The organism is Candidatus Acetatifactor stercoripullorum (genome assembly GCF_944382095.1).
GTDB lineage: Bacteria > Bacillota > Clostridia > Lachnospirales > Lachnospiraceae > Acetatifactor > Acetatifactor stercoripullorum.
Genome location: NZ_CALWMU010000013.1, coordinates 1 through 57,671, shown reverse-complemented (window position 1 = coordinate 57,671; position 57,671 = coordinate 1). Strand labels below are relative to the sequence as shown.

Sequence of the window (57,671 nt, the reverse complement as noted above, 5' to 3'; positions counted from 1 at the left end):
CTCATTTCCAATCCTTGCCCGAAGCAATATTTTCCTCCCGACAGTATAGCACAAAAAAATCAGGTCTGCACTCTCAAAATAAGAAATGCAGACCCGCAGAGCATATTTTTTATTCTTTGCTGTTGATATAAGGAATCAGGCCGCCACAGGCGATAATCTTCTGCATAAATTCCGGAAACGCCTGTCCTTTAAAGGTGGTTCCCTTGGTGAGATTCCGGATGATTCCCGAATCAAAATCAACCTCCACCTCGTCTCCCGCCTCGATTCCGGCCGCCGCCTCCGGGCATTCGATAATAGGAAGGCCGATATTGATGGCGTTTCTGTAAAATATCCTGGCAAAGGTCTCGGCAATCACGCAGCTTACGCCGGCAGCCTTGATGGCTATGGGCGCATGCTCTCTGGAGGAGCCGCATCCGAAATTTTTTCTGGCCACGATCAGATCACCCTTTTTTACCTTTTTGATAAAATCCTTGTCAATATCCTCCATACAGTGGGCGGCAAGCTCACCCGGGTCTGAGGAATTCAAATATCTGGCCGGAATGATCACATCCGTATCCACATTGTCACCGTATTTGAAAACAGTTCCCTTGACATTCATTCTCTTTTTTCTCCTTCCAAAGATATTATGCTTCCAGCTGCTTGGGGCTGGCAATTTTTCCAAGCACCGCGCTGGCTGCCGCCACTGCCGGACTTGCCAGATAAACCTCAGAATTCACATGCCCCATGCGGCCTACAAAATTACGGTTGGTGGTGGAAACACATCTCTCACCCTCCGCAAGAATTCCCATGTAACCGCCCAGGCAGGGGCCGCAGGTAGGTGTGCTCACCACTGCCCCAGCCTGAAGAAAGGTTTTTAAAAGTCCCTCCTCCATGGCCTGCATATAAATGGACTGGGTTGCAGGGATTACGATACAGCGCATTCCCTTTGCCACATGCCTTCCTTGCAGAACCTCGGCTGCAGTACGAAGGTCCTCAAGACGGCCGTTGGTGCAGGAGCCGATAACCACCTGATCGATGGCAATATCCTCTTTAATCTCATCTATCGTGTGAGTGTTCTCCGGCAGATGAGGAAAGGCTATGGTAGGGCGCAGAGCGCTCAGATCAATGGTATATTCCGCCTCGTAAACCGCATCCTCATCCGCCGTATAAATTTTATAGGGGCGGCTGGAATGCTCCCGCATATACGCTTCGGCCTTTTCATCTACAGGGAAAATGCCGTTTTTGCCGCCTGCCTCTATGGCCATGTTAGCGATGGTAAAGCGGTCATCCATGGAAAGATAGGAAATGCCCTCTCCCACAAACTCCATGGACTGATACAATGCGCCGTCCACGCCGATCATGCCGATGATATGTAAAATCACATCCTTGCCGCTGACCCATTTTGCGGGCTTCCCCACAAGATGAAAACGGATGGCAGAGGGCACCTTAAACCACGCCTTGCCGGTAGCCATTCCGGCAGCCATATCCGTGCTTCCCACGCCTGTGGAAAATGCGCCCAGGGCACCGTAGGTACAGGTATGGGAATCTGCACCGATAATCACGTCTCCCGCCACAGTAAGCCCTTTTTCCGGAAGCAGCGCATGCTCGATTCCCATTTCGCCCACCTCAAAGTAATTGGTGATCTCGTGCTTTTTTGCAAATTCACGCACACACTTACAGTGCTCTGCGGATTTGATATCTTTGTTGGGCACAAAATGATCCGGCACCAGGGCGATCTTATCCTTGTCAAACACTCCCTGCACCTTCATTTTGTCCATTTCATGAATCGCCACCGGACTGGTAATGTCGTTTCCAAGCACCAGATCCAGCTTTGCCTCAATTAACTGCCCGGCCTCCACCTTGTCAAGGCCCGCTGCGGCAGCCAGTATTTTCTGCGTCATTGTCATTCCCATGTCACTTACCACAACCTTTCTACATATGACAGCCTTTTTCTTTCCAGCTGTTTTTTCCTTTACTGTTCCTATCATAGCATAAAAAATACTATTCTACAAATATGGATTGTTCATGGTTGCTATAACCAAAAGTTATATGTTACTATCATGGTATGCTTCAAAAACCAAATGTGTTTTCAGAGAAAGGACGCTTGAAATGAAAAATCAGCTGAATCAATATTACATTTTTTATGTGACCGCCAAATGCGGCAATATATCCAGAGCGGCAAAGCATCTGTATATCAGCCAGCCTGCAGTGAGCAAGGCCATATCCCGGCTGGAGGAAAGCTTTCATACCCCATTGTTTTTTCGAAGCTCCAGGGGCGTGGCCCTTACGGAGGAGGGGGAGCTTTTATACCGCCAGCTGGAAACCGCCTTTCACGCCATCCGCACAGGGGAGGAACAGCTTGTGGAAAAGGAGGCTGCAGGAGGCGGACAGCTTTCTATCGGAGTCAGCACTACCTTATGCAAATATGTTCTGCTCCCCTATTTAAAAGAATTTATTCGGGAAAACCCACATATCCGGGTTTCTATTTTCTGTCAGTCCTCCAATGAAACCATTGAGGCGCTGGAAAAGGGACGGCTTGATATCGGACTCACCGGAGAACCGGGGCGCACAGGGCTTTTGTTCCGCCCCATAAAAACCATTTCCGATGTTTTCGTGACCACGGAAGATTATCTTAAGCTTCTTGTAAAGCGCACCCAGGCAGAAGATGAACTGTCGGCGGAGCGGGAGCTTTTTTCCAAAGCCACGCTGCTTCTTTTGCACAAGGGAAATATGTCCCGCCAATATGTGGATAAATACTGCTGCTTCGGGACATTTCCTTTGAACAGCAGCTTGAAGTCACTACCATGGACCTGTTGATTGATTTTGCAAAAATCGGGATGGGAATCGCCTGTGTGATCAGGGATTTTGTGGAAAAAGAATTGGAGGAGGGTTCCCTTGTGCTTTTCCCGGTGAAGGAACCCATCCCCTCCAGAAGAATCGGATTTCTCTGCACGGGGAAGCAGACCACTCCCTCCATGCAGAAATTTCTGCGGTTGTTTGATTAATCTTGCGGCTGTTTCGTATCTATCTTCCAGGTGGTGGTCACCTTGAACAGGTCTCCGTCCACCTCAAGCTCCAGGCGTCCGTTCTGCAGCTCAGTGAAACTCCTTGCAATGGCCAGGCCCAGGCCGCTGCCCTCTGTGTTTCTGGAGGCGTCGCCCCTGATAAAGCGTTCCGTCAGCTGTTTCGCCTCCACATGAATTTCCTGAGCGGAAATATTTTTCAGCGTAATGACAACCGTATCATCAATGCGGAAGCCGTTGATATAAACTCTGGTGCCGGGCATGGCATATTTTACAATATTCCCCACCAGATTTTCATAAATCCGGTAGGTTTTCTGGCTGTCTAAAGACAGCACTACCTTTTCGTCCGTCAGATTCAGTCTCAGGTCCAGACCGGCCTCCTCCAGCTTGTCGGACCACTCAAAGAGCACCTGCTTTACCAGATTCATAATGTCTACCTTCACAAAATTCAAGGTGATGTTTCCCGTGCTGGCCTTGCTGACTTCAAATAAATCCTCGATCAGCACCTTAAGACGATTGGACTTCCGCTCCAAAGTATCTAAATATTCCCGTCTCTGCTCCTCCGTAAGATTCTCATCCTTCAAAAGATTGATATAGGTGATGATAGCGGTCAGAGGCGTCTTTAAATCATGGGACACATTGGTGATCAGCTCCGATTTCATTTTCTGACTTTTCACCTCCTCCTCTACTGCTTTCCGGAAGCCCCTCTGAATACGGATCAGCTGAGGCTTTAAGGGTTCAAACACGCCCAGGTCCTCCGTCATATTTCCATTCAGATTCCCTTCCGCTATCCTATTGATATATCCAAGCAGAATGCTGTATTTTTTTTGGATACCGCTGATATACTTTTTCAAAATAAAATACAGTACCACAGAATAGATTACCACGATGAACAGGCCGCTGACCCAGAAACTGCTGATAATAAGCAGGATCACGCCATTGATCAAAACTACCTTCCAGATGAGCTTTTTAGCACTTTTGGTCACGTCAAAGTGGTTTAAGGCGTCATACACCTCCAAAAACCTGGTTTTCAGAAAAGGGAATATGCGGTAGATGACGCTGCGTTCTTTGATATACCTCTTGATTCCCAGCTCCCGTACCAATCTAAAGCAGGTTCCCCCGTACCATGCACCGAAAAACAGCAGGCCAAGAGCCAGAAGATTAAGCGTCAAGACAAGAAGCCTTGCCGCCACAGCGGGCATATACGCTTCGAATCCCTTTTGGTAGCTTCCGTCCGCCACATTCATCACAAGCTCCACCACCGTAACATCTGACAGAGAAATCAGCATTACCATAAGCACCAGAACCGCTTCTGCAGGAATCCGGTACAGCTTAAGGCTTCCAAAGCTTTCCTTTTTGGATACCGGCAAAAAAAGCGCCGCCAAAAACAGCAATCCCAGAAAAATGAGGTAAAGATTTGCGCTGCCGGAATATCTGTAAGCCTCATAAAGACTGTAGCCGTCATAGACATATCCGCCTCCGGGAAGATTGATATAGTCCTCCTCCCACATTTGCTGCCAGTCGTTCTGAGCAATACAGAAGGTAATCCGGAAATTTGTGGGCATTGAGATTGTGTACAACGAGGAGGGCTGTCCTTCTACGCCAAAATCCTTCGTCAGATTTTCCAGACTTAAATTCCGCATAACCTCGTTGGCATATTTCCGGATGATGGTGGCATTATTTCCCTTTACCGTGCTTCCGATGGAGACATTTCCGCTTTCATCAAATTCAAAGCTCAAATAAAAATATTGATCTGCCAGGGAGATTTCAGGGGAGGAAAGGTTGGTGAGAATTTCTCCTGTGGAAAGGTCCTCGGCAAGGTAATCATAGTAAAGATTCATCTGCGCAAAGCTGCTCTCCAGCTGGGAAAAATGATCATTCAGATAATTGCTGCAGGAAACAAGCGCGTCGTATTCCCCCGTATTTTCCGCATACAGCTCCTGATACTCCTGGGAGGTCTCATCATGAATCCATTCTTTCCCCTCTGCAGGCTGCATAAACAGTTCACTGTAGCTTAAATTGGTATTATTTACTTTGTTGTACATATCCCGATACAGCAGATAGCTGTACTGATAGAGAAAGGTGACGCCGTTTTCCGTCTCCACCGGGCTGGTACGGAGATTCTCCACACCCTTCCGAAAGCTTCCGTAAAATGCCGTATACAAAAGAGCACAGACACAGGCGGCACAGACTCCAAAGAAAATCCAGAGAAAAGAAAGGGAATGCTTCTTTTTCATGGCTGTTTTCTCCTCTGTGGCAATATTCTCTTCTGCGGTTTCAATTTGTCTCTGATCACCCATCTAACCCATCCTTTCTCCACAATCTCCCTGCTTTATCACAGCTACTGCTTATCAATTTTATAGCCTACGCCCCACACCACCTTAAGATATTTGGGATTTTTGGGATCAATTTCAATTTTCTCCCGTATATTTCGCACGTGCACCATAATGGTGTCTGTGTTTACCGCCTTTTCATTCCAGATTCTTTCATAAATTTCGTCTGCGGAAAAAACTCTTCCGGGATTTTTAATCAACAGCTGCACAATCTTAAATTCCATGGGCGTCAGCTTTACCGGCTCCCCGTCCACGCTGACCTCCACCGTATCCTCATTCAATTCCAGACCGCCGATGGTGTAAATATGATCGTTCCCGGCCTCATTGTTCACTGCAGAGAGATATTTGGAATACCTGCGCAGATGAGAATTTACTCTTGCCAGAAGCTCCAGAGGCGTAAAGGGCTTTGTGATATAATCATCGGCCCCCATATTCAGCCCCATGATTTTGTCCACCTCCTCAGACTTGGCAGAAAGCATCAGCACCGGAAATTCATAATCCATGGCCCGCAGCTTCATCAGCATGCTCACCCCATCCATAACCGGCATCATAATATCCACAATGGCCAGATGGATTTCCTCCTTCTTTATAACGTCAAGTCCTTCCTTGCCGTTTGCGGCCTGGAATACCACATAGCCTTGATTTTTCAAATAAATTTCCACGCCCTCGCGAATTTCTCTGTCGTCCTCCACAATCAAAATATGAAACCTGCTATTGTCCATTGTCGTCCCTCTATTCCTGTAATTTTGCGGTTTTCAAAAAGCCGCCTGCATCTATTATATAAATGAACCGGCCTCATAGCAACCGCTTCTTATTTTGATTTTTCTTGTCAGTTTCCGCCAAGCAGGGAAAACACCTGCTCTCCCAGCAGATAGCCTGCGCCCACAAAAAACAGATTCCATAAAAAAATTCCCATGGCGGAGCTTACCACATATTGCTTTAATTCCATATGAAGCACTCCCGCCGGAATAGATACAAGGGTGCGCAGCACCGGCACAAGCTTGGCTGCAAAAACGCCCCAAAAGCCCGGCAGATACTGTGATTGCCATAACCATGAAGAAATTTATATTCCCCCTGGAGGCCATAATGCCGGAAAGGGGCATGATTAACAAGCTCCCTCTTTTGTTCTTCCCTTATATTAAATTTGAAATATGAAAACCCCTTGCAGGAAAAAACAAAGAATTTCTAAAGAAATGGCGCATAAAAAAAGAAAGACAGTCTCCTGCCTTCCTTTTTTATACGCCATCAGCGCGCAATTCTCAGCTCTGTATTTTTTTCATGCTGTAGAAAATTCCCTTTTTGTCCATCAGCTCCTGATAGCTTCCATATTCCGCGCATTTTCCCCCGCTGATTACGGCAATTTTATCCGCTCCCCGTATGGTGGAAAGACGATGCGCCACGATGAACGTGGTGCGTCCCCTGGTCAAGTTATCCACCGCCTCCTGAATCAGCTTTTCGGAAATGCTGTCCAGGGCGGAGGTAGCCTCATCCAGCACAATGATTTTGGGATCGCGGATCAACGCCCTGGCAATGGAAATTCTCTGTCTCTGCCCGCCGGAGAGCTTTCCGCCGTGCTCTCCCACCTGGGAGTCCAGTCCCTTTGGCAGAGAAGCAATCAAATCGGTAAGATTTGCCGCCTGAATTACACTGTTTAGCTTCTCCTCCGACACATTCTCACAGCCGTAGGTAATATTGTCTCTGATGGTGCCGGAAAACAGAATGGAGGTCTGGGGCACCACCGCAAGATATTTTCTGTAGGTGCGCAGATCAATTTCCCGAAGGTCCTGCCCATCCATCAAAAGCCTGCCGGAATCTGCCAGATAAAAGCCGATCACCATATTTAAGATCGTGGACTTTCCTGCGCCGGATTCTCCCACCAGCGCGATGGTTTCTCCCTCTTTTACCTCAAGATTCAAGTCGTCCAATATATCCCGTTCTGACTCATGATACCTAAAATGCACATTTTGAAAGGAAAAGTGCCCCTTTACATCCGAAATGCCGCGCTTTCCCTCATTCTGCTCCACATCATCCGACAAGAGCACCTCTCCGATAGAGTTGACGGATTCGATTCCCTTTGCAATGGTGGGCACCAGGGTAATGATGGCGGAAACCTGATTTACAATGGTAGAAAAATAGCTCTGATACAAGGTGATGTCTCCCGCCAGAATATTTCCCTGAAAGGCCAGATAGCCGGTAAAGGCCAGACATATGATCTGAAAAATCTGAAAAATGGCCCAGCCCACGGAGCCAAAGAGCGCCTGAATCAGGTCAAGCTTATACCCTTTTTCCGCCACAGCAAAGAGCTGTCCGCTCATTTTCTGAATCTCCTCTTCCTCCAAAGCATGGGCTCTGGTCACAGGGATCAGCTCCACCATCTCCATCACCCTGGCTGAGGTTTCCTCCATCTCCTTGCGAAACTCTGCGTTGCGCTTTCTCATGACAGAGCGGAAGGATACCATGGTTATGGCTGCGATGGGTGTGGTGACCAGAAAAAAGAGAAATACCACCAGACTTTTGCTCACTGTTACCGCCAGGGCAATACTGATATTGAGCACAATGTTTAAGATAGACAAAAACATTTGGGTGGAAAGCCCCTCCACCGCCTCCACGTCCCTTATGATCTTAGACTGCAGCCGCCCGGACTGGGTTTCCGTGTGATAGGAAATAGACAGCTGCTGCAGCTTGCAGATCAAGGCCTTGCGAAGTCCTGTCTCAGCGTATCTGGTTGCCTGGCTTTTGTAATCCGTATAAAGGTAATTCATGGGCACATTCAGTGCAATGAGAAAAACCATCAGAATAGAATACAGTATAATGTTTCGGACACTGTCCGGATTTTTTGCAGTGATGTCGTTGATAATATTGGCTGTCACTATGGGCAGCACCCACACGCAGCTGTGCTTGATAAAGAAAAAAACCACCGCCAGCACAAATTTGTGATAATTTCCCTTATACAAAGCAACCAGCGTCATGAGGGGATGTCCTTTGTGGCGCTTATACATTTCCGTAAACCAATGCTCCGGCTCCATCCCCTTTGGGGGCTTCATTTTATCTTGAAAGGATGACATAAAATAACCTCAAAAAGGGGATGCCTGGCATCCCCTTCCTTTGTCTTTATTAGTTGTTGATCAGCTTGTCCTCTTCGTTGTTCCAGCTGTAGAGCTTGCGCACCTCTTCGCCAACCTTCTCGGAGGGATGCTCGGAAGCAAGCTTTCTCATAGCCTTGAAGTGAACCTGCTTTCCTGCGGGAGACATATCCAGCAGAAATTCCTTTGCAAAGGTACCATCCTGAATGTCCTGCAGAATCTTCTTCATGGTCTTCTTGGTCTCTTCGGTGATGATCTTGGGTCCGGTAATATAATCGCCGTACTCAGCAGTGTTAGAGATGGAATATCTCATGCCGGCAAAGCCGCTTTGATAGATCAGATCCACAATCAGCTTCATCTCATGAATACACTCAAAGTATGCGTTTCTGGGATCATAGCCTGCTTCCACCAGAGTCTCAAAGCCCGCCTGCATCAATGCGCAAACGCCGCCGCAGAGCACAGCCTGCTCTCCGAAAAGATCGGTCTCGGTCTCGGTGCGGAAGGTGGTCTCCAGCACGCCTGCTCTGGCGCCGCCGATTCCCAGCGCATAGGCAAGGGCAATGTCCTGTGCCTTGCCGGTGGCGTCCTGCTCCACTGCAACCAGACAAGGAACACCCTTGCCTGCCTGATACTCGCTTCTCACCGTATGTCCGGGTCCCTTGGGTGCGATCATGGTCACGTCCACATTCTTGGGAGGCACGATACAGCCGAAGTGAATATTGAAGCCATGTGCAAACATCAGCATATTGCCCTCCTCTAAGTTGGGCTCAATGTCGTTCTTGTAAAGGTCTGCCTGCTTCTCGTCATTGATCAGAATCATAATGATATCGGCGCGCTTTGCAGCCTCCGCTGCGGTATATACCTCAAATCCCTGGGCTTCGGCCTTGGCCCATGATTTTGAGCCCTCATACAGACCGATAATCACATGGCATCCGGAATCCTTCAGGTTCAGCGCATGCGCATGTCCCTGACTGCCGTAGCCGATGATGGCAATGGTCTTGCCCTCTAACAAGGAAAGATTGCAGTCTTCCTGATAAAAAATTTTAGCCATTTTCATTTCCTCCATTTTGTTTCATTAAATTTATAACTGATAGGTTTCCCTAGAGCTAACGCATATCAATCCCCGGTTATGTAAGTGACATTCTCCGTGCCCCGTCCCAGTCCGGCAAGTCCTGTTCTGGCCAGCTCCAGAATTTCATGTCCCTCCAGCAGATGAATAAAGGCATCTATCTTGCTCTGATCGCCGGTAAGCTCTATGATCAGGCTCTCCGGCGCCACATCTATGATTTTGGCCCTGAAAATATCCGTAATGGCGATGATGCTGGGGCGTTTGTCCGCCTCCGCCCTCACCTTAATCAGCACAAGCTCCCGATATACGCTTTCCTGGGGCTTAAGCTCCTTGATATCCCGGACATCCACCAGCTTTCCCACCTGCTTTTCTATCTGCTCCAGGATTTCATCGTCTCCCGAAGTCACAATGGTAATCCTGGTAAAGCGGGGGTCTGCAGTTACGCCCGCAGTTATGCTCTCAATGTTATAGCCCCTTCTGGAAAAAAGTCCGGAAATCCGGCTGAGAACACCGGAGGTATTGTCCACAAGCAGCTGAAATACTTTTTTCTGCATATCCTTCTAACCTTTCCAAGCATCTTTCTAATTACTTAATATAGCAAGTTACTGTGCGAATGTCAACAAAAAACACTTTAGTCCGATAAAGCTTCAAATACCATCCCTCTTTCTATTTGGCCTCATCGTTTTCCGCGCACTTCGCCAGGGCAAGGGTCCCGGTTCTGGCAACCTCAACAATGCTGATAGACTGCAGCATATTGATCAAAAGCCTGATTTTTTCAGGATTGTCACAGATTTGTATGATCATAAAGTGCTTCGACATATCCACAATCTCTGCTTTCATAATTTCACACAGTTCCATGATTTCCCGGCGGTTATTTTTATTGTACTTAATTTTGATCAGCATTAATTCCCTGGTAATGCACTGTTTTTCCGAATAGGTCTTTACCTTGATGACATCCAGCTTTTTGTTCAGCTGTTTTTCAATCTGCTCAATGGTCCGTTCGTCTCCGCTGCTGACAATGGTCATATTTGACACGGCCGGGTCGTCCGTCTCTCCCACCGCAAGACTGTCAATATTAAAGCATCTTCTGGAAAAAAGCCCCGCAACCTTACACAGAACACCGGAACGGTTCTCTACCAAAACCGAATAAATTCTCTTTTTCATATCCGTCCCTCCTTTTTTTACTTCACCAGGTCCATGGGATCGATCAGGCATTCCAGCAGCATGGATTCATTCTTTTCCAAAAAGAGATCCAGCGTTTTGTCCACATGCTCCATATTTGCAAGCCGCAGAAAGGGGATGCCGTAAGCAGAGGAAAGCTTTTCCAAATCCGGGCTGCCCGACAAATCCACCACCGAATAATGATCCTTGTAGGTATAATGCTGATACTCCCGGACCATGCCCAGGTAATTGTTTTTCAGAACGATAATTTTCACCGGAATATCATGCTGGCGCATGGTTGCCAGCTCCATCATGGACATCTGGAAGGAGCCGTCCCCACAGACCGCAATCACCTGTCTGTCCGGCGCAGCAAGCTTTGCCCCCATGGCCGCAGGAATGGAATATCCCATGGTGCCCATGCCTCCGGAGGTGAAAAAATTTCCTTTTTTTACAATGTGATAGCCGCAGGACCAGATCTGATTCTGCCCCACGTCCGCCACATAGACCGCATTCTCTTCCAGTTTTTCGGACAGTCTCGTAATAAAAGCCGCCGGGTCCACATAGGCGGGATTGGGCGTTCTCTTTTTCACCATGGTCTCCCGGTATTCCCGCAGGGCAGCAAGCCACTGGCTGTAGTCACAGGTAAAGTCTTCCTTTGAGAAATCTTCAAAAATATGCTTTGCATCACCCACCAGAGGAATCGCAGGCCCTGCGTTTTTGCCAATCTCCGCCGGGTCCACATCTATGTGAACCAGCACCTTTCCCTGAGTGATCAAATCCGGCTGGCTCACCGCACGATCCGCCACTCTGGCTCCCACCATGATCAAAAGATCAGATTCATTCATAGCCCTGTTGGCATACGCTTTTCCGTTGTTTCCCACCATGCCAAAGTACAGGGGATGCTTTGTGGGCATGACGCCAATTCCCATCATGGTGGAAACCACCGGTATCTGATGCTTTTCGGAAAAGCTTTTAAGCTCTCCCTGGGCGTCGCTTAAAAGGACGCCTCCCCCCGCACAGATAATGGGACGCTTTGCCCGCTCCAGCTCCTTTATCACTTTTTTGATCTGCACAGCGTGTCCCTTTACCGTAGGCTTATAGGTGCGTAAGACTACCTCCTCCGGATACTTGAATTTCGAGATGGGAGCATTTTGGATATCAATGGGAATATCAATGAGCACGGGGCCTTTTCTGCCGGTGTTTGCAATGTGAAAGGCCTCCTTAAACACTCTGGGAATGTCATTGACATTTTTGATCAGATAGCTGTACTTTACGAAGGACTCCACCGCTCCGGTGATATCCGCCTCCTGAAATACATCGCTGCCTAAAAGCTCGCTGTTTACCTGTCCCGTAATGCAGATCAAAGGAATACTGTCGGCAAAGGCAGTGGCGATACCCGTGATCACATTGGTGGCTCCTGGGCCGGAGGTCACGGCGCATACGCCGGGCCTTCCTGTGATTCTGGCCATGCCGCTTGCCGCGTGAGCCGCATTCTGCTCTGTGCGGATGAGAATGGTTCGGATATTCGAATCTAAAATACTGTTATAAAAAGGACAAATGGCAACACCGGGATAGCCAAATACTGTCTCTACCCCTTCCGCCTCAAGGCATTTTATTATGGCATCTGCTCCTATCATAAAACTTCCTCCTGCTCATGAATTTTTTGAAAATCCGATGCGTTTAATTTCTTCGCCAGCTTCACGGCCTCCGCTGCATCCCGGGAATAACCGTCCGCGCCGATCTCATCTGCGTATTCCTGGGTGATTACTGCGCCGCCGATCATAATCTTTGCATGAACCCCTTCCTCTGCCGCATACTCTATCACCTCCCGCATCCGCTGCATGGTGGTAGTCATCAGGGCTGACAGGGCGATAATCCTTGCGTTATGCTTCTTTGCCGCAGCAATGATTCTTTCCTTGGGAACGTCCTTGCCCAAATCGATCACTTGAAATCCGTGGTTTTTTAACATCAGGGCCACAAGATTTTTGCCGATATCGTGAATGTCGCCCTCCACCGTGGCAATGACCACCACAGGCATATCTTTGGCATCCGACTCCTTTAGCAAAAGCGGCTCCAATATCTCAATGGCGTTCTTCATTGCCTCCGCACTGGCAATCAGCTGAGGCAGAAAATATTTTCCCTTATCAAAATAATCTCCCACCGTGTTTATGGCGGGCAAAAGCACTTCGTTCAACAGCTTTGCCGGGTCGTCTCCCCCTGAGAGCGCATCCTTTGTTATCTGCACAATGCCCTTTCTGTTTCCCTTCAGCACAGCGGTATGCAGCGCATTTCGGAGCTTTTCCTGCCCGGACTCCTCTTTTGGTGAGGATTTGGGGGACTCTTCAAATCCGGGAGCTGTCCTTTGTCCTGCTGGCAGGCTTCCTTCCGAAGCCGTCCCTTTGGCAGCCAGCAGCCTTTTTTGCAGTTCGGCCTCTTTTTTTTCACGATTTTCCTTTACCCGGCCGGCATATTCGATATAGCGGACATCTGCATCTTCCCTGGCAAGCAAAAGATCTGTGGCCAGAGCACAGCTCACCAAAAGCTCCTGGGAGGGATTGGCGATAGCCATGGTCAGTCCCTCTCTGATGGCCAGCGTCAAAAACGCCGTATTTACAAAGCTCCGCTCTGGCATTCCAAAAGATATGTTGGACAGTCCGCAGATGGTTGCAAAGCCCTGTTCCCTGCAGTAGCGAATGGTTTCCAGGGTTTCCAATGCAGCATTTTTATTTGCCCCCACCGTTGTCACCAGGCCGTCCACTATAATGTCCTCCCGGCACATTCCCAGAGACAGCGCTCTTTCATAGATGGTCTGAATAATCTGCTTCTTTTCTTCCAAATCCTTGGGCAGTCCCTGATCCGACAGGGGCAGCAGAATAAACATGGCGCCATACTTTGCGGCGATAGGCAGCAGCTTTTCAAACTTTTCCTTTTCCAGAGAGATAGAATTGATCAAGGCTCTCCCGGGATAAGCCCGAAGGGCCGCCTCTATCACCTCAACATAGCTGGAATCAATGGATAAAGGCAGGCTGGTTACGCCGCTGATTTCCTCCAGGGCCCGAAGCATCATCGCCTTTTCATCGATGCCGCTCATGCCCATATTCACATCCAAAATCTGCGCTCCGTCTGCTTCCTGCTCCTCCGCAAAGGCAAGCACCCTATCCATGTTTCCCTCCCGAAGCTGCGCCTGCAGCAGCTTTTTCCCGGTTGGATTAATACGTTCGCCTACGATAATAAAGTTCCCGTCAAGGCCAAAGGCTGCCGTCTTTCGCTCTGAGGAAAGAAAACGGATTCCAGGCTGCCTGCGGGCAGCCTTTTCCATAGGCTGGTTCCCCAGCGCATCTCTCAGGGCTTTTATGTATTCCGGCGCAGTGCCGCAGCATCCTCCCAGAATGCAGGCGCCCTTCCCCGCCAACAGCTTCATTTCCTCTGTAAATTCTTCCGCTCCCATGGTGTAGCAGGTCACTCCGTTTTCATCCACATAGGGAAGACCTGCGTTTGGCTTTGCGATAATGGGCACCTGGGTAACCGAAGCCATATCCTCAATTATCTGCTGCATCTGTGCCGGCCCTGTGGAGCAGTTGGCCCCTATGGCACAGGCTCCCAGACTCTCCAGCACAACTGCCGCCGTTCTGGCATCCGTTCCAAAAAGAGTCCGTCCGTCCTTTTCAAAGGTCATGGTTACCATAACCGGAAGGCTGCTTGCTTCCTTTGCAGCAATGAGAGCTGCTCTAGCCTCTCCCAGGCTCATCATGGTTTCCACCACCAAAAGATCAGCTCCCGCTTCCTCCAGGGCAAGAATCTGTTCCTTGTAAATGGAAATCAGCTCCTCCAGCTCCATTTTCCCCACAGGCCTTAACTGTTCTCCCGTCATGGTGATATCTCCGGCCACATAAACCTTTCCGTTCCCAATAGCGGCCGCTTCCCTGGAAATGGCCACTAATTCCTTTGTCATGGACGACAGCTTGGAATCCAGGCCGTACTCCTTCAGTTTTACCCGGTTTGCCGTAAAGGTAGGCGCATACAAAATGTCTGTACCCGCCAGCACATAGTCCTTCTGCAGCTGCAGCATAATTTCCCGGTGCTCTAAAATCCACTTTTCAGGACATACGCCGGAAGGCATTCCTGCCTTTACCAAATTAGAGCCGGTAGCCCCATCCAGATAAACATATCTATTTTTACAAAAACTGAAAAATTGTTCTTTTGTCATAAGTGTCTCCACAGCTGAAATAAAATGATGGTAAAAAATATCTTTTTTATTGTACCACAAGAAAGTTTTAATCGTAAAGGGCAGGATTTAACTTAATCCCATTGGTATTAAGTTAAATCCCAATGGAATAGTTGCTAAAATAGACAAAATGTGATAAATTTTTTATATTATTTATTTTATTCCGTACTGGAGGTTATTTTTATGAAAATAAAGCATATGTTTCCTATTCTGCTTGCCCTTGTGCTTTTTACTGGGTGTGGAAGGGACCCGGAATTGTCAAGGTTCAAGACAGAGGTAGATCAGTTCTGCACCAGCATTTCTGAGCTTGACACTTCCATTAACAATATAGACACTACATCTGAGGGATATACCACAGAGCTTCTTGGCTATCTGGATGAATTAGATGCGGAATTTCAGGAGTTTTCACAGGTGGACTTTCCGGAAGAATTCGATTATCTGGAGAGCTTGGCCGATGAAGCCGGTGAATATATGACAGAGGCAGTGAAAAGCTATCACGAAGCCTACAGCAACAACTCATACAATGAATATACCGCCGATTATGCACTGCAGAATTATTCCCGTGCATATAAAAGGATACAGATCCTCATCTCTTTTCTCCACGGCGAAGAGCCTGATGATGTGGATTTGACCATAGAATACAGCGAATAATCCTTCTTGCTTATAAATGTGCGCCGTAAAGCGCATATGAAAAATCAGCCCGCCAAATGCGGGCTGATTTTGCCATTACTTTAATATCTTGATTTTTCCTAACAGAGGAATTTCTTTTTCCTCTTCATTGATGGCTGCAATCAATCCCAGAATCCAGCATACCACAAGGAAAATGCCTGCAACGGCATATATAATCCAGCCAATCAGCGGGATACAGGAAATAATTCCAGAAATGATAAAGCCAAGATTCACTACCAGAGACTGATTCAAATGGAATTTTGCTCCCTCTTTGTCTCCTGCAAAATAAGCAACCAGCCAGCCTATAATCGTGAAATAAGACACGATTCCTGTCACTTTCTTATCCATATTTTCTCCTTTTGTAAAACCATTTCTCATGGTTTAAGCTGTTTTTTATAAAGAAACATGGAATAGATGTAAAAGCAGATTTTTGATAATCCAATTTGCGGTCAAAAGAACAACCGCGCCATACATATGCCAATTATGGAATCTCCAGCCCCGCACTTTTGCAAAATGCACACGATCCAGGGTCTGTGTCAGCATAAAGCCTCCAAAAAGCACCACGGTATATGGCACAAGAGGATGATACCAGAAGGAAAGCAGTGGCTTTCCCTGCAGTAAGGCCCCAATCGCCCTGGTGCCGCCACATCCGGGGCAATAAATTCCCAAAACATGGTAAAAAAAGCACGGAAAAACCGACAGCTTCGGCATAATAAATTGAAAATATACAAAGATTCCCGCAATACCACCTATCAGGAGAAACCAGCCGGCAAAATAAAGCTGATCCTCCAATGTTTTTTGTTTCTTCATATACTTGATTTTAGTAGTAATATCCGTAGTCGCTTAAAATTGACAGGCCAACCACGCCCAGAATCGTGATAACAAGAGCAATGACAATACCAACGATGGAGCAGATCAAGCCAGCCTTGGCCAAGCCTGTTTTGCCCTGCTTATTGGCAAAAATTGCGCAGACAATTCCGGCAATACCAGGAATGATACCGATATATGCGCTGCAGCAGCCCAGTACAATTGCCAGAATACCCATAACAAGGCTGACAATCGCAAGCACATTGGTCTGCTTGGGCGCCTGCTGAGGTGATGTAGGAGGAACCTGATACTGATTGAAAGAAGTATTGTCCTGATAGTTATTTACAGGTGTACCCTGTCCGTTTTCTGTGTTCTGTCCGTTTTGAAAATTTTGTCCGTCCATCTTCTTCTCCTTTAATAAATTTAATAAGATTCATTATTCACTTAGCAGATTCCCCTGGGCGTCGGTATTGATCTTACCGGTAAGAATCATAATACCTTCGATCAGGCCCCAAATCCATATGCCCAGTACGAGGAATATGCCGATCACAATACAGCTTAATACACATCCCACCAGAGTGAGCACAAGCTGGGTCACAGCCTTCGCAGTATAGCCAAGATAGAAATTATGTACCCCGAAGCATCCTAAGAAAATGCCAAGCAGGCCAGCCGCCATCTTTGACTTGCCGCCGGAAGCCGCTGCAGTATTTGCAACCCTCACACCGCAGTTTAAGCAGACTTCTGCATTGGGTGCAACCGGCTTTCCGCAGTTTTGACAATAGTTTGATCCATGTCCCTTTGCCACGCCGCACTTTACACACATTACAGCTTCATCGGTCATATAAGGCTCTCCACAGTTCTTGCAAAAATACACTTGTTTACTCCTCCCTCCTTTAGTATTGTCAATGAGTAACTATGCAATGAACACTCATCATAGAACATTATACAGCATAATCCTTTACTTTACTAGTAGAAAACGCATAATTATTATGAAAATCTTAAGTAATTTTGAATTTTACCGCAAGAAAACGCACCGGCTGTTTTTTTCATGATAAAAAAGGCGCCGCAGTCTCTTAAACTGCGGCGCATTTCAGGCTCTGTAGCTTATAAATCGAAAAGCATGTCTTAGAATTTTCCAGCCTGTGCAGCTTCCTCGATGGAAACTGCTACAGCTACCGTCATGCCAACCATAGGATTGTTTCCGGCGCCGATCAGTCCCATCATCTCAACATGGGCAGGAACAGAGGAGGAACCTGCGAACTGTGCATCAGAGTGCATACGTCCCATAGTATCTGTCATACCGTAGGAAGCAGGACCTGCAGCCATATTGTCAGGATGCAGGGTACGTCCTGTGCCGCCGCCGGATGCAACGGAGAAATACTTCTTTCCCTGTTCGATACATTCCTTCTTGTAGGTTCCTGCAACGGGATGCTGGAATCTGGTGGGATTGGTAGAGTTTCCGGTAATGGAAACATCAACTCCCTCCTTGTGCATAATAGCAACGCCCTCGCAAACATCATTTGCACCGTAGCAGTTTACCTTCGCGCGCAGTCCGTCGGAGTAAGACTTGCGGAACAATTCCTTTACAGTGTTTGTATAAGGATCATACTCTGTCTCCACAAAGGTAAAGCCGTTGATGCGGGAAATAATCTGTGCAGCGTCTTTTCCAAGACCGTTCAGAATCACACGCAGCGGTTTCTTGCGGACCTTGTTTGCCTTCTCTGCAATACCGATAGCTCCCTCTGCAGCCGCGAAGGACTCATGACCTGCTAAGAAGCAGAAGCATTCGGTCTCCTCCTCCAGCAGCATCTTTCCAAGATTGCCGTGTCCAAGGCCCACCTTACGGGTGTCTGCCACGGAGCCGGGGATACAGAAAGCCTGCAGGCCCTCGCCGATTGCAGCGGCTGCATCCGCCGCTCTTCTGCAGTCTTTTTTGATTGCAATGGCAGCGCCTGTTATGTAAGCCCAGCAGGCATTTTCAAAACAGATGGGCTGAATGCCTTTAATCTGATTGTAAACGTCAAGACCGGCATCCTTGGTGATCTTTTCAGCCTCTTCCAGAGAAGCGATGCCATAGCTGTTTAACACGGAATTGATTTTGTCAATTCTTCTTTCATATGATTCAAATAATGCCATCTTACTTGTCCTCCTAATGAAGTTTCACTTCTACACTTACTCTTTTCTGGGATCGATAATCTTTACTGCATCGGCTACGCGGCCATACTGTCCCTTTGCCTTTTCCCATGCAGTGTTGGGGTCGTCGCCCTTCTTGATGAAATCAGTCATCTTTCCAAGACTTACGAACTGATAACCGATAATCTGATCCTCTGCGTCAAGAGCGATACCTGTTACATAGCCTTCCGCCATTTCCAGGTAACGAGGACCCTTTTTCAGTGTGCCATACATGGTGCCTACCTGGCTTCTTAAGCCCTTGCCCAAATCCTCCAGGCCGGCGCCAACAGGAAGTCCATCCTCTGAAAATGCGCTCTGAGAACGTCCATAAACGATCTGCAGGAACAGCTCTCTCATGGCGGTGTTGATTGCATCACATACCAAGTCTGTATTCAGAGCCTCCATAACGGTTCTGCCAGGCAGGATTTCAGCAGCCATTGCTGCGGAGTGGGTCATACCGGAGCAGCCGATGGTCTCTACCAGAGCCTCCTGAATAATACCCTCCTTAACATTCAGGGTCAGCTTGCAGGCGCCCTGCTGAGGCGCACACCAGCCCACACCATGAGTCAGACCGGAAATATCCTTAACTTCTTTTGCTTTTACCCATTTCGCCTCTTCCGGAATGGGAGCACAGCCGTGAGCAACACCCTGCGCTACTGGACACATTTCTTCAACTTCCTTTGAATAAATCATGTGAAATCTCCTTTCAAATCTGCATCTTACAATATTATTGATAAAATAATATCATAATCCTCGTGTTCATTTTCTCATATTTACACTGAAAAATCCAGAGCATTTTATGATTTTTTACATTTTTTGTAACAGCTTAGCCATAAGTTGCATGACAAGCAAATCATGCTTGCATGAAGTTGCTTGTTGCACAGCTTATGAGCGGAGCGCCCGATAATGAGCAAAGTTAGCTGCGAAGCAGCGAAAAAGCACCATGGGTGCGGCTTTGCGAATGGGCGCCTGCTAAGCTGTTACTTTTACTTTCTACGCCAGCATCATCCGGTCATTTGCAAATTCTCCGCCGCTGACCTCCTCAAACTTCGCCAGCAGGTCCGCCACCTGGAGCGATTTCTTCTCTTCCCCGGACACATCATATATAATTTTTCCCTCGTGCATCATCACAAGGCGGTTTCCCAGGCGGATGGCATCCTTCATATTATGGGTCACCATCAGAGCCGTCAGATGATTTTCGCCAATTATTTTTTCGGTGATTTCCAGCACAATCCTTGCGGTTTTAGGGTCCAGCGCCGCCGTATGCTCATCCAGCATAAGAAGCCTCGGCTGCTGCAGCGTAGCCATCAAAAGGGTAAGGGCCTGTCTCTGCCCGCCGGACAACAGCCCAACCTTTGAGGTCATACGCTCCTCAAGGCCCAGCCCCAGGCTTTTCAGTTTTTCATAATAAAATTCTTTCTCACTTTTTGTGATTCCCCATTTAAGTCCTCTGGCCCGGCCCCTGCGGTAGGCTAAAGCAAGATTCTCCTGAATCTCCATGCCTGCAGCCGTGCCCTTCATAGGATCCTGAAATACTCTGCCCAGGTACTTTGCCCTGGCATGCTCCGGCATGCGTGAAAGGTTCACCTGGACCTTATTTTCCTCTCCATCCTTTGTAAAAAGCATGTCTTCTATAATGATTTTACCGGCATCGATAGGATAGACCCCCGCAATCATGTTAAGCACGGTAGATTTGCCTGCTCCGTTTCCACCGATCACCGTAACAAAATCGCCGTCATTTAAGGTGAGGTTAATGCCGTCTAAGGCGCGTTTTTCATTGATCGTGCCCTTGTTAAAGGTTTTATAAACATTGCTGAGCTCTAACATTACAGATTACCTCCATCTTCCGAGTAAGCCTTATGTACGCGCCATTTGGACGCCGCAACAGGAATGCACAGGGCAAGCGCCACAAAAATAGCGGAAAACAGCTTCATGTCGTTTGCATCCAGACCAATGCGCAGCACCAGCGCACGAATTACAAAGTAAACAACGCTTCCCAGTACTGCAGAAATCAGCTTGGCCCAAAAGCTTATTGCCTTTCTCATAAGCACATCTCCAATGACGATTGCCGCAAGTCCAATCACGATGGCTCCGGTTCCCATTCCGATATCGGCGTATTTCTGCTGCTGGGCTACCAGGGCGCCGGATAAGCCCACCAGCCCGTTGCTCAGTGCAAGCGCGATAATCTTGGTAATTTTCGTGTTACATCCCAGAGCGCGGATCATGTCCTCATTGTTGCCGGTAGCGCGCATGGCGCAGCCAAGCTCTGTTCCAAAAAACCAATACAGCAGAAGAATCAAAACCACTGCTACGGCCAGTCCCACAATCAAGGCTGCCCAGCCGTTGGAGAGTCCCGTAAGATCGCTGAACTGGGAAATCATGGTATCCACCTTCAAAAAAGGAGTGTTGCTTTTTCCCATAACACGCAGATTGATAGACCAAAGTCCCAGCTGCGTCAAAATACCTGCAAGAATTGCAGGAATATCAAAAGCCGTATGCAGCATGCCCGTCACCAGTCCCGCAAGCGCTCCGGCAAGCAGCGCAAGCAGGGAAGCCACAAAGGGGCTGTAACCCTTTTCCACCACAAAGAGGGCGCAGACACAGCCTCCCAGGGCAAAGCTCCCGTCCACTGTCAGGTCTGCAATATCCAAAATCTTATAGGTGATATAGACCCCAAGAACCATAACCCCCCACAAAATACCCTGGGATACCGCTCCCTGCATTTGAATCAAAAATGCACTCATAATCAACCATACCTTTCCTGCTGAAACGCTTTCCTGCTGAAACGCGTCCACGCATTAATGTCTCAAAGATAATAATAAAGAATTTATATCATAAACGCAAGCTATTTTTCATATTATGACGGCAATTTGTGACATCAAAAAGGGGAAGGACAGAAAAGAATCTCCTTCTGCCCTTCCCCTCTTCATTTTATGGTACGCTTCAGACTGTATTTATTTCTTTTATTCATCCAGCACGGACAAATCTACTCCAAGAGCCGCAGCCGTCTCTTCATTTACGGTAAGCTCACACTTGGAGGCGTCAAGATAGCCGATAGGCATTTCTGCAGGAGAAGCTTCTCCTTTCAAAATGGAAACTGCCATTTCTCCTGCAAGGTAGCCCAGCTGGTAATAATCGATACCATAGGTTGCAAGGCCGCCAGCCTCCACCATGCCTGCCTCGCCGCAGATAATGGGAAGTCCGTTGTCGGTGGCAACCATAGATACGGTAGCCATACCTGCCGCTATGGTATTATCGGTAGGCGCATAAATTACGTCCACCTTTCCTACCATAGATTCCACTACGGTCTGAATTTCGTTAGAGCTTGAAACGGTGAAGGTCTCACTGGAAAGTCCCTTTTCCTCGCAGGCTGCAATAGCCATCTCAGCCTGAATCTGAGAATTTGCCTCTGCAGAGCAGTACAAAATGCCTACTCTCTGCGCATCGGGGAAAATTCTGGTGAGCAGATCGATCTGCTCTGTCACAGGGGTCAGATCGGAGGTTCCGGTCACATTGGTTCCGGGAGCCTCATTGTCATTCACCAATCCCGCCTCGGCATAATCCGTGATGGCAGTGCCTACAATGGGAATCTCCGAAGTAGCTCCGGCTACCGCCTGTGCCGCAGGGGTGGCAATGGCGAGAATCAGATCATTCTCCTCGCTTACCAGCTTTGTGGCAATGGTCTGGCATGCGGACTGGTCATTCTGGGCGTTCTGCTGATCTACCTTGTAGCTGATGCCGGAAGCGTCCAGAGCCGCAATAAAGCCTTCGTTGGAAGCATCCAGAGCCGCATGCTCTGTCAGCTGGAGCACACCTACCTTATAGGTCTGTCCGTCTGCTGTCTGCTCTGCAAAAGAAGCGCTCTCCTCTCCCGTCTGGGTCTGGGCAGACGCTTCTGTCTGTTCCTGTGTTGCGCCGCTTTGGGCCGTTTCGCTGCTGGAGCAGGCTGTGAGCATAGACGCAGCCATCACCGCAGCCAGAAAAATAGACACTTTTTTTCTCATAATAAATTCTCCCTTGTATTTATTACTTTAACGCACAAACGTATTAATGCGTTAGTGCAATCTAGCACTAGAAAAAATATACAACAAGGGAGAAAATAAGTCAATGGTTATTTCCTTTTTGCAACAATTTCCTTTTGAGATTTAAAGATGCTGTCAGCCGGAACCACACCTCTTACCATGGAGACAGGGTAGATATTGGAATTTCTTCCCACCACTGTTCCGGGGTTAAGCACGCTGTTGCAGCCTACCTCCACGCAGTCTCCCAGCATAGCTCCCATTTTCTTTAAGCCGGTTTCCAGAAAGTCCTCCTTTCCCTTTACCGTTACAAGGGTCTTGTCGCTTTTTACATTGGAGGTGATGGAGCCTGCCCCCATATGCGCCTTAAAGCCAAGAATGCTGTCCCCTACATAATTGTAGTGGGGAACCTGCACCTTATTAAAGAGAACCACATTTTTCAGCTCTGTGGAATTCCCCACCACAGCGCCCTTTCCCACAATGGCGTTTCCCCGAATGTAGGCACAGTGTCTGATCTCAGCCTCCTCATCGATGATCAGCGGACCATTTAAGCAGGCCGTAGGGGCCACGCGGGCGCTTTTTGCCACCCAGATGTCTTCCCCTCTCTTTTCGTAAAATTCCTCCGGAAGTCTCTTCCCCAGCTCAATGATAAAATCATGAATCTTTGGCAGAACCTCCCAGGGATATTCCGCTCCCGCAAAAAGCTCTGCCGCAATGGTCTCCTTTAGGTCAAACAGATCATAAATTGTAATATTCTCCATATTCTCATTCCTTTCCGCAGACTCATGCTGCCCTATATTTTACTGTTTGCTGCTGTAATTGGCCTCCGCCGCCTGAAACTGGGCGTAAAGCATCCTCTGATTGTTCATCTGTTTTACGATATTGGTTCTTCGTGTCACGAAATCCGACAGCTTTTTCATATATTCCTCGGGAGATATCTTTCCGTCCGCCACAAGGGTAAGTCCCTTTTCCCAGCTTGCGGTCAGGGCCGGGTCAAGAAGGGGCCTGATGGAGCTGTTTACCACATCGTAGACCATCTCGCCCATCAGGGTGGGCGTGAGAACCTGGCTCTTTTTATTCAGTGCAAGGTATTCAATATTTACCAGCTTTTTTAATATTTCCGCCCTGGTGGCGCTGGTGCCGATGCCGCTTCCCTTGATCTGGGCCCGCAGCTCCTCATCCTCAATAAACTGTCCTGCATTTTCCATGGTGAGAATTATGCTTCCCGAGGTGTACCGCTTTGGAGGAGAGGTTTCTCCCTCCTTGATCTCATAATTCTCAGCCTGAAGCTTATGCCCCTTTTTCAGGCCGGACAAAAGCCCTGCCAGCTCACTGTCGCATTTTTCCTCCCCCTCCTCCTTTTCCTGTGTCTTAAAGGAATAGGCCAAAAGCTTCAGATATCCCTCCTCCTCCAGCACTTTGAAGTTTGCAAAAAAGCGTTCCTCCTTTACCCTGATCACAAGGGCGAATTTCCGATAAACAGCCGGAGGATAAAAGATGCTCAGGAATCGTCTGGCAATGATTTCATATACCTTTGCAGAAACCGGAGGCAGCGACGAAAGATTGTTCAGTCCCTGGCCTGTGGGAATAATGGCATAATGGTCTGTAATCTGCTTATCGTTCACATAACGGGTTTTGGCAATCCCCTTGTGCCTTCCCTCAGAGAGAATCCAGGCCGCCGCCTCCCCCGTGTGCCCAAAGCCCCGCAGCCCCCCGATATTCTTATGAATTTCCTTTGCCACGGCAGAGGAAAGCACCCTGGCGTCGGTCCTGGGATAGGTGACCATCTTCCTTTCATAGAGCTCCTGGACAATCCGAAGGGTCTCGTCGGGACTGATCTTGAAATATTTGGAGCAGTCGTTCTGCAGCTCCGCCAGATTGTAAAGCAGCGGCGGATTTTTCTTTTCCTGCTTCCGCTCTATGCTTTCCACTGTGATATCCCCCACCGGCTCCTTTTCCAAATAGGCGATCAGCTTTTCTGCGCTCTCTTTTTCCCGAAAACCGTTCTCTTTGTATAGAAGGGGCGAAGCATACAAGCCAGAGCCCTCCACCGCCTTCCACTCTCCCGAAAAGCATTTCTCCTGCAGCTTGAAATTTCCAATCACCCTGTAAAAGGGGGTCTTTACAAAGGAACGGATTTCCCGCTCGCGGTTGACGATCATGCCAAGGACGCAGGTCATCACACGGCCCACGGAAATAACCGCCTTATCCCGTTTCAGGTAGTCCCGCAGGGTTCTCCCGTATTTCAACGTCAGGGCCCTGGAAAAATTAATTCCCATCAGATAGTCCTCTTTTGCACGCAAATAAGCCGCGTGGCTTAAGTTGTCATATTCCTTCAGGTCCTTAGCCTCGCGGATTCCTCTTAAAATTTCTTCTTCCGTCTGGGAATCAATCCAGACCCTTTTTCGTTCCTTGCCCTGTACTTGAGCCATCTGCTCCACCAGACGGTAAATATACTCTCCCTCCCGTCCGGAGTCGGTACAGACGTAAATGGTGCTTACGTCCGGACGGTTCAGCAGTCCGCTCACAATAGAATACTGTTTGCGGGCACTTTCGATTACCTCATAACGAAAGGTTTCCGGGATAAAGGGAATGGTATCAAAGCTCCATCGTCTGTATTTCTCGTCATAGGCTTCCGGATAGCTCATTGTCACCAGATGTCCCACACACCAGGTGACAATGGCCTCCCCGCCCTCCAGGTACCCTTCCCTGGAGTTCATATTTATTTTCAGTGCGGCGGCAAATTCCCTTGCCACACTGGGTTTTTCCGCTATAAATAAGTTTTTGCCCACGAATCTATGTCCTCACTTAAGCTGTGAAGGCCTTCTGAAAAAGCTTTTCCAGCTCCTCCGGCGGCTGCGGCTTTCCACAAAGATACCCCTGAATCACGTCACAGCCAATGGCATGCAGGTACTTATACTGCTGTTCATCCTCCACACCCTCGGCGATGGACTCAAAGCCCAGACATTCCACCATATTGATGATGGATTCTGTGATCACCCTGGTGGCAGAATCCGTCAAAACCGTGTCAGTAAAGCTTTTGTCAAGCTTTAACGTATCTATGGGAAGCTGCTTTAAATAGGACAGAGAAGAAAATCCTGTGCCGAAGTCATCCAGGGATATTTTGATCCCACAGGCATGCAGCTGTTTGAGCTTATCGGAAACCATGTCAAAGTCATTGATCAGGATGCTCTCCGTAATTTCCAGTTCTACGTCGGAGGGATCTACCTGATATTTCCGGATGGTCTTTAAAAGAGAATCCACAAAATCGTCTCTTGCGCACTGCAGCGCGGATATATTGATGGACATGATAAAGGAAACTCCATATTGCTTCCGCCAGGCAGAATACTGCCTGATGCTTTGTTCCACCACCCAGTTTCCGATGGGAATAATGGCGCCGTTTTTCTCCGCAATAGGAATAAACACGGAAGGGCTTATCATCTTCCCGTCCTCCTCCCGCCATCTCACAAGCGCCTCAACCCCGCGCAGCTTTTGGTTCCCCGCATAAAACTGGGGCTGAAAATATAGCACAAAATTTTTCTTGAACACAGCCTCCTTGAGCTTGTTTTCCAGCTCAACCGTCTCCAGAAATTCATTCAGTATGGAAGCGTTAAAATACCGTATGGTATTCTTTCCGGTGCTCTTCCCTTTAAACATGACGATCTCCGCACACTTCATCAGCTCAAGGGCCGAGGACGCCGCCTCAGGAAACTCTGCAACGCCTATGCTGACGGTAATCTGAAGCTCCTGGCCACTGCTTAAGCAGAAGGGCTCCCTGGTTCGCTTCTGTATGGTCTTGTGTATGTGCTCCACGCTGTGGTCTCCCATGGGCTCATAAATGGCCATACAATACACATCGCTGCTTAAATGACAGACGATTACCTCCTTGCTGCACAGCTCCTTTAAAAAGCTGCCAAACTGCTGGACCAGCTCGTCTCCAACTACCAGGCCCATACCGTCATTTATCTTTCTAAAATCGTCGATGTCGATCACCAGTACGCTGACCACACTGTTTCTTTCCTTGGCAGTTCTCACAAATTCGCCCAGCTGGCGCACAAAATAATTGCGGTTATAGAGTCCTGTGAGCCCATCATAATATGCCATGTAGGTCAGCTCTTCATTCTGATTTTTAAATTTTGTGATATCGGAGGTGCATATCACCTTCTCCTCTGGACGTCCCAGGGCGTCATAGGTTACATTGGCGCAAAACCGAAACCACCGCTTTTTATCCTTCATAAGACATTCTGCCGTCAGAGAAGCTTCTCCACTTTTTTCCAAAAACAAAACGTCTCTCAGCTTAAGCAGGCAGGATTCGTCCACAGCGTCAAAAAGCTTTGCCGCCTCCTTCATGTCGTGCACTTCAAAGTCAAAAAAATCATGCCACTTCCCCAAGGTGACAACTTCATTTTTCTCAAAAGAATAATACAGAAAAGCCTCGGCAGAGGCATCGCATACCATATGGTACATGCGTTCCTTTGCCGCCAGCTTTTGGTTCATCGCTTTCAACAGATTTAATTGATAGCGCATTTCATTCATAATATGCCTCCCCGATATCCGAAACGGGCAAAGCCCGACAGACAAAACCCTGTTATCGTTTTGTGATGTACCCCTGGGCCTTTAACAGCTCCGCACAGAGAATCGCTCCGCCAGCAGCTCCCCGAACCGTATTGTGAGACAGCCCTACAAACTTATAATCATACACTGTATCCTCGCGCAGCCTTCCCACGCTGATTCCCATGCCCTTTTCATAGTCCACATCCAAAGCCACCTGTGGTCTGTTTTCCTCCTCAAGATACTGGATAAACTGCTTAGGTGCGCTGGGAAGCCCAAGTCTTTGAGGCTCTCCACTGAAGGATACAAGCTTCTCGATCAGCTGCTCCTTTGAAGGCTTCTTTTTAAATTTCACAAAGACCGCCGCCGTATGGCCGTTCAAAACCGGCACCCGGATACACTGACAGGTGATTACAGGAGACTGGGCCGGCACAATCACCCCGTCCTGTATGGAACCCCAGATGCGGAGGGGCTCCTTCTCGCTTTTCTCCTCTTCTCCGCCGATATAGGGGATAATGTTTCCCACCATCTCCGGCCAGTCCTGAAAGGTCTTGCCGGCTCCTGAGATAGCCTGATAAGTGGTTGCCACCACCTCGCAGGGCTCAAACTCCTTCCATGCCGTCAGCACAGGCGCGTAGCTCTGGATAGAGCAGTTGGGTTTTACCGCAACAAAGCCTCTTTTTGTTCCAAGACGCTTTTTCTGATATTCTATCACTTCCATATGCTGAGGATTAATCTCCGGTATCACCATGGGAACGTCGGGCGTCCATCTGTGAGCGCTGTTGTTGGATACTACGGGAGTCTCTGTCCTGGCATAAGCCTCCTCTATCTTCTTAATCTCATCCTTTGTCATATCCACTGCGCTGAATACAAAGTCCACCTGAGACGCCACCGCCTCCACTTCATTCACATTCATGACAACAAGACCTTTTACCGCCTCCGGCATGGGGGCGTCCATCTTCCATCTGCCTCCCACGGCCTCTTCATAGGTCTTTCCCGCAGAACGGGGGCTTGCCGCTATGGTAGTCACCTCAAACCAGGGGTGATTTTCCAGAAGGGAAATAAAGCGCTGTCCCACCATGCCTGTTCCGCCTAAAATACCAACCTTTAATTTCTCACTCATATTTTTTTTCCTCCTCCCGGCGCAGCCGGATAATCTATTGTTTCTGCGGGTTTAAGATCACATTGTCCGGCAGAATATCAATTCTGTCCTCCTGCAGATATTTTTGGTTTACCTCGATTACCTTCTTCATGGCCTCCGGTCCGGGCGCGCCGATGGTAAGCCTTTTTTCCACACAGGTCTTTAAGGAAACCGCCTCGTAAAAGTCAGGCTCAAATCTATCGCTGATGGCCTGCAGCTCCTCAAGGCTTAAGGCATCAATAGAGGTATCCTTGTCAATACAGTATAATACCAGTCTTCCTATAACAGCATGTGCATCCCGGAAGGGAACCCCTTTGTTCACCAGGTAGTCCGCAGCGTCCGTGGCATTGCTGAAACCGTTCACCGCACTTTTTTCCATGCGGTCCTTTTTAAATCTCATGGTTTTCAGCATCCCTGTAAACAGAATCAGACAATTCTGCACCGTATCCATGGCGTCAAAGGATACCTCCTTGTCCTCCTGCATATCCTTATTATAGGCAAGGGGCAGTCCTTTCATGGTCGTAAGAAGAGAAACCAGTGCGCCGTACACCCGGCCTGTTTTTCCTCTCACCAGCTCCGCGATATCAGGATTTTTTTTCTGGGGCATGATGCTGCTTCCGGTGGAGTAAGCGTCATCCAGCTCCACAAACTGATATTCATTGGAATTCCACAGTATAATTTCTTCACAAAAACGGCTTAGGTGCATCATCACAGTGGACAGCGCCGCGAGAAATTCTATCAGATAATCTCTGTCGGCCACGGAATCCATACTGTTTAAGGTGGGCCCCTCAAACCCCATCAGAGAAGAGGTATAGCTTCTGTCCAGAGGATAGGTGGTTCCCGCCAGGGCTCCCGCTCCCAGAGGGCAGTAATTCATGCGGCAGTAAATATCCTTCATCCGAAGCCTGTCGCGCTTGAACATTTCAAAGTAGGCACCATAATGATGGGCGAGGGTTGTGGGCTGGGCCTTCTGCAGATGGGTAAATCCAGGCATATAGGTTTCCAGATTTTCCTCCATGGTGTGGAGAATTACCTCTAAAAGGGACTTTAACAGGTCGTCCGTTTTCAAAACCTGCAGTCTGGTATACAGCTTCATGTCTAACGCCACCTGATCGTTTCTGCTCCTGCCTGTATGAAGCTTCTTTCCGGCCTCTCCGATCCGGCTGATAAGCTTGGCCTCCACAAAGCTGTGAATATCCTCATATTCCGGACCGATCTCCAGATCGCCTCTGTCTACATCATCCCGTATTCCCGTAAGTCCCTTGATAATGTCATCCCTCTCTGCGGATGTGAGAATCCCCTGCTTGGAAAGCATGATGACATGGGCGATGCTGCCCTCTATATCCTGGTGGAATAAACGCTTGTCAAACTGTATGGACGCATTAAACTCATAAACCATCCGGTCCGTTTCTTTGGTAAAGCGTCCGCCCCACAACTGTGCCATAGCCTGTCTCCTGTCTTTTTTTTAAACTCGAAATTGATATTACCATAAAAAACGCTTTTCTGCAATACAGTGTACCGTTAGTTTTACACCCTTTTTCCGCCTTTATCATAATATATGATAAATTGATTTCATAATCGCGAAAGGGTATGTCCTTTATGCAGAACATCTTGGAGCTTAAAAATATCGGCTATTCCTATCACAGCCTTCAAGGAGAAACAAAGGCCCTTAAAAACATTTCTTTCGGCGTAGGGGAGGGGGAATTTGTAGCGGTGGTGGGTCCAAGCGGCTGCGGAAAATCCACACTGCTTTCCATTATATCCGGCCTGCTTCCACCGGAAAGGGGCACCATCGCAGTGAATAATCCGGACGGTTCCCTCCATTACCCCAGGGTTGGATATATGCTTCAGCGGGATCATCTCTTTGAATGGCGCACTGTATACAAAAATGTTATTTTGGGACTGGAAATCAACCATATGATGACCCCGGAGAGGCTGGCCCATGTAGACCAGCTGCTTTTTGATTACGGGCTGGATAAATTCCGGGACAAACGTCCAAGCGAGCTGTCCGGGGGCATGAAGCAGCGGGCGGCGCTGATACGGACTCTGGCCCTGGACCCCCAGCTGCTTCTTCTGGATGAGCCCTTCAGTGCTCTGGATTACCAGACAAGACTTATGGTTTCTTCGGATATCTGCCAGCTGATACGGGCTGCCGGAAAAACCATGATCATCATTACCCATGATCTTTCCGAGGCCATCAGCCTTGCGGACCGTGTAATCATCCTGTCTGCAAGACCGGCCGTGGTAAAAATGAAGGTTCCCATTCATCTTACCCTGTCCGACGACTCGCCGCTGGCCGCAAGAAACGCACCGGAATTTCAATCTTATTTCAATCAACTGTGGGAGGAGCTTGGCTGTGAAAGAAAAGAAATGTGAATTGACAAAGCAGGAGGAATTTGTAAAAAGCCACAAGAGGCATCATCATCTGATTACCTCCTGGCGTTTTCTGATATTAGTCCTTTTTTTGGTTTTGTGGGAGGCAAGCGCTGATTTGGGCTGGATAGACAGCTTTTTCTTTTCCAGCCCAAGCCGTGTGGTGCTGCTTTTTATAGAGCTTTGTGCAGATCGCTCCATCTTCCTTCACATTGGCATCACCCTTTGGGAAACCCTTCTAAGCTTTCTTTTGGTGTTTCTCATCAGTTTGATCAGCGCTACGCTGCTATGGTATTCTACGAAGCTTTCCGAAATTTTAGAACCGTACCTGGTTATTTTAAACAGTCTGCCGAAATCTGCTCTGGCTCCGCTGTTTATCGTATGGCTGGGAACGGGAACAAAAACCATAATCGTAGCAGGCATATCCGTGGCCCTGTTCGGCTCCATCATCAGCTTTTACACAGGCTTTAAGCAGAGTGATTCCGAGAAGGTGACTCTCATCTACACCCTTGGAGGGAAAAGGAAGGACGCCTTTTTCAAAGTAATTCTCCCAAGCTCCGTGCCCGTGCTTTTAAGCACCACCAAGGTAAATATCGGCCTTGCCCTGGTAGGCGTGATTATCGGCGAGTTTCTTGCCGCAAGGCAGGGACTTGGATATCTGATTATATATGGATCCCAGGTATTTCAGCTTGACCTGGTGATAATGGCGGTAGTGATCCTGTGTCTGATCGCCTTTGGCCTGTACCGGGGGATACAGCAGATAGAGTATCATATCAGAAAGGGCTGAGCGAAAATGTCCGTGTCAGAAAAAAGGGAGTCAGGAAAAGAATGTCCTGACTCCCTTTGGCAAAGGATACCTTATATTTTACAGGCTGTTAAGCTCCTTTAATATCGCTTCCAGTTCCTTATGGGAGCCTTTGTCAAAGCTCAGCATTCCCCGCAAGGGCATATACTTCATCATTGCCAGCTCCATTTCCTCTGTGATGGCCTCCTTGGCGGCGCTGCTCTTCTCAGGCTCCTTTTTCTCCTGGTTTTCCATCTGTGTGCTCTGCTTCTTTCGGAAACGCTCCACCACTGCTCTTGCCGCCGGATCCTTGTATATATCCTCATAAATGGAATCCCCGTCATAGGTTCTCTTTATCTGGGTGGTAGACTCCACCATTACAGTCTGGCAAAGAACAATATCCCGGGAGGACTTTCCGATCAGAATATCAAATTCTCCGGATTCCACATACCAGTCGTGAATCTCCGTGTTGTAGTATGCAAAGGCCCGCTTGCCCAAAGTAAAGGAAACTGTCTTTGTCTCTCCCGGCAAAAGAGCGATCTTTGCAAAATCCCGAAGCTCCTTCTCCGGCCGCAGCACAGAGCTTTCTTTATCCCGGACATAGAGCTGGACGATCTCTTTTCCTGGGCGTTTTCCCGTGTTTGTAATATCCACACTTACAGTAAGGGTATCCGTATCCTTTAGCTTTTGCCTGTCAGCCCGCAGATTGGAATAGGTAAACTCCGTGTAGGATAAGCCGTGTCCGAAGGGGAACAATACTTCCATTTTCTTTTTGTCATAATACCGGTATCCCACAAAAACTCCCTCCCGGTAGTCCACACTGTTTCCTTCCCCGGGGAAAAACAGATAAGAGGGATTGTCCTCCAATTTCACAGGGAAGGTCTCCGGCAGCTTGGCACTGGGATTTACCCTGCCAAACAGAATATCATATTCTGCCGCCCCCACGGCCTGGCCGCTCAGATAGGCTTCCACAATACCCTTAACCTTGTCCGCCCAGGGCATTTCCACCGGAGAACCATTGTGCAGCACTACAATTACATTTTCCTGTACCTTTAAAATCTCATCGATCAACGCATTCTGACAGTCCGGTATGCGCATATGGGTTCGGTCAAAGCCCTCCGATTCAAATGCGTCCGGCAGTCCTGCAAAGATCACTGCGGCCTTTGCTTCTCTTGCGGCCTCCACAGCCTCCTTCACCAGCGTTTCATTTATTTCATCTTTCTCATCATCAAAGCCCTGGGCAAAAATAATGTTGGGATTTGCCGCAGCCGCATCCATGACAGAGGTCACCTTATGGCTGTTGATATGGGAGCTTCCGCCTCCCTGATAGCGGGGTTTTTTCGCATATTTCCCGATAAATGCGATTTTTTCCGACTCATCCAGGGGCAGTACGCCGTCATTCTTTAAAAGGACTATGGTTTCCTCTGCAATTTTCCTCGCCGCCTCATGGTCTGCATCCCTGTCAAACACAGCAGTTTTATCTCGATTTTCCGCAAAGCGGAACACTATATTCAGGATTCTTGCCACCGCCTGATCCAAAATCTCCTCAGAAAGCCTGCCCTCTTTCACCGCTGTCACAATCAGCTGGTCATTCTCCCCGTTTGAGGAGGGCATCTCCAGATCAAGACCTGCGGCCAGATCCTCCACACGGCTGTTCACGGCGCCCCAGTCGCTTACCACATAGCCGTCAAAGCCCCACTCCTTTCTCAGCACATCTGTGAGATAGGTTTTATTTTCCGCCGCATAGACACCGTTTATTTTATTGTAGGAGCACATGACCGTCCAGGGCTTCTGTTTGCACACGGCCCCTTCAAAAGCAGCCAGATAGATTTCACGAAGCGTTCTCTCATCTATGTTGGAGGAGCTGCTCATTCTTCTGGTCTCCTGGTTGTTTGCCAGAAAATGCTTGATGCTGGTTCCCACATTTTTACTCTGTACGCCCTTGATGAGGGCTCCTGCCATTTCAGTGGCTAACAGCGGGTCCTCGGAATAGTATTCAAAATTCCTGCCGCAGAGAGGGGAACGCTTTATATTCACCGCCGGACCTAAAATGACGCTGACTCCCTCCGCCTGACATTCATTTCCTAAAATTTCTCCCATTTCCTCTAAGAGCTCTCTGTTAAAGGATGCGGCAGTAGCACATCCCGCCGGAAAGCAGACGGCCTTAATACTCTCATTTACTCCCAGATGATCCGCCTCCTGATCCTGCTTGCGCAGGCCGTGAGGGCCATCTGATACCATGGACGGTGCAATTCCCAGCCTTTCGATGCCTTTCGTGTGCCAGAAATCACCTCCGGAACACAAGGAGGCCTTTTCCTCCAGTGTCATTTGTGCAATTAATTCCTTGATCTTTTCTTCTTTCAAGCTCGTACCTCCTCCTGCCCGTTGAAACGGACCTCTGTTTCTCATTGTAATTTTATCCTATCAGAAAAAAGAAATTCCGTATATTTCTTTTCTTGACAAGAATATAGGTCAATCTTGACTTTTTCCTTCCTGCTTTCTATGATGATTTTAGGGAAAGCAAAAAGAAGATAACCACATCGGAAAGGGAGGGATTTTCCGTGCATCAAAGTATTCATGAGGAAATACCGGTATCGGAAGCTTTAGAGGTAAACTTTAGAATTTATGAGGACAGCAATCATCTGGTTCCCAACCACTGGCACGACAGTCTGGAGGTAGTGTATCTTTATCAGGGAACGATGAAGGTAACCATAGCGGACAAGGCTTATCTGTTAAATCAGGGAGATTTTATCCTGATAAACTCAGCAGACATCCATTCCACCTTCTGCGAAGCCTATGTAAAGGTGCTGCTGCTTCAGATTCCCCAGACCTTTTTAAAACAAGCCATATCAGGCTTTGAACAGAGCAGATTTTGTAATTTCTATCAGCAAAGCGATGCCTTAAACACCCACGCTTCTCCCCAGTTTCAGGAAATCCACAGTAAAATCACACAGCTTCTGCTGTGTATGGGAGAAGCCTTCTACCAGAAGCAGCCATGGTATTCCCTGCATTTTAAAAGTCTTCTGTATGAACTATTGTTCCTGCTTATGAAATACTTCCGCCAGGAGATCAATCCTGTCCTGCAGGTGAAAACGGCCAAGAATCTCAAACGCTTAGAGGGCATTCTCAATTATGTGAGAGACCATTATCAGGAAAGCGTTTCCCTGACGGAAATTGCAGAATTTGCCGGTCTTACCCCGGAATATTTCTGCAGGTTTTTTAAAAAATATATGGGACAGACCTTTCAGGAGTATTTAAACACCGTGCGCCTGACTCATGTGTATGAGGACTTGGCAGAAACAGATTTGAGCCTTACCACCATTCTCGGCAGCCACGGCTTTACCAACTATAAGCTCTTTATGCGTATGTTCCGCAATACCTATCACTGCACTCCTTCTCAGATGAGAAAAATCCTGTCAGGGAAGGACAAAGGGGATTAAAAGATTGCCTTACAAAAAGGCACCCCGGAAACATATGATGTTTCCGGGGCGCCTTTGCCAGTAAGCTGAAAATGGGACTCGAACCCACGACCCCTTCATTACGAGTGAAGTGCTCTACCAACTGAGCTATTTCAGCACCTAGCATAAAGCTGTAAAAGGGGAATTGGTTGCAATTGCTTTTGCAACTAAGTGTATTATATCGGGTTTGGCTTTTTTTTGCAACCATAAATTTATTATTTTTTACAAAAAGTACCGCCAATAATGACAATTATCGACAATCTCCGAAAAAAGCCTTTACCAAAAGCTCTTTAGCGCGCTCCCTTGTCATAGATAACCCCCAGCGCTCTGGGCGCTCCGTTCTGTTTTGAGAAGAAAATCAGAAGCAAGAGGGTAAGCACATAGGGCAGTATCATCACCAAGTCCTGAAAGCTGCTGGGCATCTGCAAAACCTGTACCAGGCGGTATCCGCCGGAACGGGCAAAGCCAAATAAAAGGCAGGCCGCCAGAGTAGGCAGAATTTTCCAGTTTCCAAAAATCAAGGCAGCGATGGCCAGATAGCCATATCCCACATAAATATTAGAGGAAAAATTGGCGGAGATGGAATAGGCAAAGCAGATTCCGCCCAGGCCGGACAAAGCGCCGGATATGATAATGGCAGCCAGCCGGATTTTTCCCACATTTCTTCCGGCGGCATCCACAGCATGGGGATTATCTCCGCAGGCCCGCAGGTGCATGCCGAATCTGGTCTTGTACATCACAAACCAGGATAAAAAAGCCACCAGCACAATGACGATCTCAAAAGGATACAGATTGGTAAAAACAGCTCCCAGCACAGGAATCTCTGAAAGGAACGGCACCGTAATCCGGGAGGACACCGTCAGCACAAACTTATCCGAGGCTGCCCCAAAAAAGATACGGTTGAAAAGCTTTGTCAGATAGGCGGTAAGCGCCATAGCCAGAATATTTACCACCACACCGCTGATTACCTGGTTTGCCTTAAATTTCAGGCAAAGCAGGGCATGAATCAAAGCAAAGGCGCCTCCTCCGATCACGGAAAAAGCCATGGCAATATAGAAGGGGACGGGAGAATTACCGGCAAAGCTTCCCGACACAAGCACCGCCGCGAAGGCGCCTGTAAAGGCTCCAAACCCCTGCAGGCCCTCCACTGCCAGCATAGTTACGCCTGATTTTTCGCAGTAGATGCCGCCGATGGCCATAATAAACAGGGGAAGAGCGAAGGATAATCCGTCTATAATGATAATGTTCATATTTTCCTCTCATTCTGCCGCGCAGGCGGCTTTGTAATCAGATGGAACTTTGTTCTGCTTTTTTCGCATCCAAAGTATTTCTTCTATGTTCCATTCTCCACTTGATATACACATTGCAGGCGCTGAATAAAAGAATGATGCCGGTGATTACAGAGGCAATCTCCGAATCCACCCCAGCCGCCGACTTCATATAGGTGCTGCCCTTGCCGATCAGGGTAATCAGCATCGTTGAGAAAATGATACCCACCGGGTGGTTGTTTCCCAAAAGGGAAACTGCAATGGCGTCAAAGCCTGTGCTGATCAGCACCTTTGGCTGAATGGACCCTACGTATCCAAGATAATAGGTGACTCCTGCCAGTCCGGCCAGGGCACCCGATATGGTCATGGACAGCACCATGCTTCTCCCCACGTTAATTCCGGCATATTTTGCCGCACTTCGGGAATATCCCACAGCCTTCAGCTCGTAGCCCAGCCTTGTCTTGGCCAGAAGAAACCACACCAAAAACACAGCCAGAAGAGCAATGACAATTCCCAGCGGAATGTCCAGCTTCAAATTTCCCACCGGCGTGTTCATCAATGTCAGTCTCGCCGCATCAGAAACCTCTCTTGACTGTCTGGAGACCGGGTCCACGAAATAAGTATTGATAAAAAAGCTTATGACATACTGGAAAATATAATTTAACATAATGGAAGAAACCACTTCATTGATGTTGAAGCGGTATTTTAGCAATCCAATCAGCGCTCCCGCAAGAGAGCCGGCCACAATGCCCACCAGAATCACCAAAGGCTTTGCAAGCACTCCGTTAAGCCCGCTGTAGCCCACAATTACCGTAGCCGTAAATCCCGCCGCCAGCATCTGCCCCGATACGCCGATGTTAAAAAGCCCGGCTTTAAGGGCCACTGCCACCGCCAGCGCAGCAAATATCATAGGAGTAAAATAATTTACATAGCTGAAAAAGTCCGTCAGCATGCTCTTGTAGGAGGCATAGGACGCCTTGGGAGCCAGTCCGCTCCCCTGTAATAAGGAATAATAGGCCCGAAAGGGATTGCTTCCTGTAAGAGCAATGATAATGCCTCCCGCAACCAGACTGCACAAAATCGCAAAGAGAGGAATCCTCACAGAGGTCCATAATTTCTTTACCTGTCTCATTTATGCCATGCCTCCCTTCTTTTGTACGCCGGCCGTATGGCGGACGCCCATCATAAACTCTCCCACCTGATTGGTGGTAAGGGTATCTGCCGGAGCTATCTTCTGCAGGCTTCCGTTATAGATCACCGCAATGGTGTCCGCACAATTCATGATCTCATCCAGCTCCAGAGAAATCAAAAGAATGGCCTTGCCCTTGTCCCGCTCTCCGATCATCTGCTTATGAATATTCTCAATGGCACCGATATCCAATCCCCTGGTAGGCTGCACAAATATCATCAGGGGAGAACCCAGCTCGATCTCCCTGGCAATAATGGCCTTCTGCTGATTGCCGCCGCTCATGGAGCGCACGATGGTAGCGCTTCCCTGACCGCTTCGGATATCATAGTCGTGTATAAGCTTCTCACTGTTTTTTTGAAAGGCCTCCTCCCTCAGCACTCCCTTTCTGCAGAAGGGTTCCTTGTAATAATCCTTTAACGCCAGATTATCTGACAGGGAAAAGTCCATGACCAGACCATAATTCTGTCTGTCCTCAGGAATATAGGAGATTCCTCTCTTTGTCCGCTCCCGTATGGAAAGATTTGTGATATTTTCGCCGTTTAGGGTTATTGTGCCAAAACGGGCCGGAATCAGTCCCGCTATGGCATCTGCAATTTCCACCTGTCCGTTTCCCGCCACGCCTGCAATGGCCAATATTTCTCCTGCGTGAACCTGAAAAGAAGCGTCACGCACCACCTGAAAATTCTGCTTGTCAAACACATTCAGATGGGACACGTCCAGGACTACACTGCCAGGCTTTGCGGGGGTCTTTACCGTCTCAAAGCTTACCTCCCGCCCCACCATCATGTTGGCCATCTTCTTGGTGGAGGTGTCTGCCACATCCAAAACGCCGATCAGCTTCCCTCTGTTTAAGATAGCGCATCGATCTGCAATTTTCTTGATTTCCTCCAGCTTATGGGTGATCAGAATGATCGTTTTTCCCTTGTCCCGAAGCCCCTTTATGATATCCAGCAGAAATTCGATCTCCTGGGGCGTCAAAACTGCCGTAGGCTCATCGAAAATAAGGATTTCAGCCTCCCTGTAAAGCATTTTCAAAATCTCCACTCTCTGCTGTGTGGAAACGTTGATGTTCTCGATTAAATCCGTTGGATTCACCGCAAGACCATATTTTTCCGAAAGCGCTCCAATTTCCTGGTTTGCCTTTTTCATATCCACCACGTTGATACAGCCCAGGACCTTCTTTACCGGCTCCATCCCCATAACGATATTTTCCGCAACGGTAAAATTGGACACCAGCTTAAAGTGCTGATGTACCATGCCGATATTCAGCCGGGCAGCGTGATTGGGCGACTCCAGCTTCACCTTCTCCCCGCGAATAAAAATCTCACCCTCATCCGGCTCATACATTCCAAAGAGCATACTCATCAGAGTGGATTTGCCGGCGCCGTTTTCCCCAAGCAGAGCAAAGATTTCACCCTTTTTGATCTGAATAGTCACGTCATCATTGGCTGTGATCCCAGGAAAACGTTTGGTAATATGTTTCATTTCCACAATATAGTCAGCCATGCTTTCTCCCATCTGCCGCTAAACAGCCTTCGTTTTTTCATAGTATAACAGATTTTGTCTCATTTAGGAACCTGAAATTTATAAAACGACGGATGCCCTTTGGGGAACATCCGTCGTCCGTTACTTTAAAACTTATGTTTTTCCTTACCAGGTAAAGGTCTCAGGCGTAATTCCGTTGAAGTTTGCCGCAGGAACAATCTCTCCGCTCTTTACCAGGGCCTGAGCCGCGTCAATCTTTTCAATGGCTTCAGCACTCAGCTGGTTTCTGCCCTCTTCGCTTACATAGCCTGTGGAATCGGTGGCTGCTGTCAGCGTCACATTAGCGCCTGCAAAGGTGCCGTCCTTCACGGTATTAAGCGCATTGTAAACCGTATCGTGCATTACCTTAAGACCGCTGGTGAGTACTACGTTGGTATCTCCGTTTGCGCCGTCGTCATACTGGTCAACGTCACAGCCGATTACCATAACGCCGTCTGCCTCCTTTGCTGCGGTAAACACACCGTTGCCGGAAGCTCCTGCCGCCACAAAAATGATGTCAACACCTTCTGCAATCAAAGCGTTGCCAAGCACCTTGCCGGTAGCCTCATCAGAAAAGTTTCCTACATAGTTGCCGCCCACATTCGCGCCGGTTACATCTGTTCCGGCATAGGAAGGAAGCTCAACCACCTCCACATTCAGGCCTTCGGTCTCATTTGCATATTTTACGCCGCACTCAAAGCCATACTGATAATTTACATTGGAAGGATAAGCAATTCCGTTCACAACTGCCACCTTGCCCGTGGTAGTAGAAAGGGCAGCTGCCATACCCGCATAGAAGCCGCTCTCCTGCTCTGCGTAGTACGCCGCATACACATTGTCGATCACCTGATCCTCTGTTACCTCTGTTCCTCCGATGGTAGGCCAGGAATCAATGAGAATAAACTTTGTGTCAGGGTTTTCCTGCGCTACATCGCCGATGCCCGCAAACTGGAAGCCGCAGCAGACAATCACGTCGTAGTCGGCAACCACATCTGCAACTGCCTGAACAGCCGCTGCGCTGTCACCGGATTCCTCCCTGATGGGAGTAACGGTTGCGCTGGGATTTTCCTCGATAAACTTCAAAACGCCGTTATAGTTGTCCTGATTAAAGGAACCATCGTCCACACCTGAAGGGCTGGAAACGATAGCAATCTTTAATCCCTCCCCGCTGCCTTCCTGTGCAGCCTCTTCGCCGGTGCTTTCCACAGCCTCTTCCACAGTGCCTTCTACAGTGCTTACAGACGCTTCACTGCTGTTGTCTGCCGTGGTTTCCCCACCGCAGGCAGCAAGAGAAAAAGTCATAACCGCTGCAAGTGCAAATGCCAATGCTTTTTTCATAATTCTCCTCCTTTATTAACCCATTGGTCCTTCTTTTGTCCCACACAGATAATACTGTGAAGATACATTGATAATATAACATCAGCCTGTACAAAATTCAACCATTAAATTACTGCTTTGACACTTCCTGTCAATTTTCGCCCTTCATGTGCACATCCAGCTGGGGATAGGGAATCTCTATCCCCGCCCGGTCAAGGGCATATTTACAGTTTTCCGTAATGCGCCATTTCCCCTCCCAGAAATGTTCATTTGTAAAAAAGCAGCGCACTCCCAGATTGATGGCGGAGGCTGCAAGCTCCGACACATACACGCGCATTTCCTGATCCTTCAGTACAAAGGGATCCTTTTCCAAAACCTCCATAAGCGCTTCCTTCGCCTTTTTGATATCGGAATCGTAGGAAATGCCGATCACAATATCCATCCTTCGGGTTTTGGCAGCGGACATATTGATAATACTGTTGTTTGCCAGGGTGCCGTTTGGCAGCACGATCACCTTGTTATCGCCGGTCACCAGCTTGGTATAAAAAATCTGAATCTCCGCAACGGTTCCCTCCTGATGATCCGTATTTTCGTGGATATAATCCCCCACCTTAAAAGGCTTCAGCACCAGTATCAGCACACCTCCCGCCAGATTGGAAAGACTGCCCTGAATGGCAAGGCCGATAGCTACACCCGCAGAACCAAGCAGGGCCACAATGCTGGCCGCATCCACGCCAAAGGAAGTCGCCAGTAAAAAGATCAGCACCACATAAAGGGACGTTTTCAAAAAGGAATCCACAAACTGCACGGCGCCCACCTCCGCGCCTGCTCTCTGCATGGACTTTCGCAGTATCTTGCGCAAAAGCTTCACAACCTGTACGCCGATTAAAAAAAACACTACTGCCAGCACTACGCGGATTCCAAGATGCAGCGCCTTTTCCGGCAGCGTCTCCAAAAAATCCAAAAGCATTATTTCTCCCCTTTCTTTTTCTTCCGAACGGGTGTGTTTTTCCGGATTCTCTGCTCGATTACCCTCTCAAGCTCCTCCTCCGTGTAGGGTATGAATTCCAGAATGCTCAAGGACAGGGGGGCCAGCTTTACGGTGATGGACTGCTTTTTGTCGTCCCATTCCACATCCTGGGCTTTTTTCACTCTGCCGTTTACCACGCCGCTTCCACCGTACTTCACATGATCAGAATTAAAAATTTCCTTATACTTTCCCTCAAAAGGCACCCCGGTAGTGATCTCCTGCTCCACCCCGGCAAAATTGGCCACCACCAAAAGAACCTCCTCTTGGTCTGCTCCTTTTCTTAAATAACTCAGATAGCACTCTTTCGAGGAAATGTTGTTGATCCACGCAAAGCCCTCCGGACTGTCGTCAAGCTCATACAATGCCTTCCTGGTCCGGTACAGATGATTTAAGTCCTTCATCAGCTCTGCCACTCCCGCATGCTCTGGATTTTGCAAAAGCTCCCACTCTATGCGCCTGTTTTCGTTCCACTCGTCAAACTCTCCGATATCCTGGCCCATAAACAAGAGCTTCTTTCCAGGATGGGTGATCATATAGGAGTAGGTCAGCCTCAGGTTTGCAAATTTATCCTTTCTCTCTCCCGGCATTTTGCCGATCATGGTAGCCTTCCCGTGAACCACCTCGTCATGGGAGAATACCAGCATAAATTTTTCGCTGTAGGCGTAGATCATGCTGAAGGTCAGTTCGCCGTGGTGATAGCTTCTGAAATAGGGATCATATTTGATATAGGTGAGATAGTCGTTCATAAAGCCCATATTCCACTTTAAATCAAAGCCAAGTCCTCCCTCCTCCAGGGAACCGGTGATCAGAGGGAAGGCGGTACTCTCCTCTGCAATGGACAGCACACCGGGGTTGCGCTTTTTCATGATGGAATTCAGGTGCTTCATAAATTCAATGGCCTCCAGGTTTTCCTTGCCCCCGTACATATTGGCCACCCACTCGCCGTCCTTTTTACCGTAGTCCAGATAAAGCATGCTGGCCACCGCATCCATGCGGATAGCGTCGGCATGATATTTTTCCACCCAGAACAGCGCGTTGGCAATCAGATAATTTGACACCTGAGGCCGTCCGTAATTATAGATCAGCGTCCCCCAGTGAGGATGAAAGCCCTGTCTTGGGTCTTTATGCTCATACAGGCAGGTGCCGTCAAAATTGGACAAGCCATAGGTATCTCTTGGGAAATGGGCGGGCACCCAGTCAAGGATCACGCCGATGCCAGCCTTGTGGAGCTCATTTACAAAAAACATGAAATCCTCCGGGCTTCCATACCTTGCCGTGGGCGCATAATAGCCGATCACCTGATAGCCCCAGGAGCCGTCAAAGGGATGCTCCATCACCGGCATCAATTCCACATGGGTATACCCCATTTTCTTTACATACGCAATCACCTTCGGCGCAATATCCCTGTAATTTGCGTAGTCCTCCCCCTCCCTGGGATCCACAAAGGAACCAAGATACATTTCGTATACGCTCACAGGCACATTGCCTGTCTGGAATTTTGCCCTGTTTTTGAGAAAGGCATCATCCTCCCAGACGAACCCATTCAGGTCAGCGATCACCGACGCCGTCTCCGGTCTTTTCTGGGCAGCGTTCCCGTAGGGATCCGCCTTCAGATAGGTGAGTCCCCCTTTCAGCTTAAGCTCAAATTTATAATTGTCCCCAGCCTTGGCATCCGGCACAAACAGCTCGAAAATTCCGGAATCCCAAAGCCTTCTCATCTGATGGACGCGGCCGTCCCACTGATTGAAATCCCCCACAACGCTGACGCGGAGAGCATTGGGCGCCCAGACCGCAAAATAAGTGCCCCTCTCTCCCTCATGCTCCATGGGATGCGCCCCCAGCTTTTCATAAATGGTATAATGAATGCCGTTTTTAAATTTTTCCGTATCGCTTTTTGTGATCACAGGACTATGCCTATAGGGGTCTTTTCGGGTGACACTGACACCGTTTCCATAGATAACCAGATATTGATATGCTTTAAGCTGCCTTTCGGGAAGCAGCACAGCAAAATAACCGTCCTCATCTGCTGTTTCCATGGCGATATCACAGCCCCCGGCCTCTTTTTCTTCTCCTGCCTGTTCTTCGTCCAGCTGGAGAAACACCTCCTTAGCCCCTGGGAAATATGCCTGTACCAGCGTCTGTCCCCCAGCCTTGTGAGGTCCTAACAATGCGTGCGGATTATCGCTCTCCGAATAAATGATCTCCTCTATTTTGGGCCAGTTCATCAATTTATATAATTTGTTTGTCATAAGAGTCTCCCTTCCCTTATCGAATTTCCAGATCATGCAAAAACAGGCCGCTTCTGAGCTTGGGCTCAAACCAAGTGGACTTGGGCGGCATAAGCCTTCCTGCGTCCGCCACCGCAAACAGCTCTTCTATGGAGGTGGGATACAGGGAAAAGGCCGCCTTCATGTCCGTATGCACTCTCCGCTCCAGCTCCCCAAGCCCTCTGATACCCCCTACAAAATCAATGCGTTTGTCGGTTTTCGGGTCCTGTATGCCCAAAATCGGTTCCAGCACATGGTTCTGCAGAATGGATACGTCCAATCCCGCCACCGCATCCTTGCTTTTTACAGTCTCCTTTGCCGTAAGCAGATACCAGTCTCCTTCCAGATACATGCCAAAGCTTCCTTTTTTGTCCGGCTTACAAGGAGTTTTCCCCCATTTTTTCACCGTAAAGCCTTCCTCCAGTTTTTTTAAGAAGTCTTCCGGCTCAAGACCATTCAAGTCCTTCACCACACGGTTGTAATCCAGAATGTGCAGCTCATCATCCGGAAAAAGCACGGAAAGGAAATAATTATACTCCTCCTGCCCCGTAAAATCCGGATGGGCCTGTCTGCGCATCTGCCCCACTCTCACCGCAGAAGCGCATCTGTGGTGTCCGTCCGCAATATACAGGCTGGGAATGGCAGCAAAGGTCTTTTTTATCTCCGCAATCTTCTTTTCCTCAGAAATCACCCATACTCTGTGAACGACCCCATCGGGGGCGGTGAAATCATACGCCGGTTCGCTTTCTTTTGCCGAAGCCACAATTTCCCTTAAGGTGTCGTTCGCCCGGTATGTAAGGAAAATAGGGCCTGTCTGCATATTGCAGGCATCCACATGGCAGATGCGGTCCTTCTCCTTTTCCGCTCTGGTATTCTCGTGCTTTTTGATCACTCCTGTGCTGTAATCGTCTATGGAAGCGCAGGCTACAATTCCGGTCTGTGATGCGCCATCCATAATCTGCTCGTACAGATAATAGCAAGGCGTCTCCTCCTGTACAAAACGCCCCTCCTGTATCTGGCTCCAAAGAAGCTCGGCGGCCCTTTTATATACCCTTGGGTCGCAGGTGTCCACCTCCGGGCCAAACCCGGTCTCCGCCCTGTCGATGGCCAGAAAAGAATCGGGATTCTTCTCCACCTCTCTGCAGGCTTCCTCTCTGTTGTACACATCATAGGGCAGCGCAGCTATCCTGCCTGCCAGGTCCGCCCTGGGACGGTATGCCCGAAAGGGCTTGATCTCAGCCATAGCTTCCATCCTCTTTTCTTAAAATTGTTTATTTTTATTTTATCAAATAAAACTATACATAACAAGCATCCGGTGCTAAAATGTTTCCAGGGAAGAAAATGCACGGCGAAAACCGCGCGGAAATGAGGAAAATATGACAGACGAGCATAGAAAAATATTAGAGAGAATCAACGCTTACGCAGAGGAGGTAATGGCCGATATTGATCCCCAGAAGGTGCAGGTTTCCGTTCAGCTGGACAAGCTGCGGCCCATCATGGAGACCATCGCCGCAGAAATGGAAATGAGTCTGGAGGATTTCTTTATTCTGTACATGGATATACAAAGCGAGGCCTCCTGTCTCTCCGATCAAAAGCTCAGGGATGAGCTGCGGGACTTGAACGAAGGCGACGGGGCCCCTCTTTTGTACCGTTGATGAAAGGCCGTCAGGCACAACTCTCTCAAAGAGCTGCCTGACGGCCTTTTTTGTTTACGCCTTAAGGCGCGCACTCAGCCTTTCACGATTCTCACTCTGAATACACCCTCCAGATTTTCCAGGGTATTTACAATTTCCTGAGTGGGTGCTGCCTCCACATCCAGCATGGTGTAAGCCACCTCTCCTCTGGATTTGTTGATCATATCACTGATATTGATCCCCTTATCTCCAAAGGCCGCCGTAAATTTCGTAATCATATTTGCAATATTCTTGTGGAAAATAGCCACTCTTCCCACCTTTGTGCACACGCCCATGTCGCAGGCAGGATAGTTCACGCTGTTTTTGATGTTTCCGTTTTCCAGATAATCCTTCAGCTCCTCCACAGCCATCTTTGCACAGTTGTCCTCGGATTCCTCCGTGCTTGCGCCCAGATGAGGAATCACAATACAGCCCTTCTTTCCTGCTGTGACCGTATTGGGGAAATCGGACACATACCTGTGTATTTTCCCGCTCTCAATGCCCTCCAGCACATCCTCTTCCTTTACAAGCAGGTCTCTGGCAAAATTCAAGATCACCACGCCATCCTTCATTTTGCTCATAGCTTCTTTGTCTATCATTCCTCTGGTGGAGTCCAGAAGGGGCACATGGATGGTAATGTAATCACACTGGGCGTAAATGTCATCCACGTTAAACACATGCTTCACGTCTCTGCTGAGATTCCAGGCAGCGTTTACAGACACATAAGGGTCATATCCATATACCTCCATGCCAAGATGAACGGCAGCGTTGGCCACCTTTACGCCGATGGCTCCAAGGCCGATAACACCCAGCTTTTTGCCTGATATCTCCGTCCCGGCAAAATGCTTTTTCTCCTTTTCCGCAGCCTTTGCAATATTCTCATCGTCCTTTGCCGATTTTACCCATTCGATGCCCCCAACCACATCTCTGGCCGCCAGAAGCATGCCTGCAAGCACAAGCTCCTTTACGCCGTTTGCATTTGCGCCGGGGGTATTAAATACCACGATGCCCTTTTCCGCACATTTATCAAGAGGGATGTTGTTGACGCCTGCGCCCGCCCTTGCCACTGCAAGGAGTCCTGCGGGCAGCTCCATGTCGTGCATGGACGCGCTTCTTACCAAAATACCCTGGGCGTCCTTTGCATCACTGCACAGCTCATACCCTTCCGTCAGATTCTGCAGACCCATCTGCGAAATAGGATTCAGACAATTAATATAAAACATTTTAACTCTCCTTTGCATTTTCCGCTTCAAATTTCTTCATAAACGCAACCAGCTTTTCCACGCCCTCGATAGGCATAGCGTTGTAGATGCTGGCGCGCATGCCGCCCACTGTCCTGTGTCCCTTTAGGTTTTCAAAGCCTGCAGCCTTGGCCTCTTTTACAAATTTAGCGTCCAGCTCTGCGTCGCCGGTCACGAAGGGCACATTCATCAGGGAGCGGTCCTCCTTGCGGACCGTGCCGTGAAAGAGACTGCTCTCATCCAGATAATCATAGAGGATTTTTGCCTTTCTTTCATTGTATTCCTTCATGGCTGCAAGGCCGCCTCTCTTTTTCAGCCACTTAAACACCTTGCCGCAGATATAGATGCCATATGCGGGAGGCGTGTTGTACAAAGACTGATTATCCGCATGAATTTTGTAGCGGAGCATGGTGGGAGTCCCAGGAAGCACATCCTCGGTGATCAAATCCTCTCTGATGATAACGATCACAACTCCCGCGGGGCCGATATTTTTCTGTACGCCGCCGTAAATCACGCCGTATTTTGTCACATCCACCGGCTCCGACAAAAAGCAGCTGGATACGTCCGCAACCAACGGCTTTCCCTTGGTATTCGGCAGCGTTTTAAATTTCGTTCCGTAAATGGTGTTGTTCTCACAAATATACACATAATCCGCATCCTCGCTGATGGGAAGATCGGAGCAGTCCGGTATGTAAGAAAAGGTCTTATCCTCTGAGGAGGCAATCTTGTTTGCCTTGCCGTAGATGCAGGCCTCCTGGTAGGCTTTTTTGGCCCATTGTCCCGTGACAATGTAGTCGGCTACCCGGTTTTTCATCAGATTCATGGGAATCATTGCAAACTGCTGGCTGGCTCCTCCCTGGAGAAAAAGCACCTTATAATTGTCGGGAATATTCATAAGCTCCCTCAAATCCGCTTCCGCTTCCTGGATAATGGTTTCAAACGCCTTGGAACGGTGGCTCATCTCCATCACAGACATTCCTGTGCCCTTATAATCCAGCATTTCATCAGCCGCTTCCCGCAGAACCTCTTCAGGCAGCACTGCGGGGCCCGCCGAAAAATTATACACTCTTGCCATTTGTAAAAGTCCTCCTCATTCTTATTTGACCATAGGTATAGAATAATCTTTCCTTCCACTTTAGTCAACTGCATTGTTAAAATATTTTCAATTTTTTGTATTTTTTAGTAAAACATCACCACAGGCGTCCCCGTCTCCACCATCTCATACAGCTCTGCCATCTTCTGAGAGGGCGTATTAATACACCCGTGTGAGCCGTTCTTTTTGTAAATTTCACCGCCAAATTCTGTTCTCCAGGAGGCGTCATGTATTCCAATCCCTCCTTTGACAGGCATCCAGTATTTCACAGGGGACGCATAGCCTTCCCCGCGCAGCACCCTGTTTCTCTGTTTGTTATATACATAATTCACACCCTCAGGCGTACCCCATTTTCTGCTGAGGTTCCCGGTGACCACCTCTGTCTCCAAAAGAAGCTCCCCCTCTTCGTAATAGTACATTTTCTGCTGGGTCATGTCGATTTCGATATAGGTATCTCCAATATCGTCCTTCCCCCGGTGCAGTCCCTGCCTTTTGTACGCAGGAATATGGACGCAGCTTTCCCCTGCAGGAATGCTCTCCATCAGATATTCCACCTCTGCCTTTTGATCTAACTGTGTGCCGTAGGTTCCTCCCTCTATGGTCACCACATCTCCCCTGGTGGAAAGAAAGCTCCTCTCCCCGCCATAGGTATCATATTCTCCGGCCAGCTCTTTTATGAAAGCCTCCACCTGCTCTTTTTCCATCACCAGCTCTCCCGATTCGTTAAGCACAGGAAGTCCATTTTCTGTCTTTAAAAAGCCTGCGGTGACGGACGCATCCAGCAAAATTTTTTCATCCCCCATATCATAGGTGATCTGGCAGTCCTGAAACTGCTCTATCTTTTTCCACAGCTTAAGTGTCTGTTCATCCTGCTCATCTTTCTTAAGCGCATAATAGCAGTCTGCGTCCCCCAGAGAAAGCTGGGTCTCTCCCTCTTTTATCACAGACAAAAGCGCCTGATACGCCTTTTGGGTATCCAGCCTGCTGCTTAAGCCGTCTATCAGCGTATAGCCCTCGTCTCTGCGTTCGATAGAAAGTCCGGGCTCTCTCTCAAGCTCCTGCCTGACAAAGGGCAGCTCCTGCCAGAGCTTTTCCAGCTTTTCTTCGTCAAAGGAAACCGCCGGGGCCAGAGTGTTTCTTTGTGCCGTGAAATATCCGGCCCACAGAAAGGAATTCTGCTCCTTTAAGGACTCCTCTAAAGACTCCGTGTAGTCCCCTTTGTAATCCGCCTGGGATAAATCCAGCAGATAGGATTGTCCCGTACTGTCCGTAATTGTAATAATCGGAGCCTCCGTAAAAGACAGAAGCTCCGAATTTACCTCCTCCACTGACTTGCCTGTGCAATAAACACCGTTAATCCAGGTATTTAAGCTGAATACCCCTCTGTAATAAAAGGCCAGAGCCAGATATCCAGAAACTGCGGCAAGCAATAGAATAACCATTACCAAAAAAATTCTTGTCCTTCGTTTCATTGCAGACTATTCCTTCAAATCGTCTCCGTCAAACACCTCTTCAATAGGAGCCCCCGCAGGAACCATAGGGAACACCTTGTCATCCTCCGGAATCATGCACTCGATCATAACCGGCGCATTCATGGCAATTGCCTTTTTGATGGCCGGCTCCACCTCCTCCTTTGTGGAAACACGGATAGCCGCACAGCCAAGTCCCTCGGCAACCTTGCAGAAATCTACTTTGTCATTTAAAACAGTCTGGGAATAACGCTTCCCATAGAAAAGAGTCTGCCACTGGCGAACCATGCCCAAAACATGATTGTTGATCACCACCTGGATGATGGGAATCTGATATCTGCTGGCGGTGGCAAGCTCATTCATATTCATCCGGAAGCATCCGTCTCCCGCAATGTTAATACATATCTTATCAGGCCGCCCCACCTTTGCGCCGATACAAGCTCCCAGGCCGTAGCCCATGGTGCCAAGGCCGCCGGAGGACAAAAAGGTTCTGGGCTTAGTAAATTTGTAGTACTGAGCCGCCCACATCTGATGCTGTCCTACATCCGTGGTAATGATAGCGTCTCCCCCTGTAATCCGGTCGATTTCTTCAATCACATAGGGACAGGACAGTTTTTCCTTGTCATATTTTAAAGGATACTTCTCCTTCATCTCCTGGATGGCATTCATCCATTCCTCGTGGTTTTGCTGCACCAGCTTCTTGTTCAGCCGGGAAAGCACCTCCTTTAAATCTCCCACCAGACAGGCATTTACACGAATGTTTTTGTTGATTTCCGCCGGGTCGATATCAATTTGTATGATTTTCGCATTCTCGGCAAAGCGCTTGGGATTTCCGATCACTCTGTCCGAAAATCTCGCTCCCAGGGCAATCAAAAGATCGCACTGGCTGACACCCAGGTTAGAAGTCTTTGTGCCGTGCATACCGATCATGCCTGTGTAGCGTCTGCTTCTGCCGTCAAAAGCCCCCTTGGCCATCAGGGTATCGCAGACAGGCGCGTCGATCAGCTCCGCAAACTCCGCCACCTCCTTGGAGGCTCCGGACAAAACAGCTCCGCCGCCCAGATAAATATACGGCTTTTCTGCCTTATTGATATAATCCGCAATCCGGTCCAAATCCTCCTCGCTGTAGGAAGGCGCAGACTCCTTCGTCTGAGGCTTTGCAGGAACATACTCGCAGACCGCCGCTGTCACATCCTTTGTGATATCCACCAGGACAGGACCCGGCCGCCCGCTTTTTGCAATAGAAAAAGCCTTGCGGATGGTATCCGCCAGAATTTCAACATTCTTCACAATAAAGCCATGCTTTGTGATAGGCATGGTAACTCCCGCGATATCCACCTCCTGGAAGCTGTCCTTCCCCAGCATGGGAAGGTTCACATTGGCAGTGATGGCAACCATGGGCACGGAATCCATATACGCGGTGGCAATGCCGGTTACCAGATTGGTGGCTCCCGGACCGCTGGTGGCAAGACATACTCCTACCTTTCCCGTTGCTCTGGCATAGCCGTCGGCGGCATGAGCCGCTCCCTGCTCGTGAGAAGTCAATATGTGTGTAATTTCATCACTGTGCTGATACAGTGCGTCATAAATATTCAGAATAGAGCCTCCAGGATACCCGAAAACGGTATCCACTCCCTGCTCCTTTAAACACTCTACAACAATTTCCGAACCATTTAACTGCATTTGTCAAAATCCTCCCTGGGCTTTCTCATCACACGCTTATTTTCTGGAAGGCACTTCCAGCACGGCCCCTTTGTTGCCGCTGGTTACAAGCTCCCTGTATCTGGAAAGATATCCCGTTGTCACCTTGGGCTCTCTTGGCTGCCATTTCTTTCTTCTTTCCGCCAGCTCTTCCTCGGATACCAGCACATCCAGTCTGTTCTCCGGTATATTGATGCTGATGATATCGCCCTCTTCCACCAGGGCAATGGGGCCGCCCACAGCAGCCTCCGGGGAAACGTGGCCGATAGAAGCGCCTCTGGATGCACCGGAAAAACGGCCGTCGGTTATCAGGGCCACACTGGAACCCAGACCCATTCCCGCAATCGCCGAGGTGGGATTTAACATCTCCCGCATTCCCGGGCCGCCCTTAGGGCCCTCATAACGAATCACCACCACATCTCCTGCCACGATTTTACCGGATTTGATGGCTTCGATTGCATCCTCCTCACAGTCAAACACCCTGGCCGGGCCCTGATGCACAAGCATCTCAGGCGCCACCGCAGAACGCTTCACCACACCGCTGTCCGGCGCAAGATTTCCCTTTAAGATAGCGATGCCTCCGGTCTCGGAATAGGGATTTTCGATGGGACGAATCACCTCCGGATTCTTGTTGACGCAGCCCTTTATATTTTCACCGATCGTCCGGCCTGTAACAGTCATGCAGTCCAGATGCAGCAGATTCTTCTTGGTCAGCTCATTCATTACCGCATAAACGCCCCCGGCCTCGTTTAAGTCCTCTATGTAGGTAGGGCCTGCCGGAGCCAGATGACACAGATTAGGAGTTTTGGCCGACAGCTCATTTGCGATATCCAGATTCAGCTCCACGCCCGCCTCCCTGGCAATAGCAGGCAGATGCAGCATGGAATTAGTGGAACAGCCAAGGGCCATGTCCACCGTCAGCGCATTCAGGAAGGCATCCTTGGTCATAATATCCCTGGGCTTGATATCTTTTCTTACAAGCTCCATAATCTGCATGCCCGCATGCTTTGCCAGACGGATACGCTCTGAAAACACCGCCGGAATCGTACCGTTGCCCTTAAGTCCCATGCCGATGGCTTCTGTCAGACAGTTCATGGAATTGGCGGTATACATGCCGGAGCAGGAGCCGCAGGTAGGACACACCTTCTCCTCAAATTCAGACAGCTCCTCCAGGGTCATGGTTCCCGCAGCCACGCTTCCCACCGCTTCGAACATGGAGGACAGACTTCTCTTTTGTCCGTGCACCCGTCCCGCCAGCATAGGGCCGCCGGAGACAAAGATTGTGGGGATGTTCAGTCTTGCCGCCGCCATCAGAAGTCCGGGCACATTCTTGTCACAGTTGGGCACACACACCAGTCCGTCAAAGCCGTGGGCCATGGCCATACATTCCGTGCTGTCCGCGATCAAATCTCTGGTCACAAGAGAATATTTCATTCCCACATGTCCCATGGAAATGCCGTCGCACACTGCAATGGCCGGGAACACCACAGGCATTCCTCCCGCCATGGCAACTCCTATCTTCACAGCCTCCACAATTTTGTCAAGATTCATATGGCCGGGTACAATTTCATTGTAAGAGCTCACAATGCCGATCATGGGCCGGCTGCGCTCCTCCTCCGTGTAACCCAGCGCGTTGAATAAGCTTCTATGGGGCGCCTGTGCGGTGCCTGTCTTTACGGAATCGCTTCTCATCTTTCTATCCTCCACTTTTCTTATCTATTTCCTTCTATTACCTCTATTGCCAATTTTACTGCCTGTTCCCTTAAAATGTCACCGGATGCGCTCTGCTAAAAGGTCTCCCATCTCACTGCAGCTTGTAAGGGTCATGCCCTGGGACATAATATCCTGCGTGCGGTATCCTTCCGAAAGCACCTGTTTTACGGCGTTCTCTATGGCCTGGGCCTCTTTGTCCAGATTAAAGCTGTAGCGCAGCATCATTGCAGCGCTGAGTATGGTTGCGATGGGATTTGCAATATTTTTTCCCGCAATGTCCGGCGCAGAGCCGTGGCTGGGCTCATAAAGTCCGAAGCTGCTGTCGTTTAAGCTTGCGCTCGCCAGCATGCCGATGGAGCCGGTAACCATGCTGGCCTCATCGGAAAGAATATCGCCAAACATATTCTCCGTCAAAATCACGTCAAACTGAGCGGGATTTTTTACAAGCTGCATGGCGCAGTTGTCCACCAGCATATGCTCCAGGGTTACATCCGGATAATCCTCTGCCACCTCTTTGGTCACGCTTCTCCAAAGCCTGGAGGAATCCAATACATTGGCCTTGTCCACGCTGGTCACCTTTTTACGGCGCTTTCTGGCAATCTCAAAGCCCTTTACCGCAATACGCCTTATTTCGTTCTCATCGTAGGTCAGGGTGTCAATGGCCTTTCGGATGCCGTTTTCCTCTATGGTCTTTCTCTCACCGAAATAAAGACCTCCTGTCAGCTCCCGCACAATCACCATGTCAAATCCTGCGCTGCTGATCTCCTCCTTTAGGGGACAGGCCCCTGCCAGCTCTTCATACAGCACCGCCGGGCGCAGGTTTGCAAAAAGGTTCAGCGATTTTCGCAGGGCCAAAAGCCCAGCCTCCGGCCTTCTGTCAGGGGGAAGCTGATACCAGGGTGAAGTGGTGGTATCTCCTCCGATGGAACCCATGAGCACCGCATCTGCCGCCTTGGCGTCCGCAACAGCCTCTTCTGTCAGGGGCACTCCATGGACGTCGATGGACGCCCCTCCCATCAAAATATCCTGAAACAAAATCTTATGGCCGTAAACATCAGCCGTCTTTTCCAGAATTTTTTTAGCTTCTCTTATAATCTCCGGTCCTATGCCATCCCCGGGAATGCAGACAATATGTAATTCCATAGTTTCCCTCATTTCTGCGCCGCCCTCTGCGCATTTTTTTCCATTTTAACATAAAAGCAGCGCCTGAACAATGAGGCACTGCCTTTGCTTCTCCAGATATCTTCTTAATTTTCACCGGGCTTCTCTACGCGGCTGATTGCTGATTTCTCCATGGGGATACGGCAGTTCTTATTATTACCAAATTCAACGATTACAGTGTCGTCCGTAATATCAATGACAATGCCGTAAAAGCCCGATGTAGTCAGCACGCAGTCTCCCGTCTCCAGCGATGCAAGCATGGACGCAAGCCTTTTGCGCTCCTTTTTCTGGGGCCTCATAAAGAAGAAATACATTGCGCCGATCAGCACTGCATAAACAAGCAGTATTCCGATAAAGCTCACCGTGCTTCCAGCTGCACTGGCCGCCGCATCATCTGTTAACAATATTCCCATTGCTCCTCCATTCCGACGTTTTCCGCCTGTAAAAGTACTTCAAGTAATAATCATACACAAAATTTCTCACAGGGGCAAGTAGTTTTATAAAAATTTTACTCCTGATGCGTGGACATGCGCTCTAATTTTTCCTTTTTGTACTGTGCAAACCGGTTTTCATCCAAAGCGGCTCTGATTTCCTCCATCATAGTATTATAAAAATAGAGGTTGTGCAGCACACACAGACGCATTCCCAGCATCTCCTTTGCCTTCAGCAGATGTCTGATGTAGGCTCTTGAATACCGGCGGCAGGCCGGACAGCCGCAGCCCTCCTCTATAGGTCTGTCATCCAGCTCATACTTTGCATTAAAAAGATTGATTTTTCCATGGTTCGTATACAAATGACCATGGCGGCCGTTTCTGGTGGGATACACACAGTCAAAAAAGTCGATGCCTCTCTCCACTCCCTCCAAAATATTGGCCGGGGTTCCCACTCCCATCAGATACGTAGGTTTATGATCCGGCAGATAGGGCACTACCTCCTCCAGAATATTGTACATTTCCTGATGGGTCTCTCCCACCGCAAGGCCGCCCACCGCATAGCCGTCCAGCTCCATTTCCGAAATCCGCTTTGCGTGCTCGATCCTGATATCCGGATAGACCGCTCCCTGGTTGATGCCAAACAAAAGCTGATTTGGATTGAGGGTATCCTCCAGAGCATTCAGCCTTTTCATTTCCTCCTTACAGCGGGCAAGCCACCTTGCCGTGCGGTCCACAGAGGCCTGCACGTAGCCTCTCTCCGCCTTGCTGGGAGGGCACTCGTCAAAGGCCATGGCGATGGTGGATGCCAGATTGGACTGTATCTGCATGCTTTCCTCCGGTCCCATGAAAATCTTTCTGCCATCTATATGGGAATGAAAATAGACACCCTCCTCCTTGATTTTTCGCAGACCTGCCAGGGAAAACACCTGAAAGCCTCCGGAATCTGTCAAAATAGGCTTGTCCCAGGACATAAATTTGTGGAGGCCGCCCAGCTGCCTGATAATCCGGTCCCCGGGTCTTACATGAAGATGATAGGTGTTTGACAATTCCACCTGGGTTTTGATCTCCTCCAGATCCTGTGTGGACACCGCCCCCTTGATAGCCGCAACGGTGCCCACATTCATAAATACAGGCGTCTCTATGACGCCGTGCACCGTTTTAAGCCGGGCGCGTTTTGCCCGTCCCTCCTTCTTGATCAATTCATACATTATCTAAATATTCCTCCCAAAATTCTTCCAGTGTGATGCCCTGTTTTGTGATCACCTCCGCCGCCTTCACTCCTACATAGCGGAAATGCCAGGGCTCATATTCAATTCCCGTGATGTATTCTTTCCCCTTTGGATAACGAAGGATAAAGCCGAATCTGCAGCTGTTTTCCGCAAGCCATTTTCCGGCCTCAGTGTCCCCGAAGCCTTCATCCAGGGACATATAGGTGCTGCAGACAATATCCAGAGCCAGTCCGATCTGGTGCTCGCTGGCCCCGGGCACGGTCACCGCCTGGCTGGAAAGCTGATACGCCTCCATATAGGACATTCCTTTGTTCATATACCGCTCAATTTTGCGGTTAAAAAGCATTTTCTGATACTCCAGGTCACGGTAAGGGGAACAGATCATCAAATCCACCCCGTCCTCCTCGGCCGCCTGGAGCATATCCAGCAGATCATCTATGATTCGTTCATCGCACTGCATGCTTCCCTTAATGGTGCCCAGGGTGAAGGTATAGTCCTCCGGAATGGAGTGCTGCTTGTTGATCAAAACAAGCCGCCAGTCATCCTTTGAAAACACATACTCCTGTTCCTCATCCGGCTGGGTTTTTCCGCCGCCTTGCGTGCTGTGGTTCTGCGCATCCGAAGAAAGGCTGTTCCGCTGCGGAGTGGCCTCCAATATTTCAGATGCCTGATATTTATCCCCAATACTCATCCCATGGGAAATTTCCAGCTGCTCATTTCCCTCCAGTACATCCTCGTCCTCTAAAATCTCCATATCCTCCAGATTGATCTGCGTCTCCTTCGCAAGAGACACTGTCCGGGAGGTCTGCCCTTCTCCGTTTGGGCTGTCAAAGCCCGTTTCCCCTGCAGAGATAAACAAGGGAAAGGAAAAGCTGCTGTATACGGCAAACAGCAGAAAGGACATACACACCATCCCCAGGCGCTTTCCATTGTCCCGAAAATAGCCGGCCACATGAACCGCCAGCCTCCAAAAAGCAATACCGGGAAGCACCAGCATCCGGCAAAAGCGGTTTCTTCTGCCAAACCTCACTACCGCTCTATGAAATTTTGTGTTTTTTTTATCCCTCATTGGTAATCAGCCTTTTTTCAAACATCTTTTTATGATAATATCATACTTTTTCCTCATATGCACCCTTTTTCTCCAAAAAAGTTGCGTTTTCCCATCCTGTTGGCTATAATGTGGATTACAGTTTAAAATTCATTTCTGGAGGGAACCATATGGCAGGGTCAACTTTTGGAACCATATTTAAAATCACCACCTGGGGCGAATCCCACGGCAAGGCCTTAGGCGTAGTCATAGACGGCTGTCCTGCCGGGCTTTCTTTGTGTGAAGAGGATATTCAATCCTATCTGGACCGCAGGAAGCCGGGTGCAACCAGCATCTCCACTCCCAGAAAGGAAGCGGATCAGGTAGAAATTCTCTCCGGCGTCTTTGAGGGGCGCACCACCGGAACTCCTATCATGCTTATGGTGCGCAATACCTCCCAGATTTCAAGGGATTACAGTGAAATAGCCTCCTATTACCGTCCCGGACATGCGGACTATACCTTCGATCAAAAGTACGGCTTTAGGGATTACAGAGGGGGCGGACGCTCCTCCGGCAGGGAAACAGCAGGCCGCGTGGCCGCCGGAGCTATTGCCTGCAAAATATTAAAGCAGCTGGGGATTACCGTTTTTGCCTACACGCGCTCCATTGGACCAGTGGAAGCTGATCTTACCCGCTTTGACAGAAAGGCCGCCCGAAACACCGCCACAGCCATGCCGGATTACCAGGCGGACAAAGAAGCCACAGCCTTTTTGGAGGAAACCAAACGGCATACGGACTCTGCAGGAGGCTGTATGGAATGTATTGTAGAGGGCGTTCCCGCCGGAATTGGAGATCCTGTGTTTGAAAAGCTGGACGCCAGTCTTGCAAAAGCCATTATGTCCATAGGAGCGGTAAAAGCCGTAGAGATTGGGGACGGATGCAGCGTATCCGCAAAAAACGGCAGTCAAAATAACGACGCCTTTCGCATGAAGGACGGCCATGTGGTCAAGGCCACCAACCATGCCGGGGGAATTCTGGGCGGCATCAGCGACGGCGATACCATCCTGGTCAGAGCCTGGGTAAAGCCCACGCCTTCCATTTTCAGCAGTCAGCAGACAGTGAACAAAGCCGGGGAAGAGATCGATATCCAGATTAAAGGGCGCCACGACCCCGTTATCGTTCCCAGAGCGGTGGTGGTCATGGAATGTATGACCGCTCTCGTAATTCTGGACGCCATGATGGTAAATATGTCTGCCAGAATGGACTCCCTGGATAAATTTTATGGAAGGCATCCAGAATAAGCAGATTTAAAAATGCGGATTTTCCCTTTTCAAAAGAGGTTATCCCATGATAGGTGATTGTGAAACTCGCTCCATGGCATCAAAAACTGGGCGTAATAACCAAAATAAGAGTGACTAGTACATCGAATAAAAATTAACTGACACAAATATCATTAGATTTTACGCCAGCCTCTACAGCTTCAGTTAC

50 protein-coding genes and 1 tRNA gene are annotated in these 57,671 nt (G+C 48.8%); 8 read left to right on the top strand and 43 right to left on the bottom strand.

Annotated features, from left to right (window positions below; all coding sequences use genetic code 11):
* Window positions 1–109 precede the first annotated feature (109 nt).
* Together leuD and leuC are read right to left on the bottom strand one after the other, a co-directional pair.
* Window positions 110–598 carry a 3-isopropylmalate dehydratase small subunit gene (gene leuD, locus SHK35_RS05720; protein WP_318709022.1) on the bottom strand — a complete coding sequence of 163 codons (489 nt, stop codon included), beginning with the start codon at window positions 596–598 and terminating at the stop codon, window positions 110–112.
* Between the two features lie 25 nt (window positions 599–623).
* Window positions 624–1,892, bottom strand: a complete 1,269-nt coding sequence (gene leuC, locus SHK35_RS05715) for a 3-isopropylmalate dehydratase large subunit (protein WP_318704560.1) — start codon at window positions 1,890–1,892, stop codon at window positions 624–626.
* Between the two features lie 196 nt (window positions 1,893–2,088).
* On the opposite strand from leuC, the gene SHK35_RS05710 reads away from it, so the two are divergent.
* Window positions 2,089–2,796 carry a LysR family transcriptional regulator gene (locus tag SHK35_RS05710; RefSeq protein ID WP_318709020.1) on the top strand — a complete coding sequence of 236 codons (708 nt, stop codon included), beginning with the start codon at window positions 2,089–2,091 and terminating at the stop codon, window positions 2,794–2,796.
* A complete protein-coding gene (locus SHK35_RS05705) occupies window positions 2,784–2,984 on the top strand; it encodes a LysR substrate-binding domain-containing protein (protein WP_318709018.1) in 201 nt (66 codons plus the stop codon). Before SHK35_RS05710 ends, SHK35_RS05705 begins: the two co-directional genes overlap by 13 nt.
* Here the strand turns inward: SHK35_RS05705 and SHK35_RS05700 are convergent.
* The 9 genes from SHK35_RS05700 to SHK35_RS05660 all read right to left on the bottom strand — a co-directional run bounded on the left by SHK35_RS05700 (window position 2,981) and on the right by SHK35_RS05660 (window position 14,855).
* Window positions 2,981–5,302 carry a sensor histidine kinase gene (locus SHK35_RS05700; protein ID WP_318709017.1) on the bottom strand — a complete coding sequence of 774 codons (2,322 nt, stop codon included), beginning with the start codon at window positions 5,300–5,302 and terminating at the stop codon, window positions 2,981–2,983. The genes SHK35_RS05705 and SHK35_RS05700 overlap by 4 nt on opposite strands.
* A gap of 41 nt (window positions 5,303–5,343) precedes the next feature.
* Window positions 5,344–6,057 (bottom strand): response regulator transcription factor, encoded by a 714-nt coding sequence (locus tag SHK35_RS05695; RefSeq protein WP_318704552.1) that lies wholly within the window; start codon window positions 6,055–6,057, stop codon window positions 5,344–5,346.
* 107 nt (window positions 6,058–6,164) lie between these two features.
* Entirely contained in the window at window positions 6,165–6,326 is a 162-nt protein-coding gene (locus SHK35_RS05690) for a hypothetical protein (RefSeq protein WP_318709029.1), read from the bottom strand.
* Window positions 6,327–6,594: 268 nt separating this feature from the next.
* Complete coding sequence (locus SHK35_RS05685) at window positions 6,595–8,400, bottom strand: ABC transporter ATP-binding protein (protein WP_318704551.1); 1,806 nt, start codon at window positions 8,398–8,400, stop codon at window positions 6,595–6,597.
* A gap of 49 nt (window positions 8,401–8,449) precedes the next feature.
* A complete protein-coding gene (ilvC, locus tag SHK35_RS05680; protein ID WP_318704550.1) occupies window positions 8,450–9,469 on the bottom strand; it encodes a ketol-acid reductoisomerase in 1,020 nt (339 codons plus the stop codon).
* A 65-nt stretch (window positions 9,470–9,534) separates the two neighbouring features.
* The gene (gene ilvN, locus SHK35_RS05675) at window positions 9,535–10,041 is read right to left on the bottom strand and encodes an acetolactate synthase small subunit (protein ID WP_318704549.1); all 507 of its coding nucleotides are present in this window, start codon (window positions 10,039–10,041) and stop codon (window positions 9,535–9,537) included.
* Between the two features lie 112 nt (window positions 10,042–10,153).
* Window positions 10,154–10,651: an acetolactate synthase small subunit gene (gene ilvN, locus SHK35_RS05670; RefSeq protein WP_318709016.1), complete on the bottom strand. Its 498-nt coding sequence runs from the start codon at window positions 10,649–10,651 to the stop codon at window positions 10,154–10,156.
* Between the two features lie 17 nt (window positions 10,652–10,668).
* A complete protein-coding gene (gene ilvB / locus SHK35_RS05665) occupies window positions 10,669–12,285 on the bottom strand; it encodes a biosynthetic-type acetolactate synthase large subunit (RefSeq protein ID WP_318709014.1) in 1,617 nt (538 codons plus the stop codon).
* Window positions 12,282–14,855, bottom strand: a complete 2,574-nt coding sequence (locus SHK35_RS05660) for a homocysteine S-methyltransferase family protein (protein WP_318709013.1) — start codon at window positions 14,853–14,855, stop codon at window positions 12,282–12,284. The genes ilvB (SHK35_RS05665) and SHK35_RS05660 overlap by 4 nt, the downstream gene beginning before the upstream one ends.
* Window positions 14,856–15,056: 201 nt before the next feature.
* On the opposite strand from SHK35_RS05660, the gene SHK35_RS05655 reads away from it, so the two are divergent.
* On the top strand, window positions 15,057–15,524 hold the full coding sequence (locus SHK35_RS05655) for a hypothetical protein (RefSeq protein ID WP_318709012.1): 468 nt from the start codon (window positions 15,057–15,059) through the stop codon (window positions 15,522–15,524).
* Window positions 15,525–15,599: 75 nt separating this feature from the next.
* Here SHK35_RS05655 and SHK35_RS05650 read toward each other — a convergent pair whose 3' ends face one another.
* The 14 genes from SHK35_RS05650 to argH form a co-directional block, all read right to left on the bottom strand.
* A complete protein-coding gene (locus SHK35_RS05650) occupies window positions 15,600–15,890 on the bottom strand; it encodes a DUF4870 domain-containing protein (RefSeq protein ID WP_318704544.1) in 291 nt (96 codons plus the stop codon).
* Between the two features lie 45 nt (window positions 15,891–15,935).
* Entirely contained in the window at window positions 15,936–16,352 is a 417-nt protein-coding gene (locus SHK35_RS05645) for a DUF2752 domain-containing protein (protein ID WP_318709011.1), read from the bottom strand.
* A 10-nt stretch (window positions 16,353–16,362) separates the two neighbouring features.
* Window positions 16,363–16,752, bottom strand: coding sequence for a hypothetical protein (locus tag SHK35_RS05640; protein WP_318704542.1), 390 nt, complete (start codon window positions 16,750–16,752; stop codon window positions 16,363–16,365).
* A gap of 33 nt (window positions 16,753–16,785) precedes the next feature.
* Window positions 16,786–17,190 (bottom strand): TM2 domain-containing protein, encoded by a 405-nt coding sequence (locus SHK35_RS05635; RefSeq protein WP_318709010.1) that lies wholly within the window; start codon window positions 17,188–17,190, stop codon window positions 16,786–16,788.
* Window positions 17,191–17,474: 284 nt separating this feature from the next.
* Window positions 17,475–18,485: a GGGtGRT protein gene (locus tag SHK35_RS05630; RefSeq protein WP_318704540.1), complete on the bottom strand. Its 1,011-nt coding sequence runs from the start codon at window positions 18,483–18,485 to the stop codon at window positions 17,475–17,477.
* Window positions 18,486–18,521: 36 nt separating this feature from the next.
* On the bottom strand, window positions 18,522–19,214 hold the full coding sequence (locus tag SHK35_RS05625) for an iron-sulfur cluster assembly scaffold protein (RefSeq protein ID WP_318704539.1): 693 nt from the start codon (window positions 19,212–19,214) through the stop codon (window positions 18,522–18,524).
* Window positions 19,215–19,514: 300 nt separating this feature from the next.
* A complete protein-coding gene (locus SHK35_RS05620) occupies window positions 19,515–20,348 on the bottom strand; it encodes an ABC transporter ATP-binding protein (protein WP_318704538.1) in 834 nt (277 codons plus the stop codon).
* Window positions 20,348–21,265 (bottom strand): ABC transporter permease, encoded by a 918-nt coding sequence (locus SHK35_RS05615; protein ID WP_318704537.1) that lies wholly within the window; start codon window positions 21,263–21,265, stop codon window positions 20,348–20,350. The genes SHK35_RS05620 and SHK35_RS05615 overlap by 1 nt, the downstream gene beginning before the upstream one ends.
* A gap of 219 nt (window positions 21,266–21,484) precedes the next feature.
* Window positions 21,485–22,525: an ABC transporter substrate-binding protein gene (locus tag SHK35_RS05610; protein ID WP_318709009.1), complete on the bottom strand. Its 1,041-nt coding sequence runs from the start codon at window positions 22,523–22,525 to the stop codon at window positions 21,485–21,487.
* 107 nt (window positions 22,526–22,632) lie between these two features.
* Window positions 22,633–23,301: a UDP-N-acetylglucosamine pyrophosphorylase gene (locus tag SHK35_RS05605; RefSeq protein ID WP_318709008.1), complete on the bottom strand. Its 669-nt coding sequence runs from the start codon at window positions 23,299–23,301 to the stop codon at window positions 22,633–22,635.
* A 39-nt stretch (window positions 23,302–23,340) separates the two neighbouring features.
* Entirely contained in the window at window positions 23,341–25,332 is a 1,992-nt protein-coding gene (locus SHK35_RS05600) for a DNA topoisomerase (protein WP_318709007.1), read from the bottom strand.
* A gap of 16 nt (window positions 25,333–25,348) precedes the next feature.
* Window positions 25,349–27,076, bottom strand: a complete 1,728-nt coding sequence (locus tag SHK35_RS05595) for a putative bifunctional diguanylate cyclase/phosphodiesterase (protein ID WP_318709006.1) — start codon at window positions 27,074–27,076, stop codon at window positions 25,349–25,351.
* A 52-nt stretch (window positions 27,077–27,128) separates the two neighbouring features.
* Complete coding sequence (gene asd / locus SHK35_RS05590) at window positions 27,129–28,214, bottom strand: aspartate-semialdehyde dehydrogenase (RefSeq protein WP_318709005.1); 1,086 nt, start codon at window positions 28,212–28,214, stop codon at window positions 27,129–27,131.
* A 34-nt stretch (window positions 28,215–28,248) separates the two neighbouring features.
* Window positions 28,249–29,676, bottom strand: coding sequence for an argininosuccinate lyase (gene argH / locus SHK35_RS05585; RefSeq protein WP_318704531.1), 1,428 nt, complete (start codon window positions 29,674–29,676; stop codon window positions 28,249–28,251).
* A gap of 155 nt (window positions 29,677–29,831) precedes the next feature.
* On the opposite strand from argH, the gene SHK35_RS05580 reads away from it, so the two are divergent.
* Window positions 29,832–30,608: an ABC transporter ATP-binding protein gene (locus SHK35_RS05580; protein ID WP_318709004.1), complete on the top strand. Its 777-nt coding sequence runs from the start codon at window positions 29,832–29,834 to the stop codon at window positions 30,606–30,608.
* Entirely contained in the window at window positions 30,589–31,392 is an 804-nt protein-coding gene (locus tag SHK35_RS05575; protein ID WP_318709003.1) for an ABC transporter permease, read from the top strand. Before SHK35_RS05580 ends, SHK35_RS05575 begins: the two co-directional genes overlap by 20 nt.
* A gap of 78 nt (window positions 31,393–31,470) precedes the next feature.
* Here SHK35_RS05575 and SHK35_RS05570 read toward each other — a convergent pair whose 3' ends face one another.
* Complete coding sequence (locus SHK35_RS05570; RefSeq protein ID WP_318709001.1) at window positions 31,471–33,798, bottom strand: glycoside hydrolase family 3 C-terminal domain-containing protein; 2,328 nt, start codon at window positions 33,796–33,798, stop codon at window positions 31,471–31,473.
* Window positions 33,799–33,950: 152 nt separating this feature from the next.
* Between SHK35_RS05570 and SHK35_RS05565 the strand changes: the two genes are divergently transcribed.
* Window positions 33,951–34,829, top strand: coding sequence for an AraC family transcriptional regulator (locus SHK35_RS05565; protein WP_318708999.1), 879 nt, complete (start codon window positions 33,951–33,953; stop codon window positions 34,827–34,829).
* 63 nt (window positions 34,830–34,892) lie between these two features.
* On the opposite strand, the gene SHK35_RS05560 is transcribed toward SHK35_RS05565, so the two are convergent.
* From SHK35_RS05560 to SHK35_RS05525, 8 genes are all read right to left on the bottom strand, one after another.
* Window positions 34,893–34,965, bottom strand: a tRNA-Thr gene (locus SHK35_RS05560).
* 172 nt (window positions 34,966–35,137) lie between these two features.
* On the bottom strand, window positions 35,138–36,097 hold the full coding sequence (locus tag SHK35_RS05555) for an ABC transporter permease (protein ID WP_318708997.1): 960 nt from the start codon (window positions 36,095–36,097) through the stop codon (window positions 35,138–35,140).
* A 37-nt stretch (window positions 36,098–36,134) separates the two neighbouring features.
* The gene (locus SHK35_RS05550; RefSeq protein WP_318704525.1) at window positions 36,135–37,247 is read right to left on the bottom strand and encodes an ABC transporter permease; all 1,113 of its coding nucleotides are present in this window, start codon (window positions 37,245–37,247) and stop codon (window positions 36,135–36,137) included.
* Entirely contained in the window at window positions 37,248–38,810 is a 1,563-nt protein-coding gene (locus tag SHK35_RS05545; protein WP_318704524.1) for an ABC transporter ATP-binding protein, read from the bottom strand.
* 144 nt (window positions 38,811–38,954) lie between these two features.
* The gene (locus tag SHK35_RS05540) at window positions 38,955–40,166 is read right to left on the bottom strand and encodes a BMP family lipoprotein (protein ID WP_318708995.1); all 1,212 of its coding nucleotides are present in this window, start codon (window positions 40,164–40,166) and stop codon (window positions 38,955–38,957) included.
* Window positions 40,167–40,296: 130 nt separating this feature from the next.
* Window positions 40,297–41,115 (bottom strand): mechanosensitive ion channel family protein, encoded by an 819-nt coding sequence (locus SHK35_RS05535; RefSeq protein ID WP_318708993.1) that lies wholly within the window; start codon window positions 41,113–41,115, stop codon window positions 40,297–40,299.
* Window positions 41,115–43,424 carry a 1,4-alpha-glucan branching protein GlgB gene (gene glgB, locus SHK35_RS05530; protein ID WP_318708991.1) on the bottom strand — a complete coding sequence of 770 codons (2,310 nt, stop codon included), beginning with the start codon at window positions 43,422–43,424 and terminating at the stop codon, window positions 41,115–41,117. The genes SHK35_RS05535 and glgB overlap by 1 nt, the downstream gene beginning before the upstream one ends.
* Window positions 43,425–43,440: 16 nt before the next feature.
* A complete protein-coding gene (locus tag SHK35_RS05525) occupies window positions 43,441–44,685 on the bottom strand; it encodes a DUF1015 domain-containing protein (protein ID WP_318708989.1) in 1,245 nt (414 codons plus the stop codon).
* Window positions 44,686–44,818: 133 nt separating this feature from the next.
* Here SHK35_RS05525 and SHK35_RS05520 point away from each other — a divergent pair, with 133 nt between their 5' ends.
* A complete protein-coding gene (locus SHK35_RS05520; RefSeq protein ID WP_318704519.1) occupies window positions 44,819–45,097 on the top strand; it encodes a hypothetical protein in 279 nt (92 codons plus the stop codon).
* A 74-nt stretch (window positions 45,098–45,171) separates the two neighbouring features.
* On the opposite strand, the gene SHK35_RS05515 is transcribed toward SHK35_RS05520, so the two are convergent.
* The 9 genes from SHK35_RS05515 to SHK35_RS05475 form a co-directional block, all read right to left on the bottom strand.
* Window positions 45,172–46,338 (bottom strand): phosphoglycerate dehydrogenase, encoded by a 1,167-nt coding sequence (locus SHK35_RS05515; protein WP_318708987.1) that lies wholly within the window; start codon window positions 46,336–46,338, stop codon window positions 45,172–45,174.
* A 1-nt stretch (window position 46,339) separates the two neighbouring features.
* Window positions 46,340–47,431 (bottom strand): 3-phosphoserine/phosphohydroxythreonine transaminase, encoded by a 1,092-nt coding sequence (gene serC / locus SHK35_RS05510; RefSeq protein ID WP_318708986.1) that lies wholly within the window; start codon window positions 47,429–47,431, stop codon window positions 46,340–46,342.
* Between the two features lie 104 nt (window positions 47,432–47,535).
* Entirely contained in the window at window positions 47,536–48,921 is a 1,386-nt protein-coding gene (locus tag SHK35_RS05505) for a L,D-transpeptidase family protein (RefSeq protein ID WP_318708984.1), read from the bottom strand.
* A 6-nt stretch (window positions 48,922–48,927) separates the two neighbouring features.
* A complete protein-coding gene (gene ilvB, locus SHK35_RS05500; protein ID WP_318708983.1) occupies window positions 48,928–50,601 on the bottom strand; it encodes a biosynthetic-type acetolactate synthase large subunit in 1,674 nt (557 codons plus the stop codon).
* 36 nt (window positions 50,602–50,637) lie between these two features.
* A complete protein-coding gene (gene ilvD / locus SHK35_RS05495) occupies window positions 50,638–52,311 on the bottom strand; it encodes a dihydroxy-acid dehydratase (RefSeq protein WP_318708981.1) in 1,674 nt (557 codons plus the stop codon).
* 78 nt (window positions 52,312–52,389) lie between these two features.
* Window positions 52,390–53,475 carry a 3-isopropylmalate dehydrogenase gene (gene leuB, locus SHK35_RS05490; RefSeq protein ID WP_318704513.1) on the bottom strand — a complete coding sequence of 362 codons (1,086 nt, stop codon included), beginning with the start codon at window positions 53,473–53,475 and terminating at the stop codon, window positions 52,390–52,392.
* A gap of 104 nt (window positions 53,476–53,579) precedes the next feature.
* Complete coding sequence (yajC, locus tag SHK35_RS05485; protein WP_318704512.1) at window positions 53,580–53,906, bottom strand: preprotein translocase subunit YajC; 327 nt, start codon at window positions 53,904–53,906, stop codon at window positions 53,580–53,582.
* A 95-nt stretch (window positions 53,907–54,001) separates the two neighbouring features.
* Window positions 54,002–55,135 (bottom strand): tRNA guanosine(34) transglycosylase Tgt, encoded by a 1,134-nt coding sequence (gene tgt / locus SHK35_RS05480; protein WP_318708980.1) that lies wholly within the window; start codon window positions 55,133–55,135, stop codon window positions 54,002–54,004.
* A complete protein-coding gene (locus SHK35_RS05475) occupies window positions 55,128–56,225 on the bottom strand; it encodes a M15 family metallopeptidase (RefSeq protein ID WP_318708979.1) in 1,098 nt (365 codons plus the stop codon). The genes tgt and SHK35_RS05475 overlap by 8 nt, the downstream gene beginning before the upstream one ends.
* Window positions 56,226–56,374: 149 nt before the next feature.
* On the opposite strand from SHK35_RS05475, the gene aroC reads away from it, so the two are divergent.
* Window positions 56,375–57,484 carry a chorismate synthase gene (aroC, locus tag SHK35_RS05470; protein WP_318704509.1) on the top strand — a complete coding sequence of 370 codons (1,110 nt, stop codon included), beginning with the start codon at window positions 56,375–56,377 and terminating at the stop codon, window positions 57,482–57,484.
* Window positions 57,485–57,671: the final 187 nt, after the last annotated feature.

What these genes read in the sequence shown, in the direction of transcription:
- leuD (WP_318709022.1), bottom strand. Translation starts at nt 598, where the DNA reads ATGAATGTCAAGGGAACTGTTTTCAAATACGGTGACAATGTGGATACG.
- leuC (WP_318704560.1), bottom strand. Translation starts at nt 1,892, where the DNA reads ATGGGAATGACAATGACGCAGAAAATACTGGCTGCCGCAGCGGGCCTT.
- SHK35_RS05710 (WP_318709020.1), top strand. Translation starts at nt 2,089, where the DNA reads ATGAAAAATCAGCTGAATCAATATTACATTTTTTATGTGACCGCCAAA.
- SHK35_RS05705 (WP_318709018.1), top strand. Translation starts at nt 2,784, where the DNA reads ATGGACCTGTTGATTGATTTTGCAAAAATCGGGATGGGAATCGCCTGT.
- SHK35_RS05700 (WP_318709017.1), bottom strand. Translation starts at nt 5,302, where the DNA reads ATGGGTGATCAGAGACAAATTGAAACCGCAGAAGAGAATATTGCCACA.
- SHK35_RS05695 (WP_318704552.1), bottom strand. Translation starts at nt 6,057, where the DNA reads ATGGACAATAGCAGGTTTCATATTTTGATTGTGGAGGACGACAGAGAA.
- SHK35_RS05685 (WP_318704551.1), bottom strand. Translation starts at nt 8,400, where the DNA reads ATGTCATCCTTTCAAGATAAAATGAAGCCCCCAAAGGGGATGGAGCCG.
- ilvC (WP_318704550.1), bottom strand. Translation starts at nt 9,469, where the DNA reads ATGGCTAAAATTTTTTATCAGGAAGACTGCAATCTTTCCTTGTTAGAG.
- ilvN (WP_318704549.1), bottom strand. Translation starts at nt 10,041, where the DNA reads ATGCAGAAAAAAGTATTTCAGCTGCTTGTGGACAATACCTCCGGTGTT.
- ilvN (WP_318709016.1), bottom strand. Translation starts at nt 10,651, where the DNA reads ATGAAAAAGAGAATTTATTCGGTTTTGGTAGAGAACCGTTCCGGTGTT.
- ilvB (WP_318709014.1), bottom strand. Translation starts at nt 12,285, where the DNA reads ATGATAGGAGCAGATGCCATAATAAAATGCCTTGAGGCGGAAGGGGTA.
- SHK35_RS05660 (WP_318709013.1), bottom strand. Translation starts at nt 14,855, where the DNA reads ATGACAAAAGAACAATTTTTCAGTTTTTGTAAAAATAGATATGTTTAT.
- SHK35_RS05655 (WP_318709012.1), top strand. Translation starts at nt 15,057, where the DNA reads ATGAAAATAAAGCATATGTTTCCTATTCTGCTTGCCCTTGTGCTTTTT.
- SHK35_RS05650 (WP_318704544.1), bottom strand. Translation starts at nt 15,890, where the DNA reads ATGGATAAGAAAGTGACAGGAATCGTGTCTTATTTCACGATTATAGGC.
- SHK35_RS05645 (WP_318709011.1), bottom strand. Translation starts at nt 16,352, where the DNA reads ATGAAGAAACAAAAAACATTGGAGGATCAGCTTTATTTTGCCGGCTGG.
- SHK35_RS05640 (WP_318704542.1), bottom strand. Translation starts at nt 16,752, where the DNA reads ATGGACGGACAAAATTTTCAAAACGGACAGAACACAGAAAACGGACAG.
- SHK35_RS05635 (WP_318709010.1), bottom strand. Translation starts at nt 17,190, where the DNA reads ATGACCGATGAAGCTGTAATGTGTGTAAAGTGCGGCGTGGCAAAGGGA.
- SHK35_RS05630 (WP_318704540.1), bottom strand. Translation starts at nt 18,485, where the DNA reads ATGGCATTATTTGAATCATATGAAAGAAGAATTGACAAAATCAATTCC.
- SHK35_RS05625 (WP_318704539.1), bottom strand. Translation starts at nt 19,214, where the DNA reads ATGATTTATTCAAAGGAAGTTGAAGAAATGTGTCCAGTAGCGCAGGGT.
- SHK35_RS05620 (WP_318704538.1), bottom strand. Translation starts at nt 20,348, where the DNA reads ATGTTAGAGCTCAGCAATGTTTATAAAACCTTTAACAAGGGCACGATC.
- SHK35_RS05615 (WP_318704537.1), bottom strand. Translation starts at nt 21,265, where the DNA reads ATGAGTGCATTTTTGATTCAAATGCAGGGAGCGGTATCCCAGGGTATT.
- SHK35_RS05610 (WP_318709009.1), bottom strand. Translation starts at nt 22,525, where the DNA reads ATGAGAAAAAAAGTGTCTATTTTTCTGGCTGCGGTGATGGCTGCGTCT.
- SHK35_RS05605 (WP_318709008.1), bottom strand. Translation starts at nt 23,301, where the DNA reads ATGGAGAATATTACAATTTATGATCTGTTTGACCTAAAGGAGACCATT.
- SHK35_RS05595 (WP_318709006.1), bottom strand. Translation starts at nt 27,076, where the DNA reads ATGAATGAAATGCGCTATCAATTAAATCTGTTGAAAGCGATGAACCAA.
- asd (WP_318709005.1), bottom strand. Translation starts at nt 28,214, where the DNA reads ATGAGTGAGAAATTAAAGGTTGGTATTTTAGGCGGAACAGGCATGGTG.
- argH (WP_318704531.1), bottom strand. Translation starts at nt 29,676, where the DNA reads ATGGCACAGTTGTGGGGCGGACGCTTTACCAAAGAAACGGACCGGATG.
- SHK35_RS05580 (WP_318709004.1), top strand. Translation starts at nt 29,832, where the DNA reads ATGCAGAACATCTTGGAGCTTAAAAATATCGGCTATTCCTATCACAGC.
- SHK35_RS05570 (WP_318709001.1), bottom strand. Translation starts at nt 33,798, where the DNA reads ATGAGAAACAGAGGTCCGTTTCAACGGGCAGGAGGAGGTACGAGCTTG.
- SHK35_RS05555 (WP_318708997.1), bottom strand. Translation starts at nt 36,097, where the DNA reads ATGAACATTATCATTATAGACGGATTATCCTTCGCTCTTCCCCTGTTT.
- SHK35_RS05550 (WP_318704525.1), bottom strand. Translation starts at nt 37,247, where the DNA reads ATGAGACAGGTAAAGAAATTATGGACCTCTGTGAGGATTCCTCTCTTT.
- SHK35_RS05545 (WP_318704524.1), bottom strand. Translation starts at nt 38,810, where the DNA reads ATGGCTGACTATATTGTGGAAATGAAACATATTACCAAACGTTTTCCT.
- SHK35_RS05540 (WP_318708995.1), bottom strand. Translation starts at nt 40,166, where the DNA reads ATGAAAAAAGCATTGGCATTTGCACTTGCAGCGGTTATGACTTTTTCT.
- SHK35_RS05535 (WP_318708993.1), bottom strand. Translation starts at nt 41,115, where the DNA reads ATGCTTTTGGATTTTTTGGAGACGCTGCCGGAAAAGGCGCTGCATCTT.
- glgB (WP_318708991.1), bottom strand. Translation starts at nt 43,424, where the DNA reads ATGACAAACAAATTATATAAATTGATGAACTGGCCCAAAATAGAGGAG.
- SHK35_RS05525 (WP_318708989.1), bottom strand. Translation starts at nt 44,685, where the DNA reads ATGGCTGAGATCAAGCCCTTTCGGGCATACCGTCCCAGGGCGGACCTG.
- SHK35_RS05520 (WP_318704519.1), top strand. Translation starts at nt 44,819, where the DNA reads ATGACAGACGAGCATAGAAAAATATTAGAGAGAATCAACGCTTACGCA.
- SHK35_RS05515 (WP_318708987.1), bottom strand. Translation starts at nt 46,338, where the DNA reads ATGTTTTATATTAATTGTCTGAATCCTATTTCGCAGATGGGTCTGCAG.
- serC (WP_318708986.1), bottom strand. Translation starts at nt 47,431, where the DNA reads ATGGCAAGAGTGTATAATTTTTCGGCGGGCCCCGCAGTGCTGCCTGAA.
- SHK35_RS05505 (WP_318708984.1), bottom strand. Translation starts at nt 48,921, where the DNA reads ATGAAACGAAGGACAAGAATTTTTTTGGTAATGGTTATTCTATTGCTT.
- ilvB (WP_318708983.1), bottom strand. Translation starts at nt 50,601, where the DNA reads ATGCAGTTAAATGGTTCGGAAATTGTTGTAGAGTGTTTAAAGGAGCAG.
- ilvD (WP_318708981.1), bottom strand. Translation starts at nt 52,311, where the DNA reads ATGAGAAGCGATTCCGTAAAGACAGGCACCGCACAGGCGCCCCATAGA.
- leuB (WP_318704513.1), bottom strand. Translation starts at nt 53,475, where the DNA reads ATGGAATTACATATTGTCTGCATTCCCGGGGATGGCATAGGACCGGAG.
- yajC (WP_318704512.1), bottom strand. Translation starts at nt 53,906, where the DNA reads ATGGGAATATTGTTAACAGATGATGCGGCGGCCAGTGCAGCTGGAAGC.
- tgt (WP_318708980.1), bottom strand. Translation starts at nt 55,135, where the DNA reads ATGTATGAATTGATCAAGAAGGAGGGACGGGCAAAACGCGCCCGGCTT.
- SHK35_RS05475 (WP_318708979.1), bottom strand. Translation starts at nt 56,225, where the DNA reads ATGAGGGATAAAAAAAACACAAAATTTCATAGAGCGGTAGTGAGGTTT.
- aroC (WP_318704509.1), top strand. Translation starts at nt 56,375, where the DNA reads ATGGCAGGGTCAACTTTTGGAACCATATTTAAAATCACCACCTGGGGC.